Origin of the sequence: Marinimicrobium agarilyticum DSM 16975, from assembly GCF_000423345.1 — a bacterium.
Taxonomy (GTDB): Bacteria; Pseudomonadota; Gammaproteobacteria; order Pseudomonadales; family Cellvibrionaceae; genus Marinimicrobium; species Marinimicrobium agarilyticum.
Window position 1 is genome coordinate 288358 of the sequence record NZ_AUHU01000003.1, and the last position, 57671, is coordinate 346028.

Genomic DNA, 57671 nt, shown 5'->3' on the forward strand with positions numbered 1-57671 from the left:
TCATCCAACCGTTTGCTGTAATAAATGGCGACCTGTTTCTGGTTGATCAGCGCACAGATGCCGCTGTCCGGAACCAGGTCGCTCTTGGCGCAGACTTCTACCCATTGTTGCTCAGCCGTTCCCGGTGCTGACTGAGTGTCTTGCGTCGTATCAGTGGCGTGCATAGCTCGTATCTCCTGTGCGATGGTCAGCGGTTAGTCAGCAATCTCTACCAACGGAATCCGGTTTTTGCGCTCTTCCTCGGTTGCCGGGCGGCGCTGGCCGCGCTCGGCCACATAGGCGAGGTTGTCGTCCCGCTCGTCGCTGTTCACAAAGTGGCGGAAGCGCTTGAGCTTCTCTGGGTCTTCCAGGGTGGTTTTCCACTCGCACTGGTAGTTCGCCAGGTTGCGGGTCATGTCATCTTCCAGTTCCTGGCCGATATTGAGCTTGTCATCGATGACCACTTCCTTCAGGTAGTCCAGGCCACCTTCCAGGTTTTCCAGCCAGACGGAGGTGCGCTGCAGGCGGTCCGCGGTGCGGATGTAGAACATCAACACCCGGTCGATATATTTGATCAACGTATCGTCATCAATATCGGTGGCGAACAGGTCGCCGTGGCGCGGGCGCATGCCGCCGTTCCCGCACACGTACAGGTTCCACCCTTTTTCCGTGGCGATCACGCCAATGTCCTTGGACTGGGCCTCGGCGCACTCGCGGGTACAACCGGAGACGGCGAACTTGATTTTGTGCGGTGCGCGCAGGCCCTTGTAGCGGTTCTCGATGGCAATGGCCATGTCGACACTGTCCTGCACGCCGTAGCGGCACCAGGTGCTGCCCACGCAGGACTTCACCGTGCGCACCGCCTTGCCGTAGGCGTGGCCGGTTTCAAAGCCGGCGTCGATCAGCTTCTGCCAGATGTCCGGCAATTGATGCAACTGGGCGCCGAACAGGTCGATTCGTTGGCCGCCGGTGATTTTTGTGTAGAGCTTGTATTCTTTGGCCACCTCGCCCAGAACCACGAGCTTGTCCGGCGTGATTTCGCCACCGGCCACCCGGGGCACGACGGAGTAAGTGCCGTCTTTCTGCATGTTGCCCAGGTAAATATCGTTGGTGTCCTGCAGGCCGACGTGCTCCTCTTTGAGCACATAGTCGTTCCAGAAAGAGGCCAGAATCGAGCCGACCGCGGGCTTACAGATATCGCAGCCCAGTCCGTGACCGTGACTTTCCAGCAGTTCGTCAAAGCTTTTGATCTGCTTGACCCGCACGATGTCCGCCAGCTCCTGCCGGCTGTACTCGAAGTGTTCGCACAGATTGTTGTTCACCTCCACACCCAGAGACGTCAGCTCCGCATCCATCACCTGCTTGGTGAGGGCGGCGCAACCACCACAACCGGTGGAGGCGCCGGTGCAGGACTTGATGCCGCCCATGTCGGTGCAGCCTTCCTGAACCGCTTTTTGAATATCGCCCTTGGTGACGTCGTAACAGGAACAGATCTGTGCGGTTTCGGGCAGGGCATCCACACCCATACCGACCGGCGCCTCGCCGTCCAACTGCGGCAGAATCAACTGCTCGGGAGCGGCGGGCAGGTCCATGCCGTTGATGAACAGCTGCTGCAGAGTGCCGTAACTTTCGGTGTCGCCCACCAGCACGGCGCCCAGCAGTTTCTTGCCGTCTTTGGAGACGATCAGTTTTTTGTACACCTGTGCCACACCGTCGTTATAGGTGTAGCACTGGGCGCCCGGGGTTTGCCCCATGGCATCGCCCACGCTGCCCACTTCCACACCCAGCAACTTGAGCTTGGTGCTCATGTCCGCGCCGGTGAACTCCTCTTCGTGCTTGTCAATAATGTGGTCGATGGCCACTTTCGCCATCTGGTAGCCCGGCGCCACCAGGCCGAAAATAAAGTTGTTCCACAAGGCACACTCGCCAATGGCGTAGATGTTTTTGTCGGACGTCAGGCAGTGGTTATCAATCACAATGCCCCCGCGCTCGCCCATGTCCAGGCCGGCCTGTTTGGCCAGCTCATCACGGGGGCGAATACCGGCGGAGAAAATCACCATGTCGGTTTCCAGCTCGGAACCGTCGGCGAAGTTCATTTTGTAGCGGCACTCGTCGCCTTCAATAATTTCTTTGGTGTTCTTGCCGGTATGAACCTTCACGCCCAACTGCTCGATTTTTTCGCACAACAGCTGGCCGCCGCCCTCATCCAACTGGCGGGCCATCAGGCCTTTGGAGAATTCCAGTACATGAGTTTTCAGGCCCAGATTTTTCAGCGCGTTGGCGGCTTCCAGACCCAACAGACCTCCACCGATCACGGCGCCGACCTTGCTCTCTTTGGCCGAGGCCGTAATGGCTTCCAGATCCTCAATGGTCCGGTACACCAGGCAGTGCTCCTGGTCACCGCCGGGAATGGGCGGTACGAACGGGTAGGAACCGGTGGCCAGCACCAGCTTGTCGTAGGCTTCGGTTTTACCGCCGGCGGTGGTTACCGTCTTCTTGTCTTTGTCGATACTCACCACGCGGTCGTTCAGCGTATAGACGACGCCTTTCTCGCGATAATCGTCCTCAGTGGTGAGCGCCAGGTCTTCAGCGCTAGAGCCATCGAAGTAGCTGCTCAGCTTCACCCGGTCATAGGCCAGGCGCGGCTCTTCGCAAAAGGTGATCACCTCAAACTCGTCGGCTTTCTCGTTGCTCATGAGCCCGTCGATAAACTTGTGACCCACCATGCCGTTGCCGACCACAATAATGCGCTGTTTCATAACCTACTCCTGACTAAATCTCGAATTCTGCGTGACTCTGGGCTTTCCGCGATTTCACGCGATGGCGCCGGCCTCTAAACACTGCCCCTGAACCTCATTCAAAAACTGCTCCGGTGCCAATTCACTGGCGAGCTCGACCACGTCGCCAACCACAATCAACGCCGGGGACTGAACCGCTTCGTTAATAACGCTTTCCGCCAACCGGTCCAAACGCGTGGTAATCACCCGCTGGTTTTCCCGGCAGCCGTTTTCAATAATCGCCGCGGGCGTCGCGGCGGATTGCCCGGCCTTCATTAACTGGGTGGCAATGTCTTCGGCACGGGAGACGCCCATATAAAAAACGAGGGTGTGGTTCAGCTGCGCCAATGCCTGCCAGTTCGCGGTCACTTCGGTTTCGCCGTGGCCGGTCACCAGGGTGCATCCCTGGGACACCCCGCGGTGGGTCAGCGGCATACCGGCGGCGCTGCTGCAGCCCGAAGCGGCGGTAATACCCGGAATGACTTCGGCATCCACACCGGCGCGGCGCAGGGTCAACAACTCTTCACCACCGCGGCCGAACACAAAGGGGTCGCCCCCTTTAATGCGGCATACGGTCAGGCCCATGCGCGCCTGGTCCACCAAGCGCTGGTTCAAATCGTCCTGGGCAATGCTGTGGTGATTTTTGGATTTACCGACATACAGTGCCGGGGTGCCCTTGGGGAACAGCGCGCGAATATCGGCGCTCACCAGTTGGTCGAAGAAAATGATGTCCGCGTTTTCAATCGCGCGCAGGGCCTTCACCGTGAGCAAATCCGGATCGCCGGGGCCGGCGCCCACCAGCCAGACTTTACCGGCGCTCTCGGTGCGGCGGCGTTTCGAGATGGACGTAATGGATGACTTGATTGCGATGCTCATAACGGTTGCCCTAAAAACTTCTGAACGTTTTTGAATCCGTGCAGGATTCTTTTCAAACACACTTGGGTAAGAGCAAGGACAGTGCCAGCGCTCGACAAAATCGTTACAAAAAATAATAACTGCTTTTATTTCAGTGGCTTAGGTTGGGTCGAGCGGAGAGGGGAGGAAAAATCGAAGGCGGAGCATCCCGAAATTCGAGCACTATGCCTGTGCAACAGCGCCCTTAAACAATGCAAAACGGTGCATCCGGCAAAGCGCTAATTTGAATCAAAAAAGGGCAAGACGTGGTGCAGCCGCACCGTGGTAGTGCTCGAGTGGTTTTTTTGAGTAAAAAACAGGCAAAACGACGGCCTATAGTGAAAGCATAGACCCGGAAACGGACAAGCGACGACTTGGTTTAGTTATTGCACCCTTATTGCTAACGCAAAACCTTCGATGGACGCCGGCGATCAGTCGGCCGTGTTTTTGGAAAGGCCAAGTCATGACAGTCAAACTGCACGAACCCGTTCAAGTCGAGCCCCGCGCGCCGCGGGAGAAAACCATTGCCACCACCTGCGCCTACTGTGGTGTTGGCTGTGGCATTCGGGCCACCGTCAATGCCGACAAGCGAGAGGTGAAGGTGGAGGGTGACCCCGAGCACCCGGCGAACTACGGTCGCCTCTGCTCCAAGGGCATGGCCCTCGGTGAAACGGTGGGCGAGACCGGGCGCTTGCTCCACCCCAAAGTGGACGGGAGGCAGACCTCCTGGAATGAAGCGCTGCAACGGGTGGCCGAAGGCTTTATCGATACCATCGTCAAACACGGCCCCGATGCCGTTGCCTTTTATGTGTCCGGCCAGCTTCTGACCGAGGACTACTACCTGGCCAACAAATTGATGAAGGGCTTTATCGGTAGCGGCAACATCGACACCAATTCCCGCCTTTGTATGTCCTCCAGCGTCGCCGGACACAAGCGCGCCTTCGGCAGCGACACCGTACCGGGTTGCTACAGCGATCTGGAAGAAGCGGACATGCTGGTGCTCACCGGGTCCAACCTCGCCTGGTGCCACCCGGTGCTATACCAGCGGATCAAGGCTGCGAAGCAACAACGGCCCCATATGAAAGTGGTGGTGGTCGACCCCCGTCGTACCGATACCTGCGAGCTGGCGGACCTGCACCTGCCCATTCAGCCGGGTACCGATGTGGCCCTGTTCAACGGCGTGCTCGCCCACCTGGCGCAGCAGGGCGCGGTGAATGAAGATTTCATTCAGGCCCATACCGAGCAGTACACCGAAGGGCTGGTGGCCGCCATGGAAGACGGTGGCGACCGCCAGGCGCTGGCGAAGCAGCTGGGTGTGTCGGACTACCAACTGGAAACCTTCTTCCAATGGTTTGAAAAAACCGAGAAAGTCGTGACCGTCTATTCCCAGGGCGTGAACCAGTCCACTGCCGGCTCCGACAAGGTCAACAGCATCATCAACTGTCACCTCGCCACCGGGCGCATCGGCCGGCCGGGTATGGGGCCTTTCTCCGTGACCGGCCAGCCCAACGCCATGGGCGGTCGGGAAGTGGGCGGTCTGGCCAACACCCTGGCGGCGCACATGGAGTTTGATAATGCCGACCATTGGGACCTGGTCAGTGAGTTCTGGAATACCGATAACCTGGCCACCCGCCCCGGCATGAAAGCGGTGGACATGTTCGATGCCGTCGCCACTGGTAAAATCAAAGCCATCTGGATCATGGCCACCAACCCGGTCATGAGCCTGCCCAATGCCGACAAGGTCAAACAGGCCCTGAAAGACTGCCCGCTGGTCGTGGTGTCGGACTGCATAGAAGACACTGACACCACCCGCCTGGCGGATGTGCTCCTCCCCGCCGCCGGCTGGGCGGAGAAATCCGGCACGGTTACCAACTCCGAGCGGCGCATCTCGCGCCAGCGGGCCATGCTGCCGCCTTTGGGGGACGCCCGCCCGGACTGGTGGATCATCGCCGAGCTGGCCAGGAAAATGGGGTACGGCGAGGCCTTCGACTACGCCAGCGAGGCGGAAGTGTTCAGCGAGTACGCCCGCCTGACCGGCGAGGGCAACAACGGCTCGCGGGACCTGGACATCAGCCTGTACGCCAACCTGACGTTGAACGAATACGACCAACTGCCGCCCCGGCAGTGGCCACTGCCCGCCGGCAAAACTCCCGAGGGCGCGCCGGAAGAAGCGGATCAACGTATGTTTCGTGACGGGGTTTTCTTTACCCCCTCGGGCCGGGGCCGCTTTGTGGCCGTGCGCTATCGTGCCCCGGCATCCACCGTGGACGCCGACTACCCGTTAACGTTAAATACCGGTCGCATCCGCGACCAATGGCACAGCATGACCCGCACCGGCCTCGCTTCACGCCTGTGTGGCCACCTACCGGAACCCTTCCTGAGCGTCCACCCGCAGGACGCCGGGCGCTACCAACTGAAAGAAGGCGCCCTGGTGGATGTCACCAGCCGACAGGGGCGGGCCCGTGTGCGGGTCCAGGTCACCGATGAAGTGGGTGTGGGGCAAGTGTTCATGCCCATGCACTGGAACGACGTCTTCGCCAGCCAGGCTCGCGTCGCTGCCCTGGTGGGCGAGAACGTCGACCCCACTTCGGGCCAGCCGGAAAACAAATTCACCCCGGTCACCGTCGCCCCCTGGTACCAGGCCTCCGAAGCGTTGGTGGTCAGCCGGGCACCATTGAACACGCTCGAAGCGGACTACTGGGCCATGCGCCGGGTCAACGGCGGCTACCTCTACCGCGTCGCCAGCGAGCAGCCCCCGGAAGTGCTCGACCAACAGCTACAGGCCCTGTGCGAGCGCGGTGACCAGCAACTCTCCTTCGGTCACCCCGAGCAGGGCGAATTCCGCCGCGCCCTGGTGCGCGAAGGCCAGCTGCACATGGCCTACTCCGTGGCCGAGCACTTCGGCGGCCGAGACTTCAACTGGCTGGGCGACCTGCTCGAGGGCGACTTCGCCGCCAGCGCCATGCGCGCCCTGCTCAGCGGGAAACCGGACGAGAGCCAGTCCAAAGGCAAACTCGTCTGCGCCTGCAAACAAGTAGGCTACAACACCCTCTGCAACGCTATCCGCGACAAAGGCATCGACACCGTCGACGCCCTCAGCGCCGAAACCACCGCCGGCACCGGCTGCGGCTCCTGCCTGCCGGAGCTGGAACAGATCATCGCCAAGGAAAGTGCGCACGAAGCGGCATAGCCCGCCCAAGGGCTACAGGGAACGTAGCCGCCATCGCCTTAATCTCCTGATGCCACAATCCCAAGCGGCGCCGCTTGCGTGGACAGGCTTGCGCGGACGGCTTTAAAGAACAACAATACTCGACAATCGGTACGCACTTAACCCTGTTCCCGCATGTAACCACATGAAAAACAAACACAATTTATTCCCCGGTTGAAACGGTAGGGTTATGGTTCAGTGGCTTCGTCATCAATAGGTGTTGGTAAAAATCATGAGTAAATCGATGAAGGCGGTACTTCTATCAGCCTTGGTGTTTCCTGGTATAGGGCACTTCTCCCTAAAGAAGCCGCTGCAAGGTTCGATACTGTCGGGCATATCCATCATTTGTCTTTATTTTGTTCTTACAACTGTCATGGACGTTGCGCAAGAATTGAGTGTGAAAATTCAAAGTGGCGAAGTTCCCTTTGACGTTGCCAAAATAAATGAGCTGGCGTCTCAGTCGTTGGCCGGGAGTGGTGGCCAAGCTGTTAACCTTTCTTCTCTATTGTTGATCATTTGTTGGATTGTCGGTGTGGTTGATTCCTTTCGTATTGGGCGGTCGAAGGAAAAAAGAGGTGCTACTCCCGGTTAAAAAGCCTAAAAGCGACTGCTGCAAGCGTGAATTGGGTATCAGCCTGCACCCCAACCTCACACTGGATGGCAAAGCCCTATTGTTGTTCGGAAATGGCCAAAGATTGATCAGTTCATACAGAATATTGGCAGCCCCGCCAAAATCAGGCACACTTTGCAAAACGTGCCTGCGCGCCCTGACAACTTGGATGTTTGCCATGAAAATACTCAGGTATCAGTAAGTTGCCGCCATTTTTTCGAGTGAATGCTTGGGGGATATCGTGCCAGCTCGATATACAGCTGTTAAGTGAATCGTATGAAACTACCACTTCTAGTGTTGTTTTTGTTATTTCCCGGGATCGGCTTCGCTGAATCCAAATTCTACATAGGAAAATGGGAGGCGGTTCAACCAGTTCACGCTCAGTTCTTTAGCTATAATTTTGTCAAACAAAAGTAAATATAACAAGAGTATTTTATTCGATATTTTGGTCAACGATTGAAAATCAGCGTCAGCCAAAGTGCGCCAAATATAGGTGGGATGTGCATGCCAAGGGTCAATGAATGGCGATAAATTTGAGTGAAGTTGACGGTGTCAACCATCCGGCGGATAGAGAAGGCGTATAACCATCCAAGGTGTGGAGCATTTTTCTCCTCGTTTCTCTCAAAGCGTAGAGAATTCTCCTGCTTGGATCGTTAGTTGGAAAATAGGATAGGAGGTGGCCACAATGGAAACAAGACAATGTTCTCGTTTAATGATCATAAATGAAAAAGGCGAGCTGTTACTCTTTCAGTACAAGGATGAACACTCTAGATGTCCGTTTTGGGCAACCGTTGGTGGAGAGTTGAAGGCAGGGGAGTCGTACCTTGATGCTGCAAAGCGAGAGTTGTACGAAGAAACTGGTCTTGGGGGTGAAGTGGGTCCATTGGTGATGGAGCGAGAAGACGTATTCGCAGTAGCTCGTTCAACTCCAGCCCTATGGCAAGAGAAGTATTATCACGTGCACTGTAATTCGACTGACAAAGTGTTCGCCGCAGAATGGACGGACGAGGAAAAGAGTACCATTCAAAAATGGAAGTGGTGGTCTGTTGAGGACATCAAAAGTGGCATTCATGAGTTTAAGCCATCTTGTATACCTGATTTACATGAAAAGTTACTTAGATATGGGAAGTTGGCCTAACAAATTTGTGCAGCCACATACCACTATGATGAAACTTGTTTGTCGCGATTGCTCCATTTTTCACAAAAACGCTACCCGAAAATTATGCCGGTGGCCCTGCTGTTAGTAACAAGGAGAAATGCTCGTGAAGAAAATAGTGAACTTTATGGTAGTACTATTTCTGCTATGTCCCTTATATGGTTATTCCAGTGAAGAAGGGATTTCTAACGTTGTTGATGCGTTTAGTCTATCAATCAAAGAGAAAGACAAATCGAAATTCCTGAGCTTGTTTGTTGAAAAGGGTGTTAGCTGGATTGGAGTCTTCTCGGAAGAAGAGTATCAGGGTCTGAATAAGAACAGCGAAGGGCAAGGAAATGTTCCCGGGAAACTCTTTCATGGTAGTCCGGAGCAATTTATAGATTGGGTTGTTGGTTTAGAGGGGGACCCTAGAGAAGAGTTCGAGAATATAAAAATATTTACAGACGGAAATGTGGCCAGTGTCTACTTTGAATACAAGTTCTATTTAAATGGCGATTTGCAAAATTGGGGGGATGAAAGCTGGCTTCTCGTTAAATCTGAAGCCGGATGGAAAATACAGGCAGTAAACTTTTCATATACAAGTGGAAATTAGTGCAAAGAAGCGACTGTGATTCCAAGTTATCCCCTGCAGCGGTAAGTAGGTGCGTTGCGGAGTTCTCCTCTCCGCTTTCGCTACCACGGACATAGCTGCCCCTTTGGTCCATATGTCAGGGATGGCCGTATCGCTGCTCGCGGTGGGTCCAGTTGCCCGTCAATCTTCCGTTGTCGGAAAAGGCCAGTGAGGTGGTATAGGCTTTGTCTTTGTTCCAGCGGGACCAGAGCAGCATCAGCTCGCCGGTCTTGCTGCGATACGGCCAGGGTCCAACGGTCATGACTACGCGGATTTCCTCGCCCTCGTGGCGCCCTGCGGGCCTGGGATGTCGAGTGGCGCAGGTGTCTATGTAGCGGGGTGATGGGGCGATGGATGTTGTGGACATAGTGTCATGAAGACTACAATATCCATTGAGCGGTCAATTACAGAACGATTACCGTTGTTAACGTATCCCATTATCATAACTTGTCAGACGGCAGGGTGTGGGACAGAGATAGAGGCTGGTAGCATGAAAAACGTTTTTAACATTAAGGCAGCGATGTTGCTCACTATGTGTGGCCTCGTAAGCTGCACGCTGGTGCACAAAGATCAACAGAGCGCCGCCCCTGATACCGCAGAAGCGCCGGTGGATGGCGGCCTGGAGAAGTATGAGGCCTATACCCAGCAATTCTCCAGTCCCACTGTGATTACCCAGAATCACGCGACGGGCCATGTGGGGGACTTTTTCTTCACACACTGGAAAGATGGCGGTTCCACGTCGCTCTCCTTGGACACCGATGGCGAGTTCAGCGTCGACTGGGAAGGTGGCGGCTACAACTATGTCGGTGGCCCCGGGTGGCACTTCGGTGACGAGGACCGGGTTATCGGCTATCGTTTCGACGAAGACAGTGGCGCAAGCTATATCACCTTGTACGGATGGGGCTATGACGAGACCATGCCCACCTCTGACCCGGCCCACTTGGTGGAGTACTACATTCTGCAGCGGTGGACCTACGATCCAAGCCAGGATGGTGTCTACGGGAAAACCTTCACCAGCAACGGGGTAGAGTATTCCACATACCGCTCGGTTCGGGAGCAGAAGCCGTCCATCAATGGTCCGTCCACCTTCTACCAGTACTGGAGCAAACCTACTGAGGAGCGGCCACTGGGAGAAGACCATGAGATTATCTTTGCGGACCACCTCAAGGCATGGGCGGACACCGGGTGGATTATCCCGGATATGAATAACTTTAACGCGAGTGATGACCCCACGTACCAGGTGATGGCGGTTGAGGTGTTCAACCCCGCCAATGACGGTACGGCCTCTGGCCAAGTGTGGGACGCGACGCCCCAATAGAGTTCAACTGATGCGTGACGTCAAACATATCAGCACTTATATTGATCGCCCTCCAGGCGATGTTTATGAGTTTGCCTCGAACCCCGAGAACCTGCCACGTTGGGCAGCGGGGTTGGCCAGCTCTGAGATCAAACGAGAGGGAGACTCATGGGTGGCTGAGGCGCCGTTCGGAAAGGTTAAGATTCGGTTTTCCGGGGCGAATAGGTTTGGCGTCATGGATCACGATGTTGAGCTTGAGTCGGGGCTGATCGTTCATAACCCAATGCGGGTTGTTCCTAACGGGGATGGCAGCGAGTTCATATTCACATTGCTGCGGCAACCGGGAATGTCTGATGAGCAATTTTCAGAAGACGCGAGTGCAGTAGACAAAGATCTAAAAACACTAAAAGAACTTCTTGAACGAAATTTTTGATTGACGTCTCGTTACGTCCCCAGAAGGCGTGAGCTCCTTGGAGATCGAAGACTCGCCTTCATGCGATGGCATCCATCAGCCAGCTGATATTAAAGAACAATAAATAAAATATAGATAGCGTTAAGGATAGTATATGCTTCAAGGAATAATGCTAGCGCTTCACGTGGGTCTTGGAACCGCCGCGGTCCTTATCGCCATTGGCGCCGCCCAGGCGATAAAGCGTCGAGGAGCGCATACCCTCCTTGGTAATCTGTATCATTGGATTTTCCTCGCAATGACGGTGACCGCCTGTATTCTCGCCGCACTCGATTTCCAACGGTTGTGGTGGTTTCTGCCTATTGCGGTGATGTCATACTCCTTCGCACTGTTAGGATTCTTGGCCGCGAAACGAAAGCCGAAGAACTGGCTTAGACTACACGTCGTGGGACAAGGCGGATCGTTCATATCAATGTGTACGGCCATACTGGTGGTGAATATCGGGTCGGGTGTTTGGTTTGCCTGGATCGTGCCCACAGCTGTCGGTGCGCCATTGTTGGTTTGGTTCGGTCGGGAAATAAAGGCTGGGCGCAGGCCTAGAACGTCGAACCATTGAGGAGGGCTTCAGCTGTCGGGGCTCTTAAGCGAAGGCATAGGGACATGCACAGTAATGCAGGAGTTGTGTCTCGCGCTTTCCTATAGTCTACCTCGCATGTATTTGGATTTATTACATAAAAACTAGGAGAAGTTGTATGTTGTCAAAATTAAACATATTGAGTGGCTGTTTTTCGCTTCTGATACTTGCGGGTTGTGGTGGTGGAGGCGGCCCAGGCACAGGGGCGCCGGACGTTCAGAAGCCAGCTCCTGAAAACCGTCTTCCGACGGCGAACGCCGGCATGACGGCCACGGTAATGGGCGGTACGGTAATCGAGCTAGACGGTTCCGGCTCTGTCGACGCGGATGGAGACGAGCTGACCTACGATTGGACCGTTGAAGCCGCCGCCGCTTACTTTGTTGCAGAGGATGGTTCTCTGACCGAACCGCTGGAATCTGCGACGGGGAAGCTGCTGATTCCCGCCAGCGAAGCTGGCAATGACATTATAGTCAGCCTGGAAGTCAGTGACGGTATTGACACCGCCACAGACGTTGTGACCTATTCGGTGCAAGTTTGTGCTGACAGACAAGGTTATGTTTTCACTGACTGTATCGATCCCACCTGGCAAGGGTCAATGGCGTGGGACGTCAACTTTCTCGACGTGACGGAAAATTTTGGCTATTACGGGGGTGATACCGGTAACCACGTACGCTGGAGTCTGGTCGACGTCAATGACGACCAGCGTGGTAACGTCCTCGATGTTACGTTCAATAAAGAAAACTGGAATGGCTCCTTCCGAATCGTTCCATCGGGCCGCGCAATAGAACCAAACACCAGTGTAGATCTGGGTATTTACGAAGATGGAAGCCTAGTTTTCGATATCAGGGTAGTGAACCCGGCAGACGCGGACATTTTTGTCACGGCAGAGTGCATCTATCCTTGCGAAGCGATACCACGCCAAGTATTAACATCGAAAGACGGTAGCTGGTCCACCGTCTCCATTCCCCTGGCTGAGTTTTCCATGATGAACTGGTCAAAGACCAGCGTTCCATTCGCAATATATCCCGAATGGGGCGCTCAGACCGATGTTCATTTGCAAGTGGACAACATCCGATTTGAAAGCCCATCCTGCGTAGAGGCCGATAATGTCATTTTCGGCGATTGCCTTGGCCCGATGTGGTACACCGTCGCAGCAGTTGACGACGGGACCACCAATGATTTGGGCAACGTTTACGAATATCGTTCAGGAAATTCTGACAACCATGTTCAGTGGAGCGAACAGTTTTCTGGCAGTGCAGATCGCGGAGACATTCTTTCTGTGAAATTCACCAGCGATGCAACCAATGGGCATTTTTATGTCCGCACTGAGACTACGGAAACATCGAACGATATGTCCGCGTACCTCAACGGCGCTCTTGTATTCGATCTGAATGTTCAAAGCTATGGTTCCAATACCGATGGACTCATTGTACGTGTCGATACTTGGTGGGACGGTGAAACGAGCGATGAGATACTGTTGGAGAACTTTCCGGTCGGAGAGTGGGCAACGGTAGAAATACCCGTGTCAGATCTGTTGGTTGGTGGCGGCCTCGATCTTTCCGATGTTCATGCCGGTTTTTCTATATGGCCAGCGGGGCACGATCCCGGTGACCAGGAAGGTGTGGAAGTTCTGCTAGATAACATTCGCTGGGAGAGGCAACTTAGCGAGTAGCCAGAGAAAAGGCGTTCCGACGGGAGCGCCTTTGAATCAACTCCTGCAAGTCATTCCTGAGAGTGATCAGACGTGCCATTGTGTATGAAATTGGCGTTAGTTTTTTCTTTTTTGACAACCCTGTGTAACCAGGGCGGGGGCTTATAGGCATATTAACTATTTGAGGCTGAAAATTGAGAACCAGTCGACAGTCATTAATGGTTGCTTCGTTTTTGCTTAGGTATGATTGCCATACCATATAATAATATTCTTATTGTGCTGTTGGTTTCCGAAAACACGTATCTTGGAGGGGCCCGTAGTACAGGCGTGGGTTTCTTCTTACGGATACGCTAAATCAATAATCTGGAGGAAAACCCATGATCAGTTCAAGGCAATTTATGCTTGCATCGGCGATGTTGTTTTTTCTGCCGCTCATTTCAAGCCACGTATACGCACTCACCTGTTCGGTCGATGCCGACACATGGAATACCGGCTATACCCTGAACGTGACCGTTGCCAACGAGGGCAGCTCTGCGGTTAGCGGTTGGCAGGTAACGTTGGATTTCGACCAAAGTCCCGGTATCAGCAATTCCTGGAATGCCGACCTCACCACCGCTGGCAATACGGTTACGGCGACGAATGGTTCATGGAATGGCAATTTGTCCCCCGGTCAAAGTGCCGGCTTCGGTTTTCAGGGCACGCATAATGGCAATTTTGCACTACCCGAATGCTCGACTGGCGGTGAATCAAGCAGTTCGTCGCTGAGTTCCAGCGTTTCTTCAAACAACAGCACCTCGAGTTCGATCGGCACTTCTTCCAGTGACGGTGGCGGCGGTAACAATAGTATTACCGTGCGTGCAGCCGGCACGACCGGCTCGGAGTCGATTACCTTGCGTGTGGGCGGCAGCGACGTGCAGAGCTGGACGCTGGGCACGGCCATGATGGATTACAGCGTCGAGACCGACCTGCTGGGCGACATCCACGTGGCGTTCACCAACGACAACGACGGCGATGCCGACGTCCAGATAGACTATGTCATCGTCGGCGGTGTAACCCGCCAGGCCGAGGATCAAAATGAGAACACCGGTGCCTGGGGCAACGACCAATGCGGCGGAGGCTCGAACAGCGAGTGGCTGCACTGTAACGGCTACATCAATTTCGGCAGCGTGCCGGGCAGCTCTAGCTCGAGTTCTACTTCCAGCTCAAGTGCAAGCAGCTCATCTTCGAATCCGGGCGGTATCGGATCGGTGGGATGCGGGTCGGCTCCAGACTTGAGTGCTGGCCGTCATAGTATCAACGTCGGTGGGCTGAATCGGGAATACATCATTGATATCCCCAATGGCTATGACATGAATAACCCCTATCGACTGGTCTTCGGGTGGCACTGGCGGGGCGGGTCCGCCGGCAATGTCGCCAACGACTCTTATTATGGCCTGAAAAACGAGGCGAACGGCACCGCTATTTTTGTCGCTCCTGACCGCGCTCCCGGTGAGAACGGCTGGACGAATACCAATGGTCGTGATATGGACTTTCTACGGGAGATGCTTGATGAGTTCAGGAATTCGTTGTGTATCGACGAGAGCCGGATTTTCTCGGCGGGCTGGAGCTACGGCGGGATGATGTCCTTCGCCGTGGGCCGTGAAATGGCTGACACGTTCCGCGCCATCGCACCGGCGTCCGGCGCACTCTGGACGCCGTATGAGGATAATGGCGGGCCAATAGCCGCGTGGATAAGTCACGGAACCAATGACAGTGTTGTGGGGTATGACGCCGGCGTTACGGCAAGAGACCTCTTCGTCTCGGCGAACAACTGCTCTAACAACACCGTTCCTACCCAGCCGTCCCCCTGTGTTGAGTATCAAGGCTGCGACGCGGGCCACCCGGTTGTCTGGTGCTCATTCAATGGTGGTCACACGACACCCTCGTTCTATTCCTCCGCGGTCTGGGATTTCTTTAGCCGGTTCTAAAGCGTACTCCCCCACCGTGTAACCAAAGAGGTGCAACGCTCCGTGATAATCAACCGTTGCACCTCTTCGGCGCCCGAGTTAACCTCTCTAGGCTAAGAAAAACGGGTCATTGATCAATATATTGATCCGGTATAAGAGAATCCGATATCTCCAGTGGAGGGTATAACCACTTTCGATCATAAGTGCTGCCTGGCCTATTGGTGGTAGCCGAAAAAAAACAACACTTATTACGGTAACTGATAGACATTGGCGAGAATGAATATAGACGCAAAATCCGTTAAATTTATATCCAGGTTGGAAGTCCTCTTTGTCGTCATGGCTTTGGTTTCAGTTGCTGTCCTGCTGATGCCTAAAGATTACTTGCGCACGTCTTTCACAATAGATCCCACCGAATACCCCGCAATACTGGTTGACGATGCTTACTCCGGCGGGAGCAGTGACGTTTTCTGGGTGGATAAAGACGCTCAGCGCTGGCGATGCGAGATGGACGAGGTCTCAAGCAGCCCCTACTGCAGCATACAGATTGATGTAACTGACGCAAGCAACCAAGGAATCGATTTAAGCCAGTTTGACACAATGACCGTATGGGCGGATTACGAGGGTAGCGCTACTCATTTGCGCATATATCTTCGAAATCGGCATCCTAACTATTATGACCCCAACAACAGTATCACAACCAAATACAATGCAGTGGAAGTAATGGCTGACGACTTGTCGTCGGGTCTTTCAGTGGACATGAAACAGGACTTTTCCGTCGCCAGTTGGTGGTTGGTTGCCGGCGGGATACCGCTGGTTTTTTCGCGTCCCGAGTTTAACGAGGTCTCTATTGTCGAAGTTCAAACCGGCTCTTCTGTGGAGTCCGGAATGCACGAAATCCAATTGGAGAAGATCACTTGGAGTGGCTACGTGGTGGAGCCCACCGTTCTCTATCAAGGTGTCATTACAACCTGGACCCTGTTGATAGTGGGAATGTTGATCTATCGACTTCTGAGCATGCGTTCGGAGCTTGGGAGGCAGAAAAAGCATCAGCAGGAGCTTTTGGCGATTAACCGGTCCTTGAATCTCAAAAGCCGGCGCTACGAGGATATGGCGAAAACAGATGGGTTAACCGGCCTGTCCAACCGGGTCGGGATACGAAATATTCTGCACCGGGGAATGATCGACTGGCGAGACCGAGGTGCTGATTTTTCGTTCATAATTATCGACTTGGACAATTTCAAGTCGATTAACGATACGTTTGGGCACGATGTCGGAGACAAAATTCTGAAGGAAGCCTCGCGGGTGATGCTAAGTCGCGTGCGTCGAACGGATGCTTTGGCTCGATGGGGCGGGGAAGAGTTCGTTCTGGTCTGTCCCGAGACGACGCTAGATCAAGCGTTGTTGGTTGCTGAAAACCTGCGTGCTGAGCTGGAGGCGTCGCTCGAGTATAGGGGTACGAGCATCACCGCCAGTTTTGGTGTGGCAGCGATGTCGGATACCGATCTAGATCAACTGTTTAAAAAAGCCGACAATGCACTGTACAGGGCAAAGGCACAGGGCCGTAACCGCGTAGTTGGGGAGCAGGGGAAGGAGTAGCCACGTTACCGGAATTGGTAGTGGGTTCGGCGCTCTCCTTCGCGGCCTGAGAATTCTTAGGCCGGTTCTAACCCGCCGCTGGACCAATTGACCCGGGAACTAACCCGCTGCGAAAACAGACGCGTTGCGCCTGATCGACTCCCGAATCAATCTGACGATCAAAATAGAGGACCTTCCCTTAAAGGCACAGAACGCGCCTAACGATCGTTGGGCGCGAAATATTTTGGTGTCGTTGTGTTTACTGGCCCCTCAGTTTATTGCACGCTTCAAGCACCTCGGTAAACGGCGTTTCAGCCAGGGCACCGAAGCGCGGGTGCCGACTCAGTTTTGCCCGGCTGGCTTTGGGGCTTGTGATGCCGCAGAGGAAACGCGCGACTTGCCGGGGTTGGCTGAGTGCCTGGTGTTGTTCGTCAACCATTTCGCTCACGATATCGAAATCAACCGGCTGGCGGCGGCGCGGGGGCAAGGTATGATCCTCACCCAGGCAGCCGCTACATCGCCCGCAGGGTTGTTCCAGGGTTTCCCCGAAATACTGCATCAGAGGCTGTTGCAGGCAGCCCGGGCCTTGGGCCCAGTCACAAACACTGTCCAGCCGCTCGATGTCGCGTTCTTCCCGCACCCGGAACAGCTGTGCCATCTTCGCAATCAGGTCATCCAACGGCTCCGGAACCTGTTCCAGACGGTAGCCCTGGCGCAGCCCGGCCACTTTCATCTCGACCATCCCTTGCTGTTCCAGGTAGTTCATGGCTTTGATGATTCTCAGTTGTGGTTCACCCAGTTGCTCGGCGGCCTCCCGGGGCTTGAGCGTCAGCCAACTGCGCCCGGCCTTGCCGGTGGCGAACAGGCGCTGGAGAAACGCCGCCCGATCTTGATCGAACCGAGCGAGCAGTTCGTTTTCGGGCGTGGTGAAGGCGAGCTTGTATTCGGTATAAAAGGGCGCTGTGGCACTGAGTACACCTTCCAGTTCCAGGTAGGTCAGGAGGGTGTTGAGCACCAGGGGCCGAACATCGAATTGCTGCGACAGTTCATAGTTCGACAGGTCAAACTGTGCCGGCTGATCGCAGATCCAGCGCACCAGTGCAGCGAGCGCTTGCGGGTCGGGGGTATCACCGTAGGTGAAATTCTCCAGTACGGTGAGGTCGTCTCGGCAGGCCAGTAGCTGGCACTGGGAGTCGCCGCCATCGCGACCGGCGCGCCCGATTTCCTGCATGTAGTTTTCCAATGACTTGGGCAGATTGTAGTGATAAATGGCCCGGATGTCGGATTTGTCGATGCCCATACCGAAGGCGATGGTGGCCACCACGATGGGAGTCTCGCCACGCATGAAGGCGTCCTGTGCCGCGTTTCGCTCCTCGTCTTTTAATCCGGCGTGATAGGGCCTGGCTTTGTAGCCGTGTTGATTCAGAAAGTCGGCCACCGCCAGCGCGGTTTTCTGCAGGGTGACGTAAATAATGGACGGTTCGGCCGGGCGCTGGTTGATCAGCTCCAGCAAGCGGTTGCGGCGCTGCGCGGCGGTGCAGGGCGTGACGCCAATCTGAAGATTGGGGCGATAGAAACCGGTCTGAATATGATCCTGCGGCGCAATTTCAAAATTGGTACAAATCTGTTCGGCTACCTTGGGCGTGGCGGTCGCCGTCAGCGCCAGCACCCGCCCAACATTCAGGTTGCGCGCCAGTTGCGCCAGCTTCAGGTAGTCGGGGCGGAAGTTATGGCCCCACTCGGACACGCAGTGGGCTTCATCCACCGCCATCAGGCTGATGTTCAGCCGCGACAGGCGGGCGAGAAAACGTTCGTTGGTAAGTCGCTCCGGCGCCACGTACAGCAGTTTGAGTTTGCCCTGGGCCATGTCCTGGTAAATCGCTTGAACCTCGTCCCCGGTGCGGCTGGAGTCCAGACGCGCGGCGGGTACACCCAAGGCATTCAGGGCATCGACCTGGTCTTTCATCAGGGCGATGAGGGGGGAGACTACGAGGGTCAGACCGTCCAGCATCAGTGCCGGTAACTGGTAGCACAGACTCTTACCACCGCCGGTGGGGAAGATCGCCAGGGCGGAACGGCCTTCCAGAAGGGTGTTGATGACGGCCTCCTGGCCCGGGCGAAAGGTGTCGAGCTTGAATGTGTGTTGCAGGAGGTGTTGCGCGCTGTCCATAACGTGGGCTCCTTGAAGTGAACGATGACGGATTGTAATGCAGCAAACGATACGTCAGGGGGCGCTCGGGGTAAAGCTGGCCGCTTAGGCGGGTTCAGATTTGCATTTGAGGATACTACCTAAACCCTGCAAAATGCGGCGGGGGATTTGGCATGAATCTCATCCACACGTGCAGAGAAAGGTGTAATTGATGAAAACTTGGCTATTACTGGCGCTAATCACACTTTCGGAAGCGACCATCGGCGTTTTCGTGAAGCTGACAGACGACCGGATCCCGGTCCAGACGTTGACGTTTTATGCTTTCGTCGTGGCGACGGTATTTTTGATGCTGGCTATGCCTCGCGCGACCAAGGAGCCTCTCAAGTTGCCCTGGGGTAACTGGAAAGACACGGTGCTGGTTGGGGCACTGGTTGCGGCCCAGAGTGGTTTTTTCAATTACGCCATGACGTTGGTTCCCATTGCCAATGCGGTCATTTTTTGGAGCGTCGCACCCTTTTTCACCTTTATTTTCTCTTGGTTTTTTCTGGGAGAAAAGGCCCGAAAGAGCTACATTCTAATTTTTATAGTAGCGTTGACCGGTATTGTGATCGCCAAGCCGCTGCAAGAGGGCTATATGGTTGGCAATATGGTGGCCCTTGGCGTGGGCGCTATCTATGCGGCCATGGTCACTTACATGCGCCATGAAGGCAAAACCGAAACCGGCAATGATATTGCCTGGTCTCTGTTGGTTGCGGCCCTGATCATGTCTCCTTCGGTGATATTCGTCGGCGTGGGGGATATCGATGGCACGATTCATTATCAGAGCCTCGGCCTATCCCTGCCGGTCATACTCTGGGCCGCGGGGTTGGGTCTGATATCCATAGGGTTCGCCTATTTCGGTATTACCATCGTGTTGAGATCCATTAACGCCAACGTCTATTCGCTGATTGATATTATCGTCTCGCCCGCGGCGGCGACCTTCTTCGGTTTTCTGATATTCAACGAAGTCCCGGCTCCCAGCATGCTGTATGGCGGCGCGCTGTTGCTTGGCGCCGGGGCTTGGCTTACGCGAGAAATGTACCGCAATAATCCGGATAGAACCGCCCCTGCCAAGCATTAGAGCAGAGGGGTTGGTCGTCATGCGGGCTCGGCATTCTCCGCGGCACTGATGTCGGCGGTCATCTGGCTGAATATGGCTTCCAGGCCCCGGTAGTCTTCTTTGAACACCGAAATCATATGCTGGCTGGCCGCGTCCGGGAAGATGTCCAGTTCTCCCCGCTCGAGAGCATCCAGTGTATTCGCCGCCGCTACGTCGGGAGAGGTTTTGTCGAAGTCCGAACCGGCGGTCATGTCGGTGTCGATCGGGCCCGGGTTGACGGTAAAGACTTCAATATGGTCTGCCGCCAGTTCGATGCGCAGGGCTTGGCTCATGGACAACAACGCTGCCTTGGAAGCGCAGTAACCGCCCAGCACCGGCAGGTTGGCGAAAGCACCGATTGAGGCGACGTTAACGATAGCCGCGGGCCGCTCCGCCAGGGCATTGGCTTTCAGGGCCGGCATTAATGCCTGGGTGACGGCTAAGGGGCCGTAGTAGTTCGTGTCCATATCCCGCATGACCTCAGCGCGTGGGGTGCTGCTAAAAGGCCCGGCGGCGATGATGCCGGCGTTGTTGATCAGCAGGCTGACGTCGGTCGCGCGTTTGGCGATGGCGTTGACCTGTTCCTCGTTAGTGATATCCAGCGCGATTACCTCCATTCGCGAGTCGGCGAGGTCGGGCATATTGGCCGGGTTGCGGCAAGCGGCGTAGACCTTCTTGATACCATGAGTCAGCAATGCCTTGGTCAGTGCCAGACCGATGCCTCGGTTGGCGCCGGTTATGAGAGCCGTGTGTTGGGGAAAGTCCATGTGTTACTCCTTCATGTCGAAAAAGGGACCGGTCGGTCCATAAATAGGCCAAAGAAACGCGAGCGGGTCACCCATTGCTCGCGTCTCTGGCCCGGTGCCTGAGTGCTTAGCTCAGCAGCCGTTCCGCCATCTGCAGGCAGTCTCGGCGTTGTTCCGGCGCAAAACTCATTCGTTCCATTACCTTCAGGCCGCAAATCAGGGCGTACAACTGATTGGCCACCGCATCCGGCTCTCTTCCCTCGGGCAGTTCGCCGTTGTCTGCCATTGCCTGGCAGGCCTGCTGCAAAATGGCCAGGGCCTGGTCGCGGCGCTTGAGCAACATCGGACCCGCCCAGGTGCTGTCCGCGCCCAGTTCGCAGGCGCTGTTGACCAAGAAGCAGCCACTGGGCGAGCCATCGCTGCTGTAGTTCGCTGTCGCCTCTAACAGGTCCAGCAGAAACTGTTTGGGCGACTCCGCCTGAGCCAGTGTCTGGCGCATGTAGTCAGCGGTCATCTCGCCGTAGCGGTCCAGGCTCAACTTGAACAGCGCCTCCTTGGAGCCGAAGGTCTGATATAGGCTGCTTTTGGACAGTCCCATGGCGGTCATTAACTGGCTGGTGGACGTGCCTTCATAGCCCTGAGCCCAGAACAGCAGAATGGCCTGCTGCAAGGCCTTTTCGGGGTCGAACTGCAGCGGCCGCCCGCGTCCGGCGGAGCCGCTACCAGCGTCGACGGGTGTGCTTTTGGACATAGTGTCTCCAGTTGTGACAATATTAGAACCGATCGGTCCAATAATCAAGTAGTGCTTGAAACCCGAGGTTGTATTGTACGCCTTCTCCGGGAATCTCGACCTGGGATTGTGGCGTGGGCCGCCAGGGTTGGTGAATGTCTGCGTGCAGAGAAGAATGATGGTAACGGTATTCCCAATCTTCATGCCTGCATGCTGTTTATATAGCGTAATACCTTCACCGGTCGATTGTTTATGCGACGCCCGTCTCAGGCTGGCCATTCAGGGCTCAACGCTCTCCGTGTTTTCTTGAAGTCGTAAAGACTATTCGCCTATTCTTTGTCCGGCGCTTTTGCTGTCTTGGCTTCTTGAACGTTTGCTTCAATGGCTTTTTTGGCGCCATACCTCCCTTCAAGAAGGCACATTGTGCTATCGAATAATGAAACCGAGAGGGCATTTGCTATGAACACCTTGATAAAGAAATCGGCGATGTATGGCTTGCTGTGCACCGCAGCGGCCACCCAGGCGGTCAATGCCGCTACCTGTGACTACAGCGTGTCGAACGAATGGCGTACCGGCTTTACCGCGAGCGTTAAAATTGCCAACGATAGTTCCTCCGCCATTGATGACTGGGAAGTGACCTGGGAGTACGGCGATGGCAGTACCGTGACCAATAGCTGGAATGCCAACATCTCCGGTACCGATCCCTTCACCGCTACGCCACTGAGCTGGAACGGGACCATTCAGCCGGGGCAATCCGTTGAATTCGGCATACAGGGGACGAAAGGTCAGCCCGGAGCCGCCGCGCTGCTGCCAGCCGTCACCGGGGAAGTGTGCGGTGGCAACGGCAGTTCCAGCGCTTCGAATAGCAGTGCAGTGAGCTCGTCCAGTAGTGTCAGTTCCAGCTCGTCTTCGTCGGGCGAGCTTCCCTCTGTGACCCTGGAGCGCATTTTCCCCAACCTCACTTTGGAACAACCCACGGCCATGGTTCAGTCTCCCGATGGGAGCCGCTGGTATATTCTGGAAAAGCGGGGCGTGGTCTCCTGGGTTGATGCGGCCAATAACAGCGCGACCAGCGTCAACACCTATATCGATTTGTCGGATATCGTAAATGACAGTGTCGAAGGCGGCATGCTCGATATGGCCTTTCACCCCGATTACCCCGACAACAAGGGGGTACTGCTGTCCTTTACAGAAAACGCGCCGTCCGATAGCGATGCGGCCCTGGTCTCGGTGGTGGCCCGCTTTGCGGAATCGGAGGACGGCACAACCTTGGTGGAAAGTTCTCGCGAAGATATTCTCACCCTGGAGCAACCGTTCAATAACCATAACGGAGGCCAAATTCGTTTCGGGCCCGACGGCTATCTGTACATCGCGTTTGGGGACGGGGGCTCCGCCAATGACCCGTTCAACAATGCCCAGAACACCGATAATTGGTACGGCGCCCTTTTACGGATTGATGTGGATAGTGAAACGCCCTACGGCATTCCCGTGGATAACCCGTTTGCCGCCGGCGGGGGTGCGCCGGAAATATACGCCTATGGCCTGCGTAATCCCTGGCGTTTCAGTTTTGATCCGCAAACTGACCGACTCTGGGCCGCCGATGTAGGCCAGGCGTCATTTGAAGAGGTCAATCTCATCGAAAACGGCGGCAACTATGGTTGGCGTTGCCGTGAAGGCTTTGAGGCCACGGACAATGAATGCACCACCACCGGGCCTTATGTCGACCCGATCATTGCCTATTCCCGGGATGAAGGCCAGTCGATCACCGGTGGCTTCGTCTATCGGGGGTTGAATATGCCGGGGCTGACCGGCGCCTACGTGTTCGGGGATTACGGTTCGGGAACCGTCTGGGCGGTGACCGAGCCCAGTCCGGGTGAGTACGAGCGAACCGTCATGGCGCAGACGGACCTTTTGATCAGCTCCTTTGCGCGAGACGTGAATGGTGAGCTCTATGCGGTGGACATTTCCGGTGGCGCGCTTTACCGGTTGGTTAAGGAGGACTCTTCCTCCAGCAGCTCAAGTTCTTTGTCCAGCGCCAGCGTGGCCAGTAGCCTTTCATCCAGCAGCGCCAGTTCGTCAAGCAGTGTCCCGGGCAGCGTGGTGGAATGCTCGGTGACGCCGGTAGGTATTTGGAGCGGTGGTTATCAGTTGGATGTCGGTGTGAGCAATACGGGCACTCAGGCGGTGTCCAGTTGGATGCTTGAGATGACGTTTGGTGCACCGCCTGAAGTGACGTCGAGCTGGAATGTTGAACTCGAAGCGTCGGGGAATACGTTGACAGCGACCGACGTGGGCTGGAACGGCAACTTGCAGCCGGGCCAGAGCACCTCCTTCGGCTTCCAGGGCAGCCATGGCGGCGACTTTGTGGTGCCGGAGTGCATCGGGCTCAATCGGCCGTGACGCAAGGCGCCGGGCTTGTGTTCAACAGGCCCGGCTTCGTGTCCCCCCAATGAATTGCTTTACCTTTGGCCGCCGCGTGCGGCCTTTTTGGTCCAAAATGGTTTTCACTGGATTTTGGCACCCCAAAAAGGTTATCTTGTGCCATAAACCATAACCAATGGAACTCTGGGCTTCTGCATGCAGGACTATGAACTCTTCACCTACTGGTTCATCGGCGGCGTTGTGCTGATGTTACTGGAATTTCTCCTTCCCGGCGGTATCGTATTTTTTCTTGGCCTCGGTGCCACTCTGGTTTCCCTGCTGCTCTATACCGGCCTTATTGAGGGTTGGATACAGGCCTTCACCGCCTGGTTTGTCGGTTCTTTGTTGTTGCTGTTTGGACTGCGCGGCGTGGTGCAGAAGCTGATTCCCGCCCAAGTGGAACGCGGTCGGACGGATGAAGATTTAGACGCCTACGATCAGATTGCGGAGGTCGCCGAGACCATCCCGGCCGGCGGTGAAGGACGCATCAATTTCCGGGGCAGCACCTGGGCTGCCAGACACTATCACGAGGATCGGGCCCTGGAAGCGGGAACCCGTGTACGCATTGTGTTTCGCGACAATCTGCTCTGGACCGTGGAGGCCATTGAGCCGCTCGAAAGCCATTCCCCCAAGGAGTAAACCCCATAACGACATTCGGCGTCGAGTTCTTCGCCGACCCCCAATCAAGGAGCCTCTCATGTTTACCGCTTTAACCATTTTTGTCATCTTGGCCGGCATTTTTGTCTGGAACTTGATGATTGTTGTCCCCATGCGACAGTCCTGTGTGCTGGAACGTTTCGGCAATTTCCGGCGTGTGCTCGAACCGGGCTTTCACGTGGTGGTGCCCTTTCTGGATAAAGTCGCCTATCGCCATGAAATTCGCGAACAGGTCTTTGATATTCCCGCCCAAAGCTGTATTACCCGGGATAATATTCAGGTCGCGGTGGATGGCCTGGTGTACTTGAAGGTGATGGATGCAAAGCGGGCCAGTTACGGTATTGGTGATTACCAGATGGCCAGTGTCAATCTGGCGCAGACCACCATGCGCTCGGAAATCGGTAAGCTCACTCTGGGGGATACCTTCTACGAGCGAGACCAGTTGAACGAATCCATCGTGCGGGAAATCGACAAGGCGTCGGACCCCTGGGGCATCAAGGTGATGCGCTACGAAATCAAGAACATCGAGCCCTCGGCCCAGGTCGTTCACACCCTGGAAAAACAGATGGAAGCGGAGCGGGAAAAGCGCGCCGACATTACCCTGGCCACGGCCGGCAAGGAATCCAAGATTCTGATTTCCGAAGGCTATCGTCAGGAGGCAATCAACATTTCCGAAGGCGAGAAGCAAAAACGGATTAATGAAGCCAAAGGCCGTGCCAGCGAAATTGAGATTCTCGCCGAAGCCTCGGCGGAGGGGCTGCAGCGGGTGGCCCAGGCCATTAAACAGCCCGGCGGCGACTACGCGGTGAAAATGCGGCTGGTGGAAGACTTTATTGGCCGAACCGGTGAAGTGATGAAAAGTGCGGACATTTCCGTACTGCCCACCGATCTGGCCCACCTCAAGGGCATATTGACTGCCCTGAATCAAAACCTCGGACAAAGTCAGGGTGCTGGTGCCACCGGGGCCATCGGAAGTGCCGCCGCGTCCAAAGGAGCCGCCCAATGAATCCGAATCAGATGAACCCCGTGGATATGTTCAACTTCGCCGTTTGGGGCGTTATTTTTCTGACCATTGTGGTGCAGCTTTTTCGTTCCATCCGCATTGTGTCGACCCGTACCACGTTGATTGTTGAGCGCCTGGGTAAGTACAAGGCGACACTGGGGCCGGGCTTTCATGTCCTGATGCCGTTTATCGACAAAGTCACCGCTCTGCAGGATCTGCGGGAAGAAACCATTGATGTGCCGCCCCAGGAGTGTTTTTCCCGGGATGAAGTCCAGGTGCAGGTGGATGGTGTGATCTACATGTCCGTGGCGGACCCGATCAAAGCCACCTATGGAGTGACGGACTACCGTTTTGCCGCCATGCAGCTGGCCATGACCACGACCCGTTCGGTGATCGGTACCCTGGAGCTGGATAAAACCTTTGAAGAGCGGGATATGATCAGCCAGGCCGTGGTGGACACCCTGAACAAAGCCGGCGAGGCCTGGGGCGTGCATGTGCACCGCTATGAGATCAAGAACATCAAGCCGCCCCACAGTGTGCAAAACGCCATGGAGAAGCAGGTCACCGCCGAGCGTGAACGCCGGGCCATTCTGGCACGGGCCGAGGGTGACAAGCAGAGCCGGATCAACACCTCAGAAGGGACCATGCGCGAGCTGATCAACCTCTCCGAAGGGGAGCGGCAGCGGCTGGTCAATGAAGCCGAGGGCCGGGCTTCGGAAATACTGTCGCTGGCCATCGCCACCGCCAGCTCTCTGGAGAAAATCGGTAATGCCGTCGTGCAGCCGGGCGGGGAGGAAGCCATCAAGCTCAATATGTCGGAGAAGTTTATCGACAATATTGGTCACCTGGCGGATGCCCATACCTCGGTCATCTTCCCGGCGGATCTGACCAATATGAGTCAGTTGCTGAAAGCGCTGGACTTGCACATCGACGGCGGAAGCTCCGCACATGCCGCTACCGCACGGGAGTAACCGCAACCGGTCACGCTGGCGCCCGGTTCGCCTGACGGCGTGTCTGCTATTGCTACTGGCTGGGTTGACCGGCCTGGTGCAGGGGCAGGGCGCCAGCGGGCAGGCGCCGGTTTACCAGGTGGCTATCGACGGCGCCATCAACCCGAGCGCCCTCGGGCTGTTGCAGCATGCCATTGACACGGCGGAGCTCAATGGCGCCGCGGCTCTGGTAATGCGCATTGACACCCCCGGCGGGCTTCTCAGTACGACGCGGGATATGGTGAGCGCCATCGGGGAATCCGAAGTGCCGGTGATTGGCTATGTCGGGCCTTCGGGCGCTGGCGCCACCTCGGCGGGGGCGTTCATTTTGCTGTCCACCCATGTGGCAGTGATGAACGAGGGCACCACCGTGGGCGCCTCGTCGCCGGTGGCGGGCGATGGCAGCGACATTGAAGGCACCATGGCCAAAAAGGTCATGAACGACTCGCGCGCCTTTATGCGCAGTATCGCTGAAAGCCGCGGGCGCAATGCCGACCTGGCCGAGCGCTTTGTCTCCGACGCCGAGAGCGTGACCGCTGCCGAGGCCCTGGAAGCCAACGTGATTGATCGGGTGGTGCCAGAGGCTTCAGAGTTGCTCGCGACGCTCGATGGCATAGAGATTCAATTCCACGGCAAACCGCTGACCTTGAGTCTTGCCGAGCGCCCATTGGTAGAGATCGAGCCCCGGTTGATTGACCGTCTGTTGGCCGTGATTGCGAGTCCGCAGATAGCCCATCTTCTGATTTCCCTGGGCATGCTTGCGATCTACATCGAATTCCTCAGCCCCGGCCTGACCTTTCCCGGCGTTCTGGGCACTATCGCCGTGATTCTGGGGCTGATAGGCGCCCAGGCATTGCCGGTCAATGTGGGCTTTCTCATCCTGTTGTTTTTGGGGTTGGTGTTGATGTTCGCCGAGCTGTTCGTTGCGGGGCTGGGCGTGCTCGGTATCGGTGGGGCCATCGCCTTTGTGTTGGGCAGTTTAAACCTGTTTGATATGCCATCGACGGATGAGTACCGCAATACCGTGCTCGCCGTCAGCGTGGGTGTCAGCGCCGCCATCATGCTGGCGACTTTCCTGATCGGCCGAGGTCTGGCTGCCGCTCGCCCCAGGGAAAAGTCGCTGGTCGGCAAGCGCGGCGAAGCCATGGTGAATTTTGATAAAAACGGCTATGTCCTGGTCGACGACAAGCGCTGGCCGGCGGAAGCCCGAACGCCGCTCCACCACGGCGACGCCATCGTGGTGGTCGCGCAAACCGATGACGGTCGGTTGGTGGTTGAACCCGTTTCAGGGGCTCGTGTCCCCTCATAAGCTCCAAATGGCATTGGAAGGAATAGAGCTTTGAAAAAGTTAATATATATACTCTTTTTTGTAGTTTCCCCATCGCTCTGCTTCGCTGAAGACGGTCTCGTTGTTCAGTTTACTATCGACGAAGTGTCAAATAACGGACAGGAGCGAGTGTCTTATACCGATGCTCTTATGATGACGTTCGGAGAAGAGCACACGTTTGAAGTCCGTGAACTGTACGTCATAAAGTTCCATCCCGTTCTAATAGACGATGGAAAGATAAGCCTCGTAACCACGCTCAAGGATATCGATGACAGTAAACCTTATTATGTCGGTGCAGCGGCTGTAGAGTTGAAGGTGGGCGACGCTGAGGTTATGAGTATGGAGCGCAATGAATCCAGCTACAAAGTGAGCGTTGATACGTCATATGGGAAGCTTCAATAGATGCCTGATCCCATCGGCCATAAGCGGGTCGAACCGAGAATGAATGAGTGTAGGAGTACAAAACATTGGAGAGGTTGACCCTCCTGGCGCTGTCGGGAAGCCTGCGAAAGCACTCTTACAATCGGGCGGCTATTGAGGCACTGCAGGCGCTGTCTCCAGACCACGTTGAAATTGTCGTTGCGGAAATTAAGGACCTTCCCTTGTTTAACCCGGAGCTGGAAGGTTCGCATATCGCTCCGCTGGAAACGCTAAAATCACAACTGGTGAAGGCCTCTGGGTTAATTATAGCCAGCCCCGAGTACGCCCACGGTATTAGCGGCCCCATGAAAAATGCGCTGGATTGGCTGGTCAGCGGTGTGGAGTTTCCGGGCAAACCGATAATGCTGATCAATACCTCCCCCAGAGCATCGCATGCCTTTGAATCGTTAAAGGAGGTGCTCACCACCATGTCCGGCGTACTGGTCGAAAGCGCCTGTGTGTCCATTCCGTTGTTGAGCAGTGGTCTCGATAAAGACGGGATTTTGGCGAATCGGGAAATAGCCGACGCTCTTAGAGGCGGGCTTGTGGATTTCGTGGACCAGGTGCGAAAGATCGAAGTTAAAGAGGGCAGGGCTTGAAGCGCGAGACGTTAGAAAAGTATCAGGTTTATATATACCTGGTCGCCATCATTCTCGGTTTGCTGCTCGGCGCGGGTTTTCCTCAAAGCGCAGACGCGCTGGAGGCTTTTCTGTGGCCGGTGCTGGGTTTGTTGTTGTACACAACCTTTACCCAGGTGCCGTTGGCGCACCTGAAGGACGCGTTCTCTAAGCCCCGATTTATGGCGGCCGCCGTGGTGGGCAACTTTGTGGTCTTGCCCTTTATCGTCTGGGGGTTGATGACGTTGGGACCGGAGCAGTCCGCGATCCAGTTGGGTATTTTGCTGGTTTTGCTGGTCCCGTGCACCGACTGGTTTATGACCTTTACGCATCTGGGGGGCGGTGATACCCCTCACGCCATTGCCTTCTCACCGATAAGCCTGTTGCTGCAACTGATCTTGTTGCCGGTGTATTTATGGGCGTTTCTCGGCGCAGAGGTTACCACCGGCGTGATTCAGCGGGAGCTGATTGCCGCATTTCTGGGGTTGATCGTTTTGCCGCTGTGCGCCGCCTTTTTGACCGAGAAATGGGCTGAGCGGCAACCCGCGCGACAACGGGTTCTGAAGGTTTTTGGTTGGCTTCCGGTCCCCTTGTTGACGGTGGTGGTTTTCTCCATCGCGGCAACCCAAGTAAACGTGGTGCTGGGCTCCCTTGGCCTGCTTTGGCAGTTGTTGTTGATTTTCGTCGCCTTCCTGGTCATTGCCGGCCTGCTCTCCCGGGTGCTCTCCCGACTGTTTCAGCTGCCATCCACCCAGGGGCGTGTACTGGCGTTCAGTCTGGGCTCTCGAAACTCGTTTGTGGTTCTGCCCCTGGCGCTTACCTTGCCGCCGTCCTTCGAACTGGCCGTGGTGGTCATCGTGTTTCAGTCCCTGGTGGAGCTATTTGGAATGGCGGCCTACCTCTGGTGGGTGCCCCGTAAGCTCTATCCGTTATCAGACAGTCATGGTTTTTCTGAATAAAAATAAAAGTAGCTATCAAATTCCAATCGCTTTACCGGCGTGATGCTGTTGATTCAGCATGTTTTAAGCGATGCGCTTGGGTCAGTGCTGTCCACATCAACCGCACATTTACGGAGTTCAAACAAGAAGGCCTGAAGAGCCGCTACATGATCTGGTTTGCCAGGGTTTGGGTCAGAAGAACAAACCCTGCGAGGAGGGAGGCCGCTCCAAGGCTGGCGAGAAGCGCATGGCGTTTCCAAAGCACTTCTGCGCGCGCGCCGAATTGATACACTAACCAGGCCAGGCCGTAGTACCGCAGGCCGCGAGCGATCAGTGCGGCCAGGACGAACAAGTAAATCGGGTAGCCGGAAAGGCCCGCGGTAATCATCGCCACTTGAAAGGGGATAGGCAGTATGCCAAGCGCAAGGATGGCGATGAACCCGTACTGATCAAAGAAGCTCTGAAAGCCTTCATAGGCGTTCTGCATTCCCATGGTATCGATAAACCAGGTCCCTATGGACTGGTACAACACCATGCCTACCCCATAGCCCACGATAGCCGCGACCACGCACCCCGCAGTAGTGACCGTGGCGATCAGCCATAGGCGCTCTCGGTTGAAAGCCATCAAAGGTATCAGGATGACCTCAATGGGAACGGGGAGAATGATGGTTTCCAGAAAGGAGAGAAGTGCCAAAAGCCACAGCATATGCTTTGACCCGTTCAGGCGTTCAAACCATCGTTTCGCGCGTTCTGTTTTAAAGCGCATAGTGTTCCCGTGAGCGGCTTCGTGGCAGAGCAGATGGTGCAGTTTATCAGTTCGATAGACACTTGGGTCTTGCGGTAATTACCAGAGAATGCGGATCGGTTGGCAAATTTCCAACGTCTAGTCGGGTAATTGCTACGCGCGTTTGACAACGTTGTCTATGTGGCCTAGCGTTTAAGGTCCTCCGCTGCTGTATCGCGGTCAACGCAACCCCATACACAGAAGGGATAAATTAATGAATATGACAAAATTATCGATGTTCTCGCTGCTGCTTTTCTTGGCGGGCCACGCGATGGCTTATGATTGCTCCAGTACACCGTCATTCGTGAACGGTACCGGGTACTCGAACGGATCAATCGTCAGGAATAACGGCGCGGCCTATCAATGCACCGTGGGTGGTTGGTGTTCGCAGGGAGGGGCCTATGCGCCGGGCGAGGGCTGGGCCTGGGGCGACGCCTGGAACAGTCTCGGTGCCTGCAACGGCTCCGGCGGCGGTGGTTCTTCGAGCTCCAGCAGCTCCTCGTCTTCCAGCGCGGGAGACAACAACGGCCCCTGTCCCCAGTGGTCGTCCAATGCGACTTACTATGCGGGGGACGTGGTGGCCTATGGCGGTTCCTTTTACCTTGCTGAGCACGATAACCCCGGTTACGACCCGACCATCAGCACCTGGTTCTGGGAGCCGACGGCCACCTGCCCCAACAGCGGCGGAAGCAGCTCTTCCTCATCCACCGGCGGCAATGGCTTCGCGGCGGTGGTCAGTGAAGTGCAATTCAATCAGATGTTTCCCAATCGCAATACGTTTTATACCTATGCCGGGTTGGTGAACGCGGCGGCGACCTTCCCGGCATTCGCCACTACCGGAGACTTGACGACACGCAGACGTGAAGCCGCCGCTGCGCTGGCCAACTTTTCCCATGAAACCGGCGGGTTGTATTACATCAACGAAATTGCGCAGGGCACTTATTGTTCGGGTACGGCCACACCTTGCGGAGTCTGTGCCGCCGGTAAGAAATACCACGGGCGTGGTCCGATTCAGTTGAGTTGGAATTACAACTACTGTGCGGCAGGACAGGCGTTGGGACTCAACCTCTGGGAAAACCCTGACCAAGTATCTCAGAACCCGACCACCGCCTGGCGCACGGCGCTGTGGTTCTGGATGACCCAAAGCGGGGCGGGCTACCGCCCGGCGCACGATTCCATGGTCAACGGTCAGGGCTTTGGGGAGACCATACGTACCATCAACGGATCTCTGGAGTGCAACGGTGGCAATCCGGGACAGGTACAAAGCCGTGTGAATACCTACCTCGATTTTATCCAGATCTTGGGTGCGACGCCGGGTAACAACCTGGACTGCTAGCCCCCGAGCGTCGTGGAAACCGCCCGCTCGGCCTCCGAACGGGCGGTTTTTTTTCATGGGTGACGACTTCATCGGCTCCCAAAAATCCAGGAGGAACGGGCAAAGACGAGCGATTTTTGAATGATCCAGTATGGTGTTGTCAGACGCATAATAGAGAGCTGATCATTCATTTCACTCAGGAGGAAACGCTATGGCAACCGTGAACGCCTATGCCGCTCAATCCGAAAAAAGCCCTTTGGCCCCTTACGACATTGAGCGCCGCGCGCTTCGCCCGGACGATGTCGCGATTGACATCGACTACTGTGGCGTCTGCCACACGGATATTCACTTCGCTGAAAACGACTGGGGGATGACCGAATTCCCCGTGGTGCCCGGCCACGAAATCATCGGCCGCGTTACCGCCGTAGGTGAAAAAGTGAGTGCTCACAAAGTGGGGGACCTGGTCGGCGTCGGCTGTATGGTGGATTCCTGCCGTGGCTGCCCGGCGTGCGAGTCCGGTCTGGAGCAGATGTGTAAAGAGGGGTTTGTGGCCACCTATAACGGTGAGGATCGCCACGATCACAGCATTACTTTTGGTGGCTACTCGGACCATATTGTGGTCAGTGACCGCTTTGTGGTGAAGGTGCCCGCCAAGCTCGACCCCGCGAGCGCTTCGCCGCTGCTTTGCGCGGGGATTACCACCTACTCCCCGCTCAAGCACTACGGCGTCAAGCCCGGTGACAAGGTCGGTGTGATCGGTATGGGTGGCCTCGGGCATATGGGGGTGAAGTTCGCCAAGGCGTTGGGGGCGGAAGTGACCATTTTCACCCGCTCTGAGTCGAAAGTGGCCGAAGCCAAAAAACAGGGCGCGGACCACGTGATTGTCTCCACTGATGACAAACAGATGGAAGCCGCCGCCGAGACCTTCAACTTTCTGTTGGACACGGTGCCGGTGCAGCACGACCTGAACCCCTACATCAACTGCCTGACCTTCGATGGGGTGCACATTATTGTGGGGCTGCTCGACCCGGTGGAGCCGGCCCTGCAGGCCGGGGGGCTGGTCATGCGCCGCCGCGTGTTGGCGGGCTCGTTGATCGGCGGCATGCCGGAAACCCAGGAAGTGCTGGATTTCTGTGCCGAGCACGACATTACCTGTGATGTGGAAATGATCGATATTCAGGACATCAACACCGCCTATCAGCGTATGAAGAAAGGCGATGTCAAATACCGCTTTGTGATCGATATGAAAAGTCTGAGAGCTTAACGGTCAGTCGGTGGGGCGGCCTCGGAGGAAGCGGTCTCCCACTCGGGCAGCGGCGTCACCTTGCCTTGCAAGGAGTACCCCTGCTCGCGGCTGATGTCACGCAGGCGCTCAATACGGGCCTGGACGTCCGGGTGGCTGGACAGCCATTGCGGCGGGGCCTCGTCCGCTTTTTCTTCCGCCAGCCACTGGAAGAGGGCGTCGGCCCCATCCACGTGTCCGTAGTGCTTCTGCAGCGCCGCCAGGGCCCAGGCGTCCGCTTCGCGCTCCAGGTCGCGGGAGTAGTTGAGCATCGCGATCTGGCCCCCGGCTCCGGCGAGCTGGGCAATGTCGGTGTTGCCAAACACCAATCCCATCATGACCCCGAAGCCCAGTTGCCGGATTGTCGCTTTCAGCGGATGGCGGTGGTGTACGTGGGCGATTTCGTGCGCCAGCACGAACGCCAGGCCCTGTTCGGTTTTCACCTCGTCCAGCAACCCTTCCAGAATAAACACGTGGCCACCGAGGCTGGCGTAGGCATTGACCACGTCGCTATCCTGATGGTGGACGGTGATGGTCATCGGCTTTTTGAGATTGCCGGCCCGGGCGAGATCATCGGCAAGGCCTTGAAGGTAGCGTAGCCGTTGATCGGGTTCGACGGTTTGCTGAAGCGGGCGGCTCAACGCCTGCTCCCAGCTGAAGGGAATCCAGCGGGCCGACCAACCCAGGGCGAGCATCGCCAGCCAGATAAGCAGTGCGAGGCCGGCGAAGAAGCCCACCACCAACAGGACGAAATCTTTCTGCCAGCCGTTGCTGACGTAGTTGATGCCCTCGGGAGGTTGGCGGTTCTGATACCCCATCAATCCTTCCCGATAAGGGCCGTACCATAGGCGAGCACTTCCACCGAGCCCACCTGGCTCTGGGCGCTGCGCCCGGAGATGACCGCCGTTTCGTACTTCACGTTGAACACCTCTTTGGCGCCCATGGCCTCCGCTTCGGCCCGCATGCGCAGCAGGGCTTCCCGTCGGGCCCGGTCCAGCAGGGATTCGTAGCTATTCAACCGGCCGCCCACCAGCATGCGCAAAGTGGCGATAAAGCGTTTGAAGTAGTCGACGGAAATCACCACCGAGCCCATGACCAAAGCGGTCTCCGGCGGACTGAGGCTCGGAGGGGGCAGGCGCAAGGGAAAGACCATGACCTGGCCCGGCCGGGTTTCTTCGGCAATGATGTGCTCGTAGTGTTTGCGCTCAAGGTAGCGTCCGGAAATGTAGCCGGTGACCAGCAGAAGGATCGCGAGCAGCAGCGGAAAAAGGAACTGTAGGGTTAGCAGGCTGCCCACGATTTAATCCTCCAGGATAACGGCACTGCCATAGACAAACAGTTCGGCCGCTCCCTGGGTCAGCGAGCTGGTGGAGAACCGGATATTGAGCACGGCGTTGGCGCCGATGGCTTCCGCCTGCTCGGCCATGCGTTTGATGGCTTCCTGGCGGGAGTCGTTGAGCAGCTCGGTATAGCCTCTCAGCTCTCCGCCAAAGACGTTCTTGAACGAGGCGGCAATATCGCGCCCCACGTGTTTGGCGCGCACGGTGCTTCCCTGGACCAGCCCCAGGTGGTCTTTGACTCTGCGGCCCGGGACGATTTCGAGGTTGCTCAAAAGCATGATGGACTCCTTGTTGTCTTTTTAAGAAAGGCAGTATAGCGACTTTCCGTGTCCGGGGGCAGGGCAGGCTTCGGGCGCCCGAACAAAGAAAAGGGCGCGTACCCGAAGGTGCGCGCCCCAATTGGACGGGGGACTATCAACGTCAGAAAGCCGGGGGGAGGTGTCCCAGCATCTCCCGACGGGAGTGAATCAATTCTTTGTAAGTCTGCATCATGCTGAAATCTACCGGTTCGTCACTGATCTTCAAAGCGTCCAGTTGACGCTCGAACCGGGTGATTTCTCCCACCAGTTTTTCCCGCAGTTGCTCGGTTCCCTTCAGGTTGGCACTGAAAGCGTGATTGGGTCGGGTCATGGGGTGTCTCCTTGTCTGTTCCATGTGGCTCTAGCATAGCCCAATCCCGGCTCAATGTTCTGTGTTCCGATAGACCTTTTCGTTCCCAAAAACGAGGTTTGGCACATGGCTCAACGGGGGCGGTTATAAGGCATTTCCTGCCACAAAAAGCGGGCGGGTTCAGCCGTTCTTCTCGAGCCATGCCTTGGCGTAGAAAAGGGCGGCGATACTGCGCCCCTCGCAGACTTCCTCCATGCCCACCAGCGACAACAGGTCGTCGAAGGCCATGGGTACCACTTCAATGGGCTCCGGCTCGTCGCCTTCCAGGCGCTCGGGGTAGAGCCCCCGGGCCAGGATGACATTGATGCCGTGCTCCATGTAGGCGGGGGACAGATGCATGCGTTTGAGAAAGTGCAGCTCGCGCGCGCCATAGCCGATCTCCTCTTTCAGCTCGCGGTTGGCGGCCTCCAGTGGCTCCTCGCCCTTGTCCACGGCGCCCTTGGGCAGCGCCAGGTGGTAATCGTGAATGCCGGCAGCGTACTCGCGGATCATGACGACCTTGCCGTCGTCCATGATCGGCACCATCAACACCGCGCCGGGACCGCCGGCGCACAGTTTCTCGTAGACCCGCTCCTCCCCGTTGCTGAAGCGCAGAAGAAGCTCGTCGGCGCGAAACAGGCGGCTGCGGGCCACGGTGTGACGCTTTAATATCTCGGGTTTTCTCGGCATACTGGACATCAAACTCCGCTGTAAAGGCTGTTCCCGGCAATGATCAACTGGCAAGCGATCGACACCGTGCTGCTGGATATGGATGGTACCTTGTTGGACCTCCATTTCGACACCTATTTCTGGCTGACGCACCTCCCCAGGCGCTACGCCGAAATTCACTCACTGGATCAGGCGGCGGCGCGCAAGGCGCTGCTGGGCCAGATTGAGGCGAAGCAGGGCTCACTCGAATGGTATTGCCTGGAGCACTGGTCCCGGGCGCTCTCGGTAGATATCCGCGCGCTGAAAGAGGAAATCCGCCACAAGATCCAGATTCGCCCCCACGTGGAAACCTTTCTCACCCGCTTGCAGGCTCACGGCAAGCGCCGGCTGCTGGTCACCAATGCGCACCCCCTGAGTATCTCGCTCAAGCTCGAAGAAACCGCCATTGATCGGTGGCTCGATGGTATCATTTCGTCCCATGAACTGAGCGAGCCGAAAGAGTCCCGGCGTTTCTGGGAGCGCCTGAACGAACGGGAGCCCTTTGACCCGGAACGCACGCTGTTTGTGGACGATACGCCCCGCGTGCTGGAGGCAGCCCGGGACTACGGCATTCGCCACCTGCTGTGCATCCACCAGCCCGACAGCCAGGCGGAGCGAATGATCGAAGAGTACCCGGCCATTCACCATTTTGACGAAATCACACCGCCCGAGCGATCGACAGCGCTATGAGTGACGCATTGGAGAAAGTCCGTATCGACAAATGGCTCTGGGCCGCACGGTTTTTCAAAACCCGCAACCTTGCCAAGCAGGCGGTTGAGGGCGGTAAGGTTCAGTGCGATGGTCAACGAGTGAAGCCCAGCAAAGACCTGACCACGGGTTTGACCCTCACCATCCGCCAGGGCTATGACGATAAGGTCGTCCTTGTGAAAGCGCTGTCTGACAAACGCCGAGGCGCGCCGGAGGCTCAGCTGCTGTACGAGGAAACCCCCGAGAGCATCGCCAAGCGCGAGGAGCGGGCTGCGCAGCGTAAAGCGGGCGGCCTGGCGGGTCAGATCATCAGCGACCATCGTCCCAACAAAAAGGAGCGGCGCCAGATCCACCGCTTCCAGCGCCAGCAATTGGACCCCTAGACAGCAGCGAGACCCCATGCCTGACAACGATTTATTGCACCGCTTCCTGTTCGATGAATGTGACATTCGGGGGGAAGTCGTCTCCCTCGGTGACAGCTACCGGGAAGTCATGAACAACAACCCCTATCCCGCCGGTGTGCGTGAGCTGTTGGGCGAATGCCTGACGGCCGCGGCGCTGCTCTCCAAGCACCCTCAAGTTCAACGGTATGATCAGCCTGCAGGCCCAGGGCGACGGTCCGGTCAGCATGGTGATGGCCGAGTGTAATCACCACCGTGATTTGCGCGGCATCATCCGCCTGGCAGATCCCAGCGATCGGCCTCAGGGCCGCGGCGTGGGGGAGCTGCTGGGCAAGGGCATCATGGCCATTACCATTGAACCGGAGCGGGGAGAGCGCTATCAGGGCGTGGTGCCGATGGACAGTGATAGCCTGGCGCACTGTCTTGAGCACTACTTTCTTCAGTCGGAGCAGTTGAAAACCCGCTTGTGGTTTGCCACCGGGGAAAAGGCCTGCACCGGGCTGATGCTCCAGGCACTGCCGACCCAGAAACATGCCGACCCCGACGAAAACCGCGAGCACTGGGAAACCCTGGGTACGCTGGCCAGCACGGTCACCCCGGAGGAGCTGCTCGACCTGCCCCACGCCGACCTGTTGTACCGGCTGTTCAACGAGTACCAACTGCGGTTGTTCGAGCCGGGTAAGCTCCGGTTCAAATGCAGTTGCTCGCGTGAACGCAGCGCCAATGCCCTGTTTTCTCTGGGCCGAGACGAGGTGGAGCTGTTGCTGGAAGAGCAGGGGGGCAAGATCGACATCGACTGTCAGTTCTGCAATCAGCACTACGTGTTTACGGCTGCTGATGTGGAGACGCTGCTGGGCGATCAGCGGCTGCACTGATACGAGCTGGCTGTCGAAAAGTGGCTTGCTGAGCGGTTTTGTGCCGTTTGAAATGGGTATAAGCGTGGCGTGAATTGATACCAAAATCTTTTATTGTCACCTTGACAATATCGCGGCGGCCATCTTATACTCATTAATACCATAAGCAATGTCCGTGGTGTGGTGAGTGTCCATCCCCTTTCTGGGCCTCATCCTGGTTGCATCTACCCTGTGCGACCTCCAGACAGAGCTGTGTGTCTTGGTAGACGTTGTTTTGGTTGTATCTTTTGTTCTCTCCATGTTTTGCCGGGCTGTTTTTGCAGCCCGGTTTTTTCTTTTCTGGCCCACCGAAAACCCGCGACCGTATCAAAAAATCGAACAAAAATTGTTGAAACCGGTTACAAAATTGCGCACAATACTTCCCTGGTTTGGACGGAATGCGGTTGACTTAACGAATAACCGGTTACATATCGTCTAAACCAACTCTGCTGTGAACGCCGTCAGGATGGACGGTTGTAAACGGAGAGCTTTTACCCAAGCTGTTGTACCCTTTGGCCCCGGCTGCTCCGCAGTCGGGGCATTTTATTGCGATCTCCGAGCGAGCGCTCGGGTACCCTTCGATTCGGCTCGCGGTTACACTGTCGCTCCCGCCAGGCCGATCATAAGACGCTGATACCTTAAACACGCAGAATGTTGGAACGACTGGATATGACCGACACCATCAAGGACGCCGCCGAGCGGCTGGAACGCTGGATCACGCAAGACGCCCTGCCTCTGTGGCAGCGGCTGGGGCTGAGCCCCCAGCATGGCGGACATTATGAGGCCCTGAATGCCGATGGCGGTATTGATCTGGCGTCTAACATCCGGGTTCGGGTGCAGGCCCGCCAGGCATTCTCTCTTGCGTTTTCGCATTATCGCAGCTGGTGCGATGGCGAGGCCATGGCCCGCCAGTTGATGCGCTTCGTGCACGATCGTACCGCCCATCCCAGTGCCGGAGGTGGCTTTACTCACCTCATGAGCCCGGACTTCGACATCATTGATGACAAGCAGGATCTGTACGATCACGCTTTCTTTCTGCTGGCTTACGCCTGGTGCTACCGTGCTTTCGGTGATGCGGCTTATCTGGAGGGGGCCGAGCGTCTGATCGCCCACCTGGATCAGCGCTTCGGTTCCGTGCACGGCGGCTGGATTGAGGGGGACTATGAGTATCCCTGGCGCCGACAGAACCCCCACATGCACCTGTTTGAGGCCATGATGGCTCTGTACGAGGCCAGTGGTGAGGCTCGCTGGCTGGCCCGCGCCGGGGAAATTTTTGCCCTGTTTCAGACCCGCTTCTTTGATCCCGAGCGGGCGGTTCTGTTCGAGTTCTTCGAGGAGGATTGGCAACTGAAGCACACCCCCGAGCAGGCACCGGTGGAGCCCGGGCATATGTTCGAATGGGTGTGGCTGCTGGACTGGTACCACCGTCTGACCGGCCACCCGGTGGCGGTGTATACCGAGGCGCTGTATCGCAAAGGGCTGGAGATCGGCCTGGTGCCTTCCGGTCTGGTGCTCGATGAGGTGCTACTGGATGGCACCCCCCTCAAGCAAACCCGGCGCTCCTGGGGGTTGACCGAGCTGATCAAGGGTAGCCTGGTGCGCGCCCGTGAGGGCGACCCGGAAGCCGAGGCCCGGGCCGTGAAGGCCATCGATGATCTGTTTACCTACTATCTGACCGCCGCTACCCCGGGAGCCCATGTGGATCAGCGTGGGGCGAATGACGAAGTCACCATGGATAAAGCGCCGGCGAGCACACTTTACCATTTGGTGGTGCTGGCGGCCGAAGTGTCGGATTACGCCCGCGCCCGCTAGACAAAGGGGGCGCGTGGGTTCAGGCGGTGGGGCTGGTTTTCTTGGTGCTACCGGCGTCGGCCGTGTTGGGTGCTGGCGCGGTACTTTTGCGAATAATAAACTCGGTGGGTAGCACGCACTCGGTTTGCGTCAATGGCTCCCCTTCGATGATTTTCAGAAGCATGTCCATGGCCATCTTGCCCATTTCTTCGGCGGGCTGGGACATGGTGGTCAGGCTGGGATCGCAGTACTTGGCGTAGGCGATGTCGTCAAAGCCGGTTACCGAAATATCTTCCGGGACCCGAATACCCTGGGATTTCAGCGTCTGAATGGCGCCAATGGCCATCTCATCATTCATTGAAAAAATGGCTGTGGGCCGGTTTTTCATGTGACAGAACTGGAAGGCGCTGTTCAGCCCGGACCACATGGTGAAATCCCCCTCGGCGACCAACTCCGGCTCGAACGGAATACCGTGGGCCGCCAGGCTTTCCTTGTAGCCTTTCATTCGATCAATCGCGTGCGGGTTGTCTTTCAGGCCGGAAATCACCCCGATGCGCCGGTGCCCGAGCGAAATCAGATAATCCACCATGGTCTTGGCGGCGCCGCGGTTGTCGATACGCACGGAGGGGCCGGTCGTGTATTCGCAGCCGCAGGCATTCACCGAGGCGATGTCCGGCGGAATCACATTGTGGGCCTTTTCCGAGTGAGGGCGCAGCTGCAGCAGGCCGTCCGCCAGTCGAGTCTCCACGCGCCGGATGTATTCCAGCTCCCGCTCGGGCGTGCCCCGGGTGTCACCCAGAAGTACCGCATAGCCCTTTTGCTGGGCCCGGTCTTCAATGGCGCGGATCACCAGAGAGTAGAACGGGTTGGCGATGTCGGGCACCAAGACCACGATGGCGTAGGAACGGGCCGAGCGGAAGTTGCGGGCGAGCATGTTGGGCCGGTAGCCGACTTTTTCAATCGCCCGGTGAACCTTGCTCATGCTCTCGTCCGAGACCTTCTCCGGGTTGCTGAGAGCGCGGGAAACGGTGGCAACGGAAACGCCGGCCTCACGCGCGACATCGCGAATACTGGACATAGTGGCAACTCTTTGGTGGACAGACCTGGATTATGGCACAAGTTACAACAAACGCCGACTGGCGCCAATGCGATCTCCTCCGGCGTCCAGGCGGGCACCGGAGGAGAGACTCTTATGAGTCGGCGAGACCGGCTTCGCGGCGACGCTGACGCAAGTCGTATTCTATCTGATTCATGCGTTCGGCGTTGAGCGGGTACACCACCAGTAACAGAATCGACAGGAAGGCGAAGATCGACGGGATCCAGCTCATGAGTGAGATCATACCCTCGGTGGCCTGCGGGATGGTGCTCGGGTCGGTACCGACGTAGCCGTAGGCGCTCAGTACAATCAGCACCACTGCCCCGGCGAAACCGCCACCGGTTTTCTGGATAAAGGTTCCCGCAGAGTAGAACAGGCCGGTGGCGCGACGGTTGTGCTTCCACTCGGAGTAGTCCGCCGCGTCCCCCAGCATGCTGAAGACCAGTACCGGCATAAAGGCGGCGAAGAACTCGGCGGACCCCCCAATGATGAAAACCCAGAGTACCTCTCCCGGTGGAATCAGGGCGATGGTGCAGGTCAAGGCACCGCTGACGGCCAGCGAGATGATAAAGAGCGTCTTCTTGCCCAGAAGTCGGCCCAAGTAGCCGGCGGTCAGGGCCGCGACAATAGAGACCAGCAGCAGCACGATAAAGTACCAGCCCGAGAGCGTGGCATCGCCCACATAGTGCGTGAAATAGTAGGCAATGACGCCATACTTGATGCCGTTGAACAGCATGGTCAGAAAGCCCAGCCCCAGAATCATCAGCCAGGGCATATTGGTGATCAGATCAATCAGATCCCGCTGCGAAGGGGTGGTCTCGCTTTCGGGCTTGCGTACCAGCATGCGAACAAAATAGCCGGTGAGGAAGAGCGCCAGAGCGCACGCTATGCCGGTATACAGGCTGTTCAGTTGGTAAACCGCATTCTTGTCCTGCGTCAGGCTGTAAAAGAACACCGAGATGGCCAACAGGGGCACGATAATCAGTGGCAGATTCAGGCTGAGGTCGGTCAGCTCCTTGCGCAGGGAGGCGGTATTGGCAACGGACTCGACCCGCTCGCGGGTGGTGAAAAACGTCACCAGGCACAGGGCCACCAGCAGAGCGGCAAAAATATACATGGTGTACTGATAGCCTTTGGCGTCATTGCCCTGGCCGAGCAGTTCCACCAGCTGCGGGGTGAACCCCATGACCAGAGCGCCGCCGAGAAAGGCGCCGGCAAAGCGGTAGCCGGACAGCACGCTACGCTCGTTATGGCTCGGGGTCATGACCCCCATCAGGGCTGAGTAGGGAACGTTATTGACGGTATAGGCCAGGGTCAGGCCGATATAAGTAAAGTAGGCCCAGACCAGCTTCATCCCGGGGCTTACATCCGGCGCGGTAAAAGCCAGGATCATAAACAGCCCCAGCACCGGCGCGGACCAGAGGATCCAGGGCCGGAAACGGCCGTGCTTTGACGTGGTGCGGTCTGCCACCATGCCCATGATGATGTCGGTCATCCCGTCGGAGAGGCGCACCACCAGCAGGAGCAAAGCGGCCGCCGCCGCGGAAATGCCCAGGGTGTCGGTATAGAAAATGGCCAGGTAGGCCAGTGCACCCCGCCAGACCAGGTTGGCGGCCGCATCGCCCATGGCGTAGCCACTTTTTTCCAGCAGGGAAAGTTTGTGTTGAGTCGGTTCCGTCACTGAACACCTCATTGGTTTTGTTATAGGGGGGAGTGGAATCCGTGCCTGTGCCGATTGCCGTGTTGTTGTGTGGTATTGCCTGACAGGCCGCAGAGAGAGGGCTTCTGCTGGATCAAGGCCACCCCGGTTGAGAGCGGGGCTAGCATAATGGGCGGGTTGGAAAATGTACAGTGAGATGCGTTGACACGCGCCAAGGGCCGCGCTTTGGTAGAGAAAAAGGCGCTTGCAATGCGCTATGGAACCGGTTACATTTGTCGCCTGTTTGAGCGCGCGGCCGGGCCACCTTGGTCCGCCGGCGCCCGACACCGTAGAGAAGACGTACCATAATAACGGGATTGACCTTATGCAGTTTCAACTTGCCACCCTCGACCTCGTGGTTATTTTCATTTACGGGCTGGCCACGCTCGGTGTCGGGCTCTGGGTGTCGCGCCGTGCCTCCGGCAACATCCGCAGCTACTTTCTGGGCGGCAACAAGCTGCGCTGGTATTTTCTGGGTATTTCCAACGCCTCGGGCCAGTTCGATATCAGCGGCACCATGTGGTTGGTGTCCCTGTTGTTCATTTACGGGCTGACCAGTATTTATATCCCCTGGCTCTGGCCGGTGTTCAACCAGATTTTCCTGATGGTGTTTTTGTCGATCTGGCTGCGCCGCTCTGGGGTGATGACCGGCGCGGAGTGGATCAACTTCCGCTTTGGCGACGGTATGGGCGCCCGTCTGTCGCACCTGAGTGTGGTGTTCTTCGCCCTGGTCGGGGTGATGAGTTTTCTCGCCTACGGCTTTATCGGTATCGGCAAATTTGCCGCTGTCTTCCTGCCCTGGCAACTGCACGCCGAGCCCTATTGGAATGAAGTGTTCTACGGTCTGATCATTACTGCCATTACCACGGTGTATGTGGTGAAGGGCGGCATGTTCAGCGTGGTGTTCACCGAGGTGCTGCAGTTCTTCATCATGACCATTGCCTGCGTGGCGGTGGGCATTATTGCCATGCAACAGGTTTCGCCCGAGGTGCTTCAGGCGGTCATTCCCAACGGCTGGACGGATGTGGGCCTCAAGTGGACCCTGGATATGGACTGGAGCGGTACCCTGGATGCCGCCAATGCCCGAATCGATGCCGATGGCTACGACATGTTCGGCATTTTCTTCATGCTGATGTTGCTCAAGGGCATTCTGGTCAGCATGGCCGGCCCGGCGCCCAACTACGATATGCAGCGGATTCTTTCGGCACAGTCGCCCACCGAAGCCGCCAAGGTCAGTTGGTTTGTGAATGTGGTGATGCTGTTTCCCCGTTACATGTTGATTACCGGTCTGACGGCGCTGGCGCTGACGTTCTTTATGGATGACCTGCGCGCCATGGGTGATGCGGTGGATTTCGAGCAGATCCTGCCCATGGCCATGAAACATTACGTGCCTACCGGGCTGCTCGGTTTGCTGATTGCCGGCCTGCTGGCCGCCTTCATGTCCACTTTTGCGGCGACCACCAATGCGGCGCCGGCTTATGTCGTCAATGATATCTACAAGCGTTATATCAACGACGATGCGGACCCCAAACGGTACGTTTATCTCAGCTATATCGTCTCCGTCGCCTTTGTCGTGATCGGGGTGGGTATTGGCCTGTTTATCCCGACATTGCACGACATTATCCAGTGGATCGTCAGCGGTCTCTACGGGGCTTATGCTGCCTCCAACGTGCTCAAGTGGTATTGGTGGCGCTTCAACGGCTATGGCTATTTCTTTGGCATGGTGGTGGGGCTGCTCATTGCTCTTGGACTGCCGATGGTGACCGATCTCGATCCGCTCTACGCTTTCCCCTTCATGCTCGCGGCCTGTCTGGTGGTCTGCATCGCCGGGTCCCTGTTGACGGAGCCGGATGACATGGAGGTGCTCAAGCGGTTCTATGTGAAAGTTCGCCCCTGGGGCTTCTGGGGGCCGGTGCGCGAAGCCGTGCAGGCGGACTATCCGGACGTCAAGGCCAACCCGCACTTTCTGCGAGACGCCACGAATGTCGTGGTCGGGATTATCTGGCAGACCGGTCTGGTGGCCGCGCCGATCTTTATGGTGATTCAGCACTGGCAGGAATTCGCGGTCGCCATGGGGGTTATCGCGCTCACCAGTGTGTTCCTGTGGCGCAACTGGTGGTGCAAGTTGGAGGAGTACCCGGACGATATGCCCGCCGAACTGGTGCGGGAAGCGGAACAGAGTATCGTTTCCAAGCATTAATGCGTGGGTGAGCGCGCCAGGGCGGCGCGCTCACCCAAGTGCTGCGGTATTCGGCCTTGAGGCCAAATGGGTTGCATATTGAGCTGTAACCGATTACATTGTGGAAAAGGCTTTATTGCCCATCGCTGTATTACCCGTCTGGCCGAGGGCCGCCCGGGGACGGCGTACAAAAAGGGGCCGGTTTCGGGGCTTGGTGTTTTGGCCTCCGGCCCCATGTGTCTAATAAAAGTCGGCGTGTTGCGATGAGCCGACCTCAGTCAGGATTTGATGTTTCATGAGTGACTTTAACGACGACGTTCAGTCGCTGTTGCGCGACCACGAAGCCCTCATTACCCGTAAGAACAGTCCGGCCGCTGGCGGCAACGGCGTCTACCAGCGGTGGCAGAATCCGATTCTGACCGCCGAGCACGCCCCTGTCTTCTGGCGTTACGACCTCAACCCGGACACCAACCCGCACTTGATGGAGCGCCTGGGGGTGAATGCCACCTTCAATGCCGGCGCGCTGTACCGGGATGGCAAATACCTTTTGGCGGTTCGGGTCGAAGGTGACGATCGCAAATCCTTCTTTGCCATTGCCGAGAGTCCCAACGGCGTGGATAACTTCCGCTTCTGGGATTACCCCATCACGCTGCCGGAAACCGATCGCCCCGACACCAACGTCTACGACATGCGTTTGACCCAGCACGAAGACGGTTATATTTACGGCCTGTTCTGCACCGAACGCAAAGACGAAAGCCAGCCCAATGACCTGTCGGCAGCCGAGGCTCAGTGCGGGATCGCTCGTACCAAAGACCTGGTTTCCTGGGAGCGGCTGCCGGATCTGGTGACCTATTCCGGTCAGCAGCGCAACGTGGTTTTGCACCCCGAGTTTGTCAACGGCAAGTACGCCCTTTACACCCGACCGCAGGACGGCTTTATCAGCGTGGGTAAAGGCGGCGGCATCGGCTGGGGGTTGAGCGAGTCCATGGAAAACGCCGAAATCAAAGAAGAAGTGATTGTCGACGGTAAGGCCTATCACACGATCAAAGAAGTGAAGAACGGCCAGGGGCCGGTGCCCATCAAAACCGACCGGGGCTGGCTGCACCTCGCTCACGGGGTGCGCAATACCGCCGCCGGTTTGCGCTATGTGCTGTACATGTTCATGACCGAGCTGGAGCGGCCCTGGGTGGTCACGCACCGTCCGGCGGGGCACTTTATTGCGCCCAAGGGTGAAGAGCGCGTGGGCGATGTCTCCAACGTGACCTTTGCCAACGGTTGGATCGTCAATGACAACAACGAGGTGTTTATCTATTACGCCTCCTCGGACACCCGCATGCACGTCGCCACGTCCACCGTGGACAGGCTGGTGGACTATGTGGTGAACACCCCCGAGGACGGTCTGCGCTCAGCCGCTTCGGTCGCCACCCGCAACCAGCTGATTGCCGCGAACCTCAAGGTACTGGAAGGAATGAAGTAATGGCCGTGGACGAACTGGCGTATGATGAGCAGCAGAAAATGCTGTCTCGGGAGTTTCATGCTGAACTGGTGGGCATCGCGGACTGGTGGCTTGAGCATGGTCGGGACGATGTGCGCGGTGGCTTTTTCGGCGAGGTAGGGGTGGACAATACCCCGGTGCCGGAGGCTGACAAAGGCATTGTGCTCAATACCCGGATACTCTGGTTTTTCTGCGAGCTTGCCCGGACGGTGAATGACCCCCGTTACCGGGAGGCGGCTGAGCGAAGCTATCGCTACCTCCTGGAACACTTCCTGGATGAGCGGCACGGCGGCGTCTACTGGATGCTCGATGCTGACGGCCGTCCCAAGGATACCAAAAAGCAGGTCTACGCCCAGGCATTTGCCATCTACGCGTTGCTGGCTTACTACCAGTTGACCGAAGAGCCCCGTGCGCTCACCGAAGCGCAAAACGCATTTGTGTTGCTGGAGCGATACACCGTGGACCGGGAAAAGGGCGGCTACCTCGAGGCGTTTACTCGCGAATGGCAGGCCATGGATGATGTTCGTCTGAGTACCAAAGACCTCAACTTCCCCAAGACCATGAATACCCACCTGCATGTACTGGAAGCGTACACCACCCTGTATCAGGTAGACCGGTCCGAGAGAGTGGCCGATGCCCTGCGTTACGCGATCGATTGCTTCGACCGGCACATTATCAACAAAGGCAACTTTCACCTGCGTATGTTCATGGACCACGACTGGAAGGATCACTCTCCAGGGTTTACCTATGGGCATGACATTGAGTGCAGTTGGTTGCTGGCCAAAGCGGTGGAGTCTTTGGGGGACAACAGCGTCACCGAACGGTTGCGCCCCTCTATTCTCGCGATTGCCGATGTCTGCCTGAAAGAGGCGATGGGTGAGCACGGGGAAATGTACGACGGCTACGAATTTGACACCCACCGGGTCAATCGAGAGCGGGTCTGGTGGGTACAGGCCGAAGCCATGGTGGGCTATTACAAGGCTTATAGCCTCTGCGGAGAGGACCGTTTCTTTTTGGCCGCCGAACGGCTCTGGCGTTTCATTCAGAGGTACCAGATGGCGGGCGAGAGTGGCGAATGGCTGTGGCTGTCCACGCTGGATGATCAGTCCCACGCACCGCCCTATAAGCTGGGACCCTGGAAAGGGCCCTACCACAACGGGCGGGCGATGCTGGAAATGATTCGCCTGCTGGACGACTAGAAAGCAATAGAAAAACCCTTTTAACAATAATCTGAAGGTCGGTTATGGTGGTTAAAAAAACAACGTTCTATCGGAAACTCATGTTGCCCTTGCTGGTGGCGCTGGTATTGACCGCCTGCGGTGAAACCCCGGTCGCTGAAACCTCGACGCAAAGCGGCTTTGTGCAAGTGGATGGTCGCCATTTCGTTCTGGATGGCGAGCGCTACTACTTCGTCGGCACCAACTTCTGGTACGGCGCCTACCTGGGTTCGCCGGGGCCGGAGGGCGATCGCGACCGTCTGGTGCGGGAGCTGGATAATCTCAAGGCCAATGGCATCACCAACCTTCGGGTGCTGGCCGCCTCGGAAAGCAGTGAGCTGATGCGCGCCGTTCAGCCCGCTATGGTTGAGGCGCCGGGTGAGTACAACGACAACCTGCTCAAAGGCCTGGACTTCCTGCTGGCGGAAATGGCCAAACGGGATATGAAAGCTGTGCTCTATATGAACAACTTCTGGCAGTGGTCCGGTGGCATGTCCCAGTACGTGGCCTGGCTCACTGGTGAGCCGGTGATGGATCCGGACAAAACCGGGCAGTGGAACGCTTTCATGCAGAATTCCGCGCGCTTCTACCGCATGCCGGAGGCGCAAGAGTGGTACCGCGACGTCATCAGGACCATCGTGACCCGTACCAACACGATTAACGGCCGGCGTTACAACGAAGACCCGACGGTCATGTCCTGGCAACTGGCGAACGAACCGCGCCCGGGTAGCGACGCCGATGGCCGTCCCTACTTCGAGCACTTCAAAAAGTGGATTCACGAGACCGCGAAATACATTGACTCCCTGGCTCCCAAGCAGCTGGTGAGCACCGGCAACGAGGGCGCCATGGGAGCGTTGCAAGACATTGAGCTGTACCGCGAAGCACACCAAAGCCCCTACGTGGATTACCTGACGTTTCATATGTGGCTGAAAAACTGGGGCTGGTTTGACATCCAGAACCCGGAAGCCACCTATGAAAGCGCGATGGAAAAAGCCTACGACTACATCAACGCCCACGTCGAGGTAGCCAATGAAATGGGTAAGCCCATTGTCCTGTCGGAGTTTGGCGCCGAGCGTGATGAGGGGCGCTTCGAGCCGGGTACCCCCACCGCTTATCGCGATGACATCTACAAGGCGGTGTTTGACCTGATTTACGAGCGGGCGGCCGCAGGCGATGCCATCGCGGGTACCAATTTCTGGACCTGGGGTGGTGCCGGTCGCGCCGGGCAGAGCGACTTCATGTGGGCCGAAGGCGATGACTTCACCGGCGATCCGCCACAGGAAGCCCAGGGCTTGAACTCGGTGTTTGACGCCGACGAATCCACGCTGGAAGTGATTCGTGCCCATGCCAAAAAAATGCAGGCGTTGGGCAGCCCGTAACGACATTCATAAGCGTGTGTGAAAACCGCCGGGCATGGCTCGGCGGTTTTTTTAAGAATGAATTAACTTATAAGATAGATCCTATAAAGAACGACAAAGGTGAAGACTCGATGAAACAATCCCCGTTGGTATTAATGGCAGGTGCGATGCTGTGGCTGGTGTCGTCAATCGCAGGTGCGCAAAAATTCGACGGCCTGGCGGATACACCGGCCATGGGCTGGAACAGTTGGAACACATTCGCCTGTAACGTCGATGAAGACATGATCAAGGATATGGCGGATGCCATGGTTGAATCCGGTATGAAGGAGGTCGGCTACGAATACATCAACATCGATGATTGCTGGCACGGCGAGCGCGACGCTGATGGCAACATCCAGGTGAACGAAGAGCGCTTTCCCTCCGGCATGAAAGCCCTGGCCGATTACGTTCACTCCAAAGGTCTGAAGCTGGGAATATACTCGGATGCGGGCGATACCACCTGCGCCGGTTACCCGGGAAGCCGCGGCCACGAATATCAGGATGCGAAAACCTACGCCGAGTGGGGCATCGACTACCTGAAATACGACTGGTGCGATACCGAAAACATCAACCCCATCGGCGCCTACACCACCATGCGCGATGCCCTTCATGAAGCCGGCCGCCCAATTCTGTTCAGCATCTGCGAGTGGGGTGACAACCAGCCCTGGAACTGGGCGCAGGACGTCGGTCATTCCTGGCGTATCAGTGGGGACATTTATCCGTGCTGGGATTGTGAGCTGAACTGGGGTTCCTGGTCCTCCTGGGGCGTTCTGAAAATTCTGGATATGCGCGATGAGATTCGCGTCCGCCAGTACGCCGGCCCCGGTCACTGGAATGATTTCGACATGATGGAAGTGGGTAACGGTATGACCCCGGCGGAAGACCGTTCGCACTTCTCCCTGTGGGCCATCGTCAATTCGCCGCTGATTGCCGGGAACGACCTGCGCAGCATGTCAGAGACCACTCGGGAAATTCTCACCAACAAAGAGATCATTGCCCTGAACCAGGATCCGTTGGGCGTACCGGGCATGAAGTATTTGCACGCTGGCGATTTGATGATATTCGTCAAACCCCTGGAAAACGGCGGATGGGCGTTTCTGTTTCTGAACCGTGGCGACGACACCCTGAAGTACACCCATGAGTGGCAGCACCATTACGAGGTGAAGGACGATCAGTTCGGCCACAGCATTGATTTTAATCACGACAGCTTTACCTGGCGCCGTTTGTGGAAAAAGGGAAGTGGTGATACCGATAAGCCATTGACGTTGAGCATTCCGGCTCATGATGTGGCGGTGTTGCGGCTATCCCCTAAACGCTGAGTGCGTTGAGGAGGGTGGCATTAAGCATGAACCTTAGGGTGATATCGTCTCGCCCGGTAGCTCCCCCGGGGAACCTCAGGGCCAATTTTCCTAATGGAGTCGTAGGGTGGGTAAGGCGGTAGCCGCCACCCACCAATAATGTCTGGGGTGGTATCTCGGGCCTGCCTTATTTGGTAGGTGGCGCTTCGCTTCGAAGCGTCGGACCGACCTACCCTACGTACTCAGTTACCCCACAACTTCAATGCCAACACGGCAGCGAACGCCCATCCAACGAAAGCGACGGTGGGCCAAACCCATTCCGGCTTGCGTTTTATCAAAGGCATGGAAGCGTTCTGCTGCCACCGCGGGTTGGGCCGCTGCAAATCCTGCCACCATTCTGACAACGCGGCATAGCGCTGCTGTGGTTGCAGACTTAAAGCTTTCCGCAGTGCTCTATCGAGCCAATAGGGTACCAACGGATTGTGCTGACTGGCTGGTATGTACTTCAGTTTCTGAAACTCCCGCCAGTCCATCGCTTTGCCATAGGCCGCGCCATAAGGCTTGTGGCCGGTAAGCATTTCGTACAGTAGCACTGCCAGAGAAAACTGATCGGAATGGGGCCCGGTCTCACCGCCAAAACGGTATTCAGGAGCGGAGTAGTCCAGCGTGCCCAGAATCCGGTCGCGAGCGAAAGGTGCTTCAAGCTCTTCCACACTGGCCACCCAGCAGGAACCGAAATCGACGATCACCGGACCGTTTGAGCTGAGCACGATATTGTCCGGCTTCAAATCCTGGTGCAGGGTTTCCTTTCGGTGCAAGGCGCGAATGCCGCGCAGCAGCTGCCCGGTAATTTCCACCGCATCGGAAATATTCAGTGGCCCCCGTTCGGCCATCATCTGCCCCAGGGTCGGGCCGGGAATATACTCCGTCAGGTAGTACAGACACGATCGCGTTTGCGGGGGTTGGACCACGCGCGCCACCTGCGGACTCTGAATGCGCGCACCGATCCAGGCTTCCATGACAAACCGTTCGATATACGCCGGGTCATCGTTGTAGAGCACTGAGGGCGTTTTCATAATCAACGCTCGCTCCTCGGGGTCCCGCACCAGGTAGACCTGACTGCGGTTGGACTCGTGCAGGTGTTTTTCCACCCGCAAACCATCGAGCGTCTGTCCCACCTCCAGTAGCGGCGGGAAGGGAAGGTGGGCCAACACCTGCATGGCGTCGTCCTGACTGGCGCTACCGAGTTGGCGGACCTTGGCCACCTGGATGCTCAGGTTGTCGTCACTGCCGTTTTCCAATGCGGCCCTGAAGGCTTTGTCGACCAGATGCTGCGGATTCTCGCAATGGGTCTTGATCAGCACCCGAAAGGCGTCGGCATTGATATGGTCGTGTATCCCATCGCTGGTCAGAATAAATACGTCACCGACGTGCGCCTCCAGGGTGTGAAAGTCCACATCAACGCTGACGTCCGCCCCCAGCGCCCGGCTGAGGTAGGTGTCGTGTTTGTTGAGGCGCTGGCAGTGGTCCCGCGTCAATTGTTCGAGTTGGCCATCGCGCCAGAGATAAATACGGGTATCGCCAACGTGAAAGAGGTAGGCGTTGTTGCCTTTGAGGATGAGGGCACTGAACGTGGTAAGCAGGCCTTCGTCGTAGACGCTGTTGCGGCTCAACCCCCAGAGGCTTCGGTTGAGCGATTGCAGCACCCGCTGGGCGGATTTGCGGGTGCTCCAGGTGTCTGGGGTGGCGTAGTAGTCGGTGAGGAACCCGGTGATGGCGGTCTGGCTTGCCTCCCGCGCGGCTTCGCTACTGCTGACACCATCGGCCACGGCCATGGCGATGCCTTTGTTGGTCAACAGGGGGTCGTCGGGCAGCCGGGCACCGAGGGTGTCCTGATTTTCGGCTTTTTCTCCGGCGTCACTACGCTGGGCAAAGTCGATGCTGAGTTTGGATTTCAGGTGGTCCATTTAGAGTTCTTTTAGTCGGTGCTTTTTAGAGGGGATAGACCATCTTGTCCCTCAGTGCAAAACCGCAACTGATGTGGATGTAGGGTAGGTAAGCGAAGCGCCACCTACCAAATCAACCTTCCGCAACCACCACGGACTTTGTGATTGGGTTGTAAATCAAAATGGTAGGTGGCGCTTCGCTTACCAACCCTACGCAGGTTGAATCTTGTCATTGAGGGCCGGTGTGGGATGCACTGTTCCCGGACCGTGGAGCGGGGGACCCGCGATTCGAGCCCCCAGGGATGGGTTTACGGCGTGTCCGGGAACAGTTCATCCCACACCGGACCGTACTATCCGACTGCGTTAAACAATCAGGTCAACTCAATCTTCTGCAAACTCCCGTCCGCCATCATCTCGCTCATATGACCACGCGGTTCCACCAACAACTGAACCAGGAAGAACGTTGCCACCGCCGAGCCCGCGATGATCATGAAAAACGTACTCGCATCAATAAAACTGTACGCCGTCAAATACGTCACTGCACCCACGTTACCATAAGCGCCCGTCATCCCAGCAATCTGACCCGTCATCCGGCGCTTGATCAACGGCACCATCGCAAACACCGCTCCTTCGCCCGCCTGTACGAAGAAAGAACAACACATCACAGCAATGACCGCCAGCCACACCGGCCAGGCCGCATCTACCTGTGAGAGAACAAAGTAACCCACCGCAAGGCCACCGATAAAAATCGACATGCTGCGCCGCCGGCCGAAATTGTCGCTGATCCAGCCACCGCCCGGGCGGGCCACCAGATTCATAAAGGCAAAAGCGCCGCCGAGCATACCCGCCTCGGCCAGGCTCAGGCTGGTGAAGGTTTCCAGGAAAAACGCGGGCAACATGGAGACCACTGCCAGCTCCGAGCCAAAGGTCACGAAGTAAGCCCAGTTTAATACCGCCACCTGTTTGAAGTCGTACTTGTCGTGCTCGGGTACGCCGTCTTTCAGCATGTCTTTATTTACGCGATAGATCTGGCTGAACTGGAAAGCAAACAGCGCCAGTAGAATCACCCACATCAGATAGACCAGGTTCTGGCTCAGCAGGCTGATGTTGGAAGGCCCCAGGCGCCAGGCCAAGACGGCCAGAATCGCGTACATGGGAATGTTCATGGCAATGTACAGATAGAAATCCTTTTTACTGGACACTTCCATGCCGCCGGACTTCTTCGGTTTGAAGTAGGTGGAGCCTTTGGGGGTGTTGCGGGCGCGCCAGTAATAAAACAGACCGTAAACAATCGCGATGAGACCGGTGGAGGCGATGGCCGCGCGCCAGCCCCCGAAACTGCCGAACGCGGCGACCGCGAGGGTTGGCAGAATGAAGGCGGCGGCCGCGGAACCGAAATTCCCCCAGCCGCCATAGATGCCTTCCGCCAGCCCCACCTGGCGGGCCGGGAACCACTCTCCCACCATGCGAATGCCGATAACAAAGCCTGCACCCACGAAGCCGAGAAGGAAACGGGTCAGCGCCAACTGCTCGAACGTTTGGGCCGAGGCGAATATCAGACAGAGCACACCCGAGGTGCAGAGCAGACCGCAGAACACCTGCCGGGGCCCGAACTTGTCCACGAGAATGCCGATCACGATGCGGGCCGGGATGGTCAGAGCCACGTTAAGGATCAGAAGCGCCTTCCATTGAGCGTTGCTCATGCTGAGCGTTTCCACGATCAGAGGCTTCAGCGGGGCGTGACTGAACCACACCACAAAGGAGAGAAAGAACGCAAACCACGTCAGGTGCAGTATGCGAATCGAAGGCTGGGAGAAATCCAGCGGGTTCAGTTTGTTCAAGCTCATAAGACATCATCCTGGGTTGTGCGGTGCCTGAGGGGGCGATGTATGTTTCGAAGCGCCGGGCTGTGCCGCGAACCGTTTGAATCAAAATGGGGCACAATTTTCGCCACTCGGTGTTCCTCTTTTGTGCTCAGCCAGTTTGACGCTCTCTAAATCCTGGCAGCGATACTCCACTTGGGTTGCAACCCCTGTGCCAAGCTTTTTAATTTTTTAACACCTTGTTTTTAAAGAAGTTTTAATGATCGTTGAAGATGGGGTGGGCGATGCGTTGAGCAACAAGCGTGCTTGGTTGGGGCAGGTGTGAGTCACTCTGGTGCGCAAAAGTGGGGTGTTTGCGGGGAATTGAGAGCAATTTCAGGGGTTCGGCTGAGTGGCTGATGACGTCAAAGTCACCTGCACTTCAAAATGCTCCAATGTTGTGCGTATAGGTCTGTGTGTCGGATGACGAAACTGAAGTAGAAGCGTAGGCTTTGATTTCTATTAGTTATGTTATACCATAACAAAAGTGACTCAATGCACCTGGAGGTAGTTGTGCGCAGAATATTGTGGCGATCGTTATGTGGGCTTGGAACACTGGGCATCAGTGCTCTGTCTGTGGGGGCGCAGGCCGAAGAGGCGGACCATCCCAACCCGGCCAAGCTGGAGGTCATTGAAGTCGTGGCCTTGCCGTGGCACGCCTCCACACTGGAGTCGGCCCAGCCGGTGTCTGTACTGGACGGCGAGGCTCTTGCTCGTCGACAGTCCTCCACTCTGGGAGAAACCCTGTCCAAAGAAGTGGGGGTCCACACCAACTACTTCGGTCCAGTGGCGAGCAGCCCGATCATTCGGGGCCTGAGCGGGCCGCGGGTGCTGATTACCCAGAACGGGCTGGATGCCGGAGACGCCTCGCGGGTGGGACCGGATCACCTGGTCACCACCGAGGCATCCACCGCAGAACATATTGAAGTATTGCGCGGTCCCTCCACCCTCTTTTATGGCAGTGGCGCCATCGGCGGTGTAGTCAACATCGTCGATGGGCGCGTGCCCCAGGACACGGTGCCCACCGGCCAGTGGCATGTGAAGCACAACGATGTGGCGGATGAGGATCTGGTCAGTGGCAGCGTCACTGGCGGTACCGGCCAATGGGCCGGGCACATCGATGGCTTCTGGCGTGAATCCAACGACTACCGCATTCCCGTCCCGGCCGAAGCGCATGACGATCATGAGCACGCCGATGAGGTTAATGAAGAGGAGGCTCATGACGAAAGCCGCCTGGACAACTCGGCCTACCGGGCCAAAGGCGCGAACCTGGGAGCCAGTTACTTGCTCGACAATGGCTTTGTGGGCCTTTCAGTGGGACGGCTCGAACGCACCTACGGCATTCCGGGCCACAGCCATGGGGAAGAGGCGCTCGATGTCTATGCCGACCTGGAACAGGATCGGGTGCAGGTTCACAGTGAGTTGAGCTTTGATCACGACTGGTTCAGTGCCCTGAATACCCGCCTGGGGTATACCGACTATCACCATGCGGAGGTTGAGAACGGTGAGGCCCTGACCACGTTTGCCAATGAGAGCTATGAGGTTCGGGCGGAGCTTTTCCATCAGCCCTTAGCGGATGGGCGTGGAGCCTGGAGCTTTCAGTACAAGCATCAGGACTTCGAAGCGGTGGGGGCGGAGGCGTTCACGCCGCCTTCGGTCACTGAGAGTCTGGCGCTGGCCTGGATGGAAGAGCGGCACTTCGGCCCGGTGCTGTTGCAACTCGGTGCCCGAATGGAGCACGTGGACGTCGAGGCGGATCGGTTGACCCTGCCCATGGAGGACGATGAATCGTTATTGGCCGTTTATTCGGTGGCGCAGACCTTTGAGCCGTTCAGCGTGTCCGCCGGCGCGGTGTGGGACTTTACTCCGGGCTACAACCTGGGCGTATCGATCTCCCGGGCGCAGCGCGCGCCGTCTTCCGCCGAGCTCTATTCTTTTGGGCCGCACATTGGTACCAGTAGCTATGAAGTGGGGGCGCTATACGAGCTTCACTCTGAGAGTGATGGCCATTTTCATGTTGAAGTGAGTCCCGCTGAGGTCGAGCTGGAAACCTCCAACAATCTGGATATCTCGCTGCGCAAGTTTAACGGGGATTTCGGCTTTACCCTGAATGCCTTCTACAACCAGATGGACGATTACTACTACCTGGCCGCCACCGGTCTGGAGGCGGAGAGTGATCATGACCACGAGCACGATCATGCCGAGGAGGAGTCAGAGGGGCTACCGGTGTATTACTACACCGCTCAGGATGCCACCTTCTATGGTCTCGAGGGGCAGCTCAGCTGGCAGCTGTCCGCTCCCTGGCAAATGGTTCTGACCAGTGACTACACTCGCGCCGAACTTGAGGGCGATACCCCCCTTCCCCGTATTCCCCCTTTGCGGGTAGGCCTGGAACTCAACTATGAGCGAGACGGTTGGCGTGCCTCCGTGGGCGGACAACGCTATTTTGAACAGGACCGGGTTGCCGAGCTGGAAACCGTCACCCCCGGCTACACCCTGGTGGATGCCGAGCTGGGGTATGACTGGACGCTGAGCCGACAGACCCTGACCTTCTATGTGCAGGGGCGCAACCTCACCGACGAGGAAGCGCGTCCGCACACCTCTTTCATTAAGGACCAAGCCCCCTTACCGGCCCGTTCTTTCGCGGTGGGGGTGCGCTCGCAATTCTGATCCCGACCTTTTGTTTTATTGAATAACCTGAACAAGGATAACGAGCATGTTTACCACTTCACGCTATATCGCTTACGCCTTTTGTGTGAGTGCCTTATTAGCACTCTCCGCCTGTGGCGGCAGCAGCACCAACATCGTCGAGCGCGAGCCGGTAGAGAATCATGACGACCACGATGACGATGAACACTCTCACGGTGATGCGCCCAGCAGCAAGGGTCGCCTGGTCATTTCGTCTCACGATGAACCGGAAGTCATGGTCTACGACCTGGATGATGGGGAAGAGCTGGCCCATTACCCGATGGAAAGTGCCGTCTCCGCCGTATACGCCAGCGCCAACCATCGTTTTGCGCTGGTGCTTCAACGGGACGGTAACCAGGTGAACGCCATCGATGCGGGCTTCATTCGCGAAGCGCACGGCGATCACTTTGATTACACCATCGCCGCACCGTCGTTCAGTGACTTCGAGATGTCGGGGCCTCGCCCGACCCACTTTACGCTGGGCAGCGATGAAGCAGTGATTTTCTACGATGGCAACGCCGATACCGCTGAGGTCGCTCAAGTGGGTGTTGTTTCAAACGCGAACCTGGCCAATGGTGCGGCCGGCGTCCGGATCGAACTGACCACTCACCAGCATGGCGCCGCTCGGACTCTGGGGGAGCATCTGTTCCTCACCGTGCGCGACCCTCAGGATACCTCGACCACCCTGCCGGACCAGGTGGTGTTTTACCACCTTCACGACGGTGAGTACGAGCTGGAACACACCTTCGAGATGGAATGTCCAGCGCTGCACGGCAGTGCCGGATGGGACCACGGCGTGGCGTTTGGTTGCGGTGATGGAGTGTTGGTGATTCACGAAGAAAGTGGTGAGTTTGTCGCGGAGAAAATTGCCAACCCCGAAGGCTTGTCCGGTCGTATCGGTTCGCTGTACGCGACGGCTGGTGCTCATGAGCTGGTGGGCGTTGCCTCTGGCGAGCTTTTCCTGATTGACCCGGAAGCGGGGACCATTGAGGCGTTGAGTTGGACCGAAGACGGGCGCGAGGCTGTCGCCTACGCGTTTGATG

Annotated in this window: 49 protein-coding genes (2 of these 49 only partly in view); 32 read left to right on the forward strand and 17 right to left on the reverse strand. The window is 57.0% G+C overall.

Translation table 11 applies throughout. The features are described from left to right. The 3 genes in view from nirD to cobA are tightly spaced (at most 54 nt apart) and all read right to left on the reverse strand, a layout consistent with a single transcriptional unit that may run on beyond the window. A protein-coding gene (gene nirD / locus G547_RS0101320) for a nitrite reductase small subunit NirD (RefSeq protein WP_027328309.1) crosses the window boundary here: on the reverse strand, positions 1-164 show its beginning. The gene continues 214 nt to the left of window position 1, outside the view; the window shows 164 of its 378 coding nt (coding positions 1-164); its start codon is at positions 162-164; its stop codon lies beyond the left edge, outside the window. 30 nt (positions 165-194) lie between these two features. After that, complete coding sequence (gene nirB, locus G547_RS0101325; RefSeq protein WP_027328310.1) at positions 195-2738, reverse strand: nitrite reductase large subunit NirB; 2544 nt, start codon at positions 2736-2738, stop codon at positions 195-197. Between the two features lie 54 nt (positions 2739-2792). Beyond that, a complete protein-coding gene (gene cobA / locus G547_RS0101330; protein ID WP_051234535.1) occupies positions 2793-3632 on the reverse strand; it encodes a uroporphyrinogen-III C-methyltransferase in 840 nt (279 codons plus the stop codon). 481 nt (positions 3633-4113) lie between these two features. On the opposite strand from cobA, the gene G547_RS0101335 reads away from it, so the two are divergent. From G547_RS0101335 to G547_RS19495, 4 genes are all read left to right on the forward strand, one after another. After that, on the forward strand, positions 4114-6840 hold the full coding sequence (locus tag G547_RS0101335; RefSeq protein WP_051234537.1) for a nitrate reductase: 2727 nt from the start codon (positions 4114-4116) through the stop codon (positions 6838-6840). 250 nt (positions 6841-7090) lie between these two features. Next, the gene (locus G547_RS0101340) at positions 7091-7450 is read left to right on the forward strand and encodes a hypothetical protein (protein WP_027328313.1); all 360 of its coding nucleotides are present in this window, start codon (positions 7091-7093) and stop codon (positions 7448-7450) included. Positions 7451-8153: 703 nt separating this feature from the next. Next, positions 8154-8606, forward strand: a complete 453-nt coding sequence (locus G547_RS0101350) for an NUDIX hydrolase (RefSeq protein WP_027328314.1) — start codon at positions 8154-8156, stop codon at positions 8604-8606. A 124-nt stretch (positions 8607-8730) separates the two neighbouring features. Further along, positions 8731-9216 carry a hypothetical protein gene (locus G547_RS19495; protein ID WP_157209742.1) on the forward strand — a complete coding sequence of 162 codons (486 nt, stop codon included), beginning with the start codon at positions 8731-8733 and terminating at the stop codon, positions 9214-9216. 115 nt (positions 9217-9331) lie between these two features. Here G547_RS19495 and G547_RS23275 read toward each other — a convergent pair whose 3' ends face one another. Beyond that, entirely contained in the window at positions 9332-9496 is a 165-nt protein-coding gene (locus G547_RS23275) for a hypothetical protein (protein WP_157209743.1), read from the reverse strand. A 228-nt stretch (positions 9497-9724) separates the two neighbouring features. Between G547_RS23275 and G547_RS0101365 the strand changes: the two genes are divergently transcribed. The 5 genes from G547_RS0101365 (at position 9725) to G547_RS0101390 (ending at position 16767) form a co-directional block, all read left to right on the forward strand. Then, positions 9725-10552: a glycoside hydrolase family 11 protein gene (locus G547_RS0101365; RefSeq protein ID WP_027328315.1), complete on the forward strand. Its 828-nt coding sequence runs from the start codon at positions 9725-9727 to the stop codon at positions 10550-10552. Positions 10553-10562: 10 nt separating this feature from the next. After that, complete coding sequence (locus G547_RS0101370; protein ID WP_027328316.1) at positions 10563-10964, forward strand: SRPBCC family protein; 402 nt, start codon at positions 10563-10565, stop codon at positions 10962-10964. Between the two features lie 728 nt (positions 10965-11692). Then, positions 11693-13246: a putative glycoside hydrolase gene (locus tag G547_RS0101380; RefSeq protein WP_027328318.1), complete on the forward strand. Its 1554-nt coding sequence runs from the start codon at positions 11693-11695 to the stop codon at positions 13244-13246. Between the two features lie 356 nt (positions 13247-13602). Beyond that, on the forward strand, positions 13603-15192 hold the full coding sequence (locus G547_RS22395) for a cellulose binding domain-containing protein (RefSeq protein WP_084645525.1): 1590 nt from the start codon (positions 13603-13605) through the stop codon (positions 15190-15192). Between the two features lie 255 nt (positions 15193-15447). Next, the gene (locus tag G547_RS0101390) at positions 15448-16767 is read left to right on the forward strand and encodes a GGDEF domain-containing protein (protein WP_027328319.1); all 1320 of its coding nucleotides are present in this window, start codon (positions 15448-15450) and stop codon (positions 16765-16767) included. A gap of 238 nt (positions 16768-17005) precedes the next feature. Here G547_RS0101390 and G547_RS0101395 read toward each other — a convergent pair whose 3' ends face one another. Beyond that, positions 17006-18916: a RecQ family ATP-dependent DNA helicase gene (locus tag G547_RS0101395; protein ID WP_027328320.1), complete on the reverse strand. Its 1911-nt coding sequence runs from the start codon at positions 18914-18916 to the stop codon at positions 17006-17008. 190 nt (positions 18917-19106) lie between these two features. On the opposite strand from G547_RS0101395, the gene G547_RS0101400 reads away from it, so the two are divergent. Beyond that, positions 19107-20015 carry a DMT family transporter gene (locus G547_RS0101400; RefSeq protein ID WP_027328321.1) on the forward strand — a complete coding sequence of 303 codons (909 nt, stop codon included), beginning with the start codon at positions 19107-19109 and terminating at the stop codon, positions 20013-20015. Between the two features lie 17 nt (positions 20016-20032). Here G547_RS0101400 and G547_RS0101405 read toward each other — a convergent pair whose 3' ends face one another. Continuing rightward, on the reverse strand, positions 20033-20800 hold the full coding sequence (locus G547_RS0101405; RefSeq protein ID WP_027328322.1) for an SDR family NAD(P)-dependent oxidoreductase: 768 nt from the start codon (positions 20798-20800) through the stop codon (positions 20033-20035). Positions 20801-20906: 106 nt separating this feature from the next. Then, a complete protein-coding gene (locus G547_RS22400) occupies positions 20907-21530 on the reverse strand; it encodes a TetR/AcrR family transcriptional regulator (RefSeq protein WP_051234548.1) in 624 nt (207 codons plus the stop codon). A 438-nt stretch (positions 21531-21968) separates the two neighbouring features. On the opposite strand from G547_RS22400, the gene G547_RS22405 reads away from it, so the two are divergent. The 8 genes from G547_RS22405 to G547_RS0101450 all read left to right on the forward strand — a co-directional run bounded on the left by G547_RS22405 (position 21969) and on the right by G547_RS0101450 (position 29902). Further along, complete coding sequence (locus G547_RS22405) at positions 21969-23909, forward strand: cellulose binding domain-containing protein (RefSeq protein WP_169449415.1); 1941 nt, start codon at positions 21969-21971, stop codon at positions 23907-23909. A gap of 177 nt (positions 23910-24086) precedes the next feature. Then, positions 24087-24569, forward strand: coding sequence for an NfeD family protein (locus tag G547_RS0101420; RefSeq protein ID WP_027328323.1), 483 nt, complete (start codon positions 24087-24089; stop codon positions 24567-24569). A gap of 58 nt (positions 24570-24627) precedes the next feature. Next, a complete protein-coding gene (locus G547_RS19515) occupies positions 24628-25593 on the forward strand; it encodes an SPFH domain-containing protein (RefSeq protein WP_051234552.1) in 966 nt (321 codons plus the stop codon). Beyond that, entirely contained in the window at positions 25590-26561 is a 972-nt protein-coding gene (locus tag G547_RS19520) for an SPFH domain-containing protein (protein ID WP_157209744.1), read from the forward strand. The genes G547_RS19515 and G547_RS19520 overlap by 4 nt, the downstream gene beginning before the upstream one ends. Continuing rightward, complete coding sequence (locus G547_RS19525; protein WP_051234554.1) at positions 26539-27888, forward strand: NfeD family protein; 1350 nt, start codon at positions 26539-26541, stop codon at positions 27886-27888. Before G547_RS19520 ends, G547_RS19525 begins: the two co-directional genes overlap by 23 nt. A 30-nt stretch (positions 27889-27918) precedes the next feature. Then, positions 27919-28308, forward strand: a complete 390-nt coding sequence (locus G547_RS0101440) for a hypothetical protein (RefSeq protein ID WP_027328324.1) — start codon at positions 27919-27921, stop codon at positions 28306-28308. A gap of 65 nt (positions 28309-28373) precedes the next feature. Next, the gene (locus G547_RS19530; protein WP_051234556.1) at positions 28374-28925 is read left to right on the forward strand and encodes an NADPH-dependent FMN reductase; all 552 of its coding nucleotides are present in this window, start codon (positions 28374-28376) and stop codon (positions 28923-28925) included. Next, on the forward strand, positions 28922-29902 hold the full coding sequence (locus tag G547_RS0101450; protein ID WP_027328325.1) for an arsenic resistance protein: 981 nt from the start codon (positions 28922-28924) through the stop codon (positions 29900-29902). The genes G547_RS19530 and G547_RS0101450 overlap by 4 nt, the downstream gene beginning before the upstream one ends. Positions 29903-30044: 142 nt before the next feature. Here the strand turns inward: G547_RS0101450 and G547_RS0101455 are convergent, their stop codons facing one another. Next, positions 30045-30647: a YqaA family protein gene (locus G547_RS0101455; protein WP_027328326.1), complete on the reverse strand. Its 603-nt coding sequence runs from the start codon at positions 30645-30647 to the stop codon at positions 30045-30047. 232 nt (positions 30648-30879) lie between these two features. Here G547_RS0101455 and G547_RS0101460 point away from each other — a divergent pair, with 232 nt between their 5' ends. Both G547_RS0101460 and G547_RS0101465 read left to right on the forward strand, forming a co-directional pair. Continuing rightward, on the forward strand, positions 30880-32001 hold the full coding sequence (locus tag G547_RS0101460; protein WP_027328327.1) for a glycoside hydrolase family 19 protein: 1122 nt from the start codon (positions 30880-30882) through the stop codon (positions 31999-32001). Positions 32002-32191: 190 nt separating this feature from the next. Continuing rightward, on the forward strand, positions 32192-33244 hold the full coding sequence (locus tag G547_RS0101465; RefSeq protein WP_027328328.1) for an NAD(P)-dependent alcohol dehydrogenase: 1053 nt from the start codon (positions 32192-32194) through the stop codon (positions 33242-33244). Here the strand turns inward: G547_RS0101465 and G547_RS0101470 are convergent. The 5 genes from G547_RS0101470 to nudE form a co-directional block, all read right to left on the reverse strand. Next, positions 33241-34080, reverse strand: a complete 840-nt coding sequence (locus tag G547_RS0101470) for a M48 family metallopeptidase (protein ID WP_027328329.1) — start codon at positions 34078-34080, stop codon at positions 33241-33243. The two genes, G547_RS0101465 and G547_RS0101470, sit on opposite strands and share 4 nt — an antisense overlap. Then, entirely contained in the window at positions 34080-34559 is a 480-nt protein-coding gene (locus tag G547_RS0101475; protein ID WP_245573302.1) for a YbjQ family protein, read from the reverse strand. Before G547_RS0101475 ends, G547_RS0101470 begins: the two co-directional genes overlap by 1 nt. A gap of 3 nt (positions 34560-34562) precedes the next feature. Further along, positions 34563-34880, reverse strand: coding sequence for a YbjQ family protein (locus G547_RS0101480; protein ID WP_027328331.1), 318 nt, complete (start codon positions 34878-34880; stop codon positions 34563-34565). A 142-nt stretch (positions 34881-35022) separates the two neighbouring features. Then, complete coding sequence (locus G547_RS0101485) at positions 35023-35232, reverse strand: hypothetical protein (protein ID WP_027328332.1); 210 nt, start codon at positions 35230-35232, stop codon at positions 35023-35025. A gap of 159 nt (positions 35233-35391) precedes the next feature. Further along, positions 35392-35940, reverse strand: coding sequence for an ADP compounds hydrolase NudE (nudE, locus tag G547_RS0101490; protein WP_027328333.1), 549 nt, complete (start codon positions 35938-35940; stop codon positions 35392-35394). A gap of 39 nt (positions 35941-35979) precedes the next feature. On the opposite strand from nudE, the gene yrfG reads away from it, so the two are divergent. From yrfG to G547_RS0101510, 5 genes are all read left to right on the forward strand, one after another. Continuing rightward, positions 35980-36648, forward strand: coding sequence for a GMP/IMP nucleotidase (gene yrfG, locus G547_RS0101495; RefSeq protein WP_027328334.1), 669 nt, complete (start codon positions 35980-35982; stop codon positions 36646-36648). 8 nt (positions 36649-36656) lie between these two features. Then, positions 36657-37049 (forward strand): RNA-binding S4 domain-containing protein, encoded by a 393-nt coding sequence (locus G547_RS0101500; RefSeq protein WP_027328335.1) that lies wholly within the window; start codon positions 36657-36659, stop codon positions 37047-37049. Positions 37050-37065: 16 nt separating this feature from the next. After that, positions 37066-37314 carry an Hsp33 family molecular chaperone HslO gene (locus tag G547_RS23915; protein WP_281167740.1) on the forward strand — a complete coding sequence of 83 codons (249 nt, stop codon included), beginning with the start codon at positions 37066-37068 and terminating at the stop codon, positions 37312-37314. Then, positions 37256-37942, forward strand: coding sequence for an Hsp33 family molecular chaperone HslO (gene hslO, locus G547_RS19535; RefSeq protein ID WP_281167741.1), 687 nt, complete (start codon positions 37256-37258; stop codon positions 37940-37942). Before G547_RS23915 ends, hslO begins: the two co-directional genes overlap by 59 nt. A 669-nt stretch (positions 37943-38611) precedes the next feature. Then, positions 38612-39772: an AGE family epimerase/isomerase gene (locus G547_RS0101510; protein WP_027328336.1), complete on the forward strand. Its 1161-nt coding sequence runs from the start codon at positions 38612-38614 to the stop codon at positions 39770-39772. A gap of 19 nt (positions 39773-39791) precedes the next feature. Here the strand turns inward: G547_RS0101510 and G547_RS19540 are convergent, their stop codons facing one another. Both G547_RS19540 and G547_RS0101520 read right to left on the reverse strand, forming a co-directional pair. Beyond that, complete coding sequence (locus G547_RS19540; protein ID WP_051234558.1) at positions 39792-40829, reverse strand: LacI family DNA-binding transcriptional regulator; 1038 nt, start codon at positions 40827-40829, stop codon at positions 39792-39794. 112 nt (positions 40830-40941) lie between these two features. After that, positions 40942-42528, reverse strand: coding sequence for an MFS transporter (locus G547_RS0101520; protein ID WP_245573304.1), 1587 nt, complete (start codon positions 42526-42528; stop codon positions 40942-40944). Between the two features lie 343 nt (positions 42529-42871). On the opposite strand from G547_RS0101520, the gene G547_RS19545 reads away from it, so the two are divergent. From G547_RS19545 to G547_RS0101545, 5 genes are all read left to right on the forward strand, one after another. Further along, complete coding sequence (locus G547_RS19545; RefSeq protein WP_036186676.1) at positions 42872-44746, forward strand: sodium:solute symporter family protein; 1875 nt, start codon at positions 42872-42874, stop codon at positions 44744-44746. A 274-nt stretch (positions 44747-45020) separates the two neighbouring features. Further along, positions 45021-46202: a 4-O-beta-d-mannosyl-d-glucose phosphorylase Mgp130 gene (mgp130, locus tag G547_RS0101530; RefSeq protein WP_027328338.1), complete on the forward strand. Its 1182-nt coding sequence runs from the start codon at positions 45021-45023 to the stop codon at positions 46200-46202. Further along, complete coding sequence (locus G547_RS0101535) at positions 46202-47419, forward strand: AGE family epimerase/isomerase (protein ID WP_027328339.1); 1218 nt, start codon at positions 46202-46204, stop codon at positions 47417-47419. The genes mgp130 and G547_RS0101535 overlap by 1 nt, the downstream gene beginning before the upstream one ends. A gap of 80 nt (positions 47420-47499) precedes the next feature. Next, on the forward strand, positions 47500-48816 hold the full coding sequence (locus G547_RS0101540) for a glycoside hydrolase 5 family protein (RefSeq protein ID WP_036186679.1): 1317 nt from the start codon (positions 47500-47502) through the stop codon (positions 48814-48816). Between the two features lie 110 nt (positions 48817-48926). Further along, positions 48927-50153 carry a glycoside hydrolase family 27 protein gene (locus G547_RS0101545; RefSeq protein WP_027328341.1) on the forward strand — a complete coding sequence of 409 codons (1227 nt, stop codon included), beginning with the start codon at positions 48927-48929 and terminating at the stop codon, positions 50151-50153. A gap of 221 nt (positions 50154-50374) precedes the next feature. On the opposite strand, the gene G547_RS0101550 is transcribed toward G547_RS0101545, so the two are convergent. Both G547_RS0101550 and G547_RS0101555 read right to left on the reverse strand, forming a co-directional pair. Next, positions 50375-52099 (reverse strand): bifunctional protein-serine/threonine kinase/phosphatase, encoded by a 1725-nt coding sequence (locus tag G547_RS0101550; RefSeq protein WP_027328342.1) that lies wholly within the window; start codon positions 52097-52099, stop codon positions 50375-50377. A gap of 350 nt (positions 52100-52449) precedes the next feature. Then, entirely contained in the window at positions 52450-53925 is a 1476-nt protein-coding gene (locus G547_RS0101555) for a NarK family nitrate/nitrite MFS transporter (RefSeq protein ID WP_027328343.1), read from the reverse strand. Positions 53926-54453: 528 nt separating this feature from the next. Here G547_RS0101555 and G547_RS19550 point away from each other — a divergent pair. Then, positions 54454-56610: a TonB-dependent receptor gene (locus G547_RS19550; RefSeq protein WP_245573306.1), complete on the forward strand. Its 2157-nt coding sequence runs from the start codon at positions 54454-54456 to the stop codon at positions 56608-56610. A gap of 46 nt (positions 56611-56656) precedes the next feature. Further along, on the forward strand, positions 56657-57671 hold the 5' portion of the coding sequence (locus G547_RS19555) for a hypothetical protein (protein WP_051234561.1). 314 nt of this gene lie beyond the right edge of the window; 1015 of the gene's 1329 nt are visible here — the first part of the coding sequence; it begins with the start codon at positions 56657-56659; its stop codon lies beyond the right edge, outside the window.

Bases quoted from the DNA above. Each gene is read 5' to 3' on its own strand.
- nirB (WP_027328310.1), bottom strand. From the start codon at position 2,738: ATGAAACAGCGCATTATTGTGGTCGGCAACGGCATGGTGGGTCACAAG.
- cobA (WP_051234535.1), bottom strand. From the start codon at position 3,632: ATGAGCATCGCAATCAAGTCATCCATTACGTCCATCTCGAAACGCCGC.
- G547_RS0101335 (WP_051234537.1), top strand. From the start codon at position 4,114: ATGACAGTCAAACTGCACGAACCCGTTCAAGTCGAGCCCCGCGCGCCG.
- G547_RS0101340 (WP_027328313.1), top strand. From the start codon at position 7,091: ATGAGTAAATCGATGAAGGCGGTACTTCTATCAGCCTTGGTGTTTCCT.
- G547_RS0101350 (WP_027328314.1), top strand. From the start codon at position 8,154: ATGGAAACAAGACAATGTTCTCGTTTAATGATCATAAATGAAAAAGGC.
- G547_RS23275 (WP_157209743.1), bottom strand. From the start codon at position 9,496: ATGACCGTTGGACCCTGGCCGTATCGCAGCAAGACCGGCGAGCTGATG.
- G547_RS0101365 (WP_027328315.1), top strand. From the start codon at position 9,725: ATGAAAAACGTTTTTAACATTAAGGCAGCGATGTTGCTCACTATGTGT.
- G547_RS0101370 (WP_027328316.1), top strand. From the start codon at position 10,563: ATGCGTGACGTCAAACATATCAGCACTTATATTGATCGCCCTCCAGGC.
- G547_RS0101380 (WP_027328318.1), top strand. From the start codon at position 11,693: ATGTTGTCAAAATTAAACATATTGAGTGGCTGTTTTTCGCTTCTGATA.
- G547_RS22395 (WP_084645525.1), top strand. From the start codon at position 13,603: ATGATCAGTTCAAGGCAATTTATGCTTGCATCGGCGATGTTGTTTTTT.
- G547_RS0101390 (WP_027328319.1), top strand. From the start codon at position 15,448: ATGAATATAGACGCAAAATCCGTTAAATTTATATCCAGGTTGGAAGTC.
- G547_RS0101395 (WP_027328320.1), bottom strand. From the start codon at position 18,916: ATGGACAGCGCGCAACACCTCCTGCAACACACATTCAAGCTCGACACC.
- G547_RS0101400 (WP_027328321.1), top strand. From the start codon at position 19,107: ATGAAAACTTGGCTATTACTGGCGCTAATCACACTTTCGGAAGCGACC.
- G547_RS0101405 (WP_027328322.1), bottom strand. From the start codon at position 20,800: ATGGACTTTCCCCAACACACGGCTCTCATAACCGGCGCCAACCGAGGC.
- G547_RS22400 (WP_051234548.1), bottom strand. From the start codon at position 21,530: ATGTCCAAAAGCACACCCGTCGACGCTGGTAGCGGCTCCGCCGGACGC.
- G547_RS22405 (WP_169449415.1), top strand. From the start codon at position 21,969: ATGAACACCTTGATAAAGAAATCGGCGATGTATGGCTTGCTGTGCACC.
- G547_RS0101420 (WP_027328323.1), top strand. From the start codon at position 24,087: ATGCAGGACTATGAACTCTTCACCTACTGGTTCATCGGCGGCGTTGTG.
- G547_RS19515 (WP_051234552.1), top strand. From the start codon at position 24,628: ATGTTTACCGCTTTAACCATTTTTGTCATCTTGGCCGGCATTTTTGTC.
- G547_RS19520 (WP_157209744.1), top strand. From the start codon at position 25,590: ATGAATCCGAATCAGATGAACCCCGTGGATATGTTCAACTTCGCCGTT.
- G547_RS19525 (WP_051234554.1), top strand. From the start codon at position 26,539: ATGCCGCTACCGCACGGGAGTAACCGCAACCGGTCACGCTGGCGCCCG.
- G547_RS0101455 (WP_027328326.1), bottom strand. From the start codon at position 30,647: ATGCGCTTTAAAACAGAACGCGCGAAACGATGGTTTGAACGCCTGAAC.
- G547_RS0101460 (WP_027328327.1), top strand. From the start codon at position 30,880: ATGAATATGACAAAATTATCGATGTTCTCGCTGCTGCTTTTCTTGGCG.
- G547_RS0101465 (WP_027328328.1), top strand. From the start codon at position 32,192: ATGGCAACCGTGAACGCCTATGCCGCTCAATCCGAAAAAAGCCCTTTG.
- G547_RS0101470 (WP_027328329.1), bottom strand. From the start codon at position 34,080: ATGGGGTATCAGAACCGCCAACCTCCCGAGGGCATCAACTACGTCAGC.
- G547_RS0101480 (WP_027328331.1), bottom strand. From the start codon at position 34,880: ATGCTTTTGAGCAACCTCGAAATCGTCCCGGGCCGCAGAGTCAAAGAC.
- G547_RS0101485 (WP_027328332.1), bottom strand. From the start codon at position 35,232: ATGACCCGACCCAATCACGCTTTCAGTGCCAACCTGAAGGGAACCGAG.
- nudE (WP_027328333.1), bottom strand. From the start codon at position 35,940: ATGCCGAGAAAACCCGAGATATTAAAGCGTCACACCGTGGCCCGCAGC.
- yrfG (WP_027328334.1), top strand. From the start codon at position 35,980: ATGATCAACTGGCAAGCGATCGACACCGTGCTGCTGGATATGGATGGT.
- G547_RS23915 (WP_281167740.1), top strand. From the start codon at position 37,066: ATGCCTGACAACGATTTATTGCACCGCTTCCTGTTCGATGAATGTGAC.
- hslO (WP_281167741.1), top strand. From the start codon at position 37,256: ATGATCAGCCTGCAGGCCCAGGGCGACGGTCCGGTCAGCATGGTGATG.
- G547_RS0101510 (WP_027328336.1), top strand. From the start codon at position 38,612: ATGTTGGAACGACTGGATATGACCGACACCATCAAGGACGCCGCCGAG.
- G547_RS19540 (WP_051234558.1), bottom strand. From the start codon at position 40,829: ATGTCCAGTATTCGCGATGTCGCGCGTGAGGCCGGCGTTTCCGTTGCC.
- G547_RS19545 (WP_036186676.1), top strand. From the start codon at position 42,872: ATGCAGTTTCAACTTGCCACCCTCGACCTCGTGGTTATTTTCATTTAC.
- mgp130 (WP_027328338.1), top strand. From the start codon at position 45,021: ATGAGTGACTTTAACGACGACGTTCAGTCGCTGTTGCGCGACCACGAA.
- G547_RS0101535 (WP_027328339.1), top strand. From the start codon at position 46,202: ATGGCCGTGGACGAACTGGCGTATGATGAGCAGCAGAAAATGCTGTCT.
- G547_RS0101540 (WP_036186679.1), top strand. From the start codon at position 47,500: ATGTTGCCCTTGCTGGTGGCGCTGGTATTGACCGCCTGCGGTGAAACC.
- G547_RS0101545 (WP_027328341.1), top strand. From the start codon at position 48,927: ATGAAACAATCCCCGTTGGTATTAATGGCAGGTGCGATGCTGTGGCTG.
- G547_RS0101550 (WP_027328342.1), bottom strand. From the start codon at position 52,099: ATGGACCACCTGAAATCCAAACTCAGCATCGACTTTGCCCAGCGTAGT.
- G547_RS0101555 (WP_027328343.1), bottom strand. From the start codon at position 53,925: ATGAGCTTGAACAAACTGAACCCGCTGGATTTCTCCCAGCCTTCGATT.